Here is a 54,928-nt window from a genome sequence, read left to right as displayed (position 1 = left end):
GGCAACCGCCTGTCGCTGTACAAGGCGCCCAAGATGAGCCTTTCCTACGCCGAGTACTACTTCCAGCAGCTGTACCAGGAGGAGATGACGCTGCCCGACGGCACGGTGATCCCGGAGCGCCCGGTCTATCTGGACATCGATGAGTTCATCGCCGATATGTGGAACAAGGGTATCCGCTTCGGCATCGACGTGGCGGCCGTGAAGGCGGCCATGGCGTCCACCAAGCCTGACCGCATCACCTTCGCCACCGACCTGGAACCCGAGAAGGGGCAGGATGCCACTGTGGTGGAAGTATCGTCCGACCTGCATCGCAGCGACGCGCCCAAGGCGCGCGCCGACGGCCGGGTCGACCTGCAAAGCTTCCAGAACCGTTTCCCGCAAATCAAAGCCAATATGCGGCTTCTGAAAAAGCTGCCGCCGGTGCCGGGCCTGCCGGGCTTCGATCTGGCCGGCCGCAGGACCGATCCCGAGCCGCCCAAGGACCTGACGCTACGCTTCTACGCCGGCGAAGGAACCGAGGCCAAAATGTTCGAGGACGGCGAGTACCTGGTGTCCACGCGCGAAGGCTTCCTGAGCGTGGACGCCAAGTCCAGCCGCATTTCCATCACCGATAAAATCGTCAGCAAGGAAGGCGTGAGCGGCCGCACCACCGGCAATCTGGAACTGGCCGGCGCCTATGAGGAATTCGGCGACGTGCAGGAGCAGCGCGACGTGATCGGCAGCGACATCACGGTGCACGGCAATGTGTACGGGAATATCAACTCGCGCGGCGGCACGGTGGTACTGGATAAGAATCTGGTGAGCGGTAGCGTGCATAACGCGGCCGGCAGCATCAACATCGCCGGCGTGGCATCCAATTCCATCATCTACGCGGCCAACGGCGAGGTCACGATAGGCCGCGCCGAGAATTGCGTCATCTCCGGCAGCAAGGTGAAAGTGGGCGAGGCGTCCAACTGCGAGATCATCGGCGATGAGGTACGGATCGAGGTGGCCGAAGGCTGCGCGGTGGCCGGCCGCAATGTGGAAATGGAGAATGCCGGGCCGCGCCGCCGCACCGAGATGATTATTTATGTGCTGGTCAAGGACGTCACGCAGTTCGACCAGGAGATTGCCGATCTCGATCAGCGCGTGGCCGCGTTTGCGCAGGCCAACCAGGCCAGCCAGCAGGAGATCGACCGCCTGTCGGCGCTGCCGGACATACGGCGCTACCTGGCGCTGGCCGCCAAGCTGCGCACGCAGGAGCTGGTGCTGACGCCGGAGCAGGGACAGCACCTGAAAAAGATCGCCGCCGCGGTGGCCGAAGAGATGAAGGCCTTGCAGAAGCTCCAGCAGGATTTGCAGGTCGGCCAGACGCAGCACAAGCTGCTGGCCGACCGGCTGGCGCGCGTGATCGAGCAGAAGGTGGAGGCGGCCGGCATTGCCCGCTGTGGCCTGTACATGGTCAATGGCGAGACCATGGTGCGCACCATGTCGTTTGCCGCCGCCGATACCTCGGCCATCCGCCAGCTGCCGCCCAAGGATCTCAAGGCGCGCCTGCGCGGCACGCCGACCGGCGGCGAGTTGTTGTTTGCCGATAGCGCGGGATCGCTGGACTGGCATTTGAACCCGCGTGCGCGGACCGCGTCCTCTTGAAGCGGCTGGCGCAAGCCCGGCGAAACTGCTAATCTTGGGCTCACATTAAAAAGTGAAGGGCACTCGCTGTTGCGGGCCGGCCCGACGTACATCTTCCTGGGGATTGCACTGTGTCAGACGACGCTACGGCGCTGGAACAAACTGCGGAGGGCGATCTGCCGGCAGCGATCGTCAAGCGGCCGGACGGCATTTACTTTTCCACCGATGCCCCAGCGGTGGCCTGCCTGTCGGCGGTCAGCCAGATCTTCATGAGCAGCGCCTTTTTCGCCGGCCTCGATTATGCGGCGTTCAGCAAGATGCTGTACAACGTCGGTCCCGATCTGCCGGAAAACCTGCGCAACAAGCCGCTGCTGCGTTTTGCCGACAGCATAGAGCCCTTCCACGCCGCGCGCCGCGCGCTGTACAAGAACGTCAAGATCATCAACGGCGAGGCGGAGTACTACTTCGAGCAGGTGTTCTTTGAAGTACCGGACATGCCGCCGCAACCGGCGCGGCTGAACTTCGACGAATTCGTTTCCGACATGTGGGTCAAGGGCATCCGCTTCGGCATCGACGCGCCGGCGGTGCGCGACGTCATCGCCACCGGGCGGCTGGCGCGCATGATCGTGGCGCGGCGCCTGAACGCCACGCCGGGCAAGGACGCTACCATCGTCGAAGTGTCGCAGGATATCCATCGCAGCAACGCGCTCTTGCAAAAGGCCGACGGCAAGCTGGATTGGCAAACCTTCCAGAACCGCTTCCCGCAGGTGAAGCCCAACGTCAAGCTGCTGCGCAAGGTGCCGCGCACGCCGGGTGTGCGCGGGTATGAGCTTTCCGGCCTGGTGCTGGAGCCGCCGGTGCCCAAGGATATCGAGTTGACCAGCGTAGCCGGCGAGGGCACGGTGATCGAGAACCTGCGCGGCGGCGAGTTTCTGGTGTCGGCGGTGGAGGGCTTCCTCAGCGTGGACCCTGGCAGCAAGCGGCTGTCGATCGGCCCCAAGATCATTAGCCGTGAAGGTGTGAGCGCGCGCACCACCGGCAATCTGCAACTCACCGGCGAGTATGAGGAATTCGGCGACGTGCAGGAACAGCGTTCGGTCGAAGGCGGCAACATCACCATTCACGGCGACGTGTTCGGGAATATCGTTTCGCGCGGCGGCGATATCGTCTTGAGCAAGAACCTGATGGGAGGTAGTGCCACCAATGCCGAGGGCGGCATCCGCGTGCAGGGTGTGGCCTCGGGTGCGGTGCTGCAAACCAAACGCGGCGAGATTGCGCTGGCGCGTGCCGAAAGCTGCATCATTACCGGCACCCGCGTGGTGATCGGTGAGGCCAGCAATTGCGAGATCATGGCGGAAGAAGTGGTGATCAAGGTGGCCGAAGGCTGCGCCATCGCCGCCCGCAAGATCGAGATCGTGCACGCCGGGCCGCGCAAGCAAAATGAGATGCTGCTGTACGTGCTGGTGCCGGATACGGCCAAATTCGACAAGAAGATCGCCGAGTTGCAGCCCAAGGTGCAGCATGCGGCGCGCGAGGCCGATCTGCGCAAGGCGGAGATGGACGCCATCACCAGTCAGGCCGAGGTGCGCAATTATCTGACGCTGGCCACGCGCGTGCGCAAGCGCGAGGTGACGCTGACGCCGGAACAGGAGCCCTTGTTCCACAAGATGGCGGAAGCGGTCGGGCCGTCGCTGCGGCAGGTGGCGAAGATTTCGCTGGCGGTGAAGGCGGCGCAGGCGCAGCAGGAGCAGGCGCAGGAAGAAGTCAATCAGGTGCTGCGTCAGAAGAGCACCGTGCAGCGTGGCTCGCGCTGCGTGGTCGAGCTGCTGACCGGCGACGTGCTGCTGCGGACCATGAGCTTTGTGCCCGGAGAGCCGCCGCCGTATGACCGGCCGGCCAAGGAAGTCAAAGCCAAGGTGCGCACCGCCGTTCCTGGCATGACGGTGCTGCACAGCGGCCATATCGGCCCGATCAACTGGGCGCCATATCTGGCGGATTAGCCGGTTTGGAGGTCGTTGCGTAGAGCGGCCACCAGCTCGCGCGCGTAGCCGGGCAGCGCTGCGGCGTCGCGGACGCAGATCAGCAGTTTGCGGCTGGCCCACTCGTCGCTCAGCTTCACAATGCGCAGGTCTTCGCTGCTGCGCCGCGCTGCTGTCGCGGGCAGCAAGGCCAGCCCGGTGCCGCTGCCGGCCATGCGGCAGATGGCTTCAAAGCTGCGCAGGCGGATCTTGCAATGCATGCGCCGGCCCAGCCGTGCCGCCTGCTCGGCCGCGTGCTGCTGTAAGGCGCTGTCGCCGGCCAAGCCGATGAAGTCATGATCCAGCGCGTCGGCAAAGACGATGTGTCGCTTATGGCCCAGCGTGTGCGCCAGCGGATGGCTGCGCGCCATCGCCAGCACCAGCGGGTCGTCGCGGAAGGGGAAGGTTTGCAGGGCGGTGCGCTCTACCGCATCGGAGATGATGCCGATATCGGCCGCGCCATCGGTTATCGCTTGCACAATCTCGCGGCTCATGCGCTCCTCCAGATTGATGCTGAGTTGCGGATGTGCCGCCAGGAAGGCGGCCAGCGCGTCCGGCAGGAATTCGGTCATGGCGGAGGTGTTGCACAGCAGGCGCACCTGTCCTTTCAGGCCGGTGGCGAATTGCGCCAGGTCGGCCTGCATGTCTTCCACTTGCCGCAGGATGGCACGGGCGTGCTGCAACAGCGTGCGTCCGGCCTCGGTGGGCTCGGCGCCGCGCCGGCCGCGTTGCAGCAGCGGCACGTTGAGCGCTTCCTCCATGCCGCGCACGCGCGCACTGGCCGAGGGCAGGGCCAGATGCGCCAACTGCGCGCCGGCCGTGATGCTGCCGCTTTCGGCGATGTGGATGAACAGCTTGAGGTTGGTCAGGTCGAAGCGCATAGCCTATGTGTTTTCCGAAGTCTGACTCAGTATATTCCAGATTCCACCCGCCAGGCCGTCACGGCACAATGGTGGCATGGATATCTTGTTTATTGCTCTCGTCTTCGTATTGGCCGGCCTGGTTAAGGGCGTTACCGGCATGGGGTTGCCGACTGTGGCGGTGGCCCTGCTGACCTTGCGCATGCCGCCGCTGGAGGCGGCCGCTCTGCTGATTGTGCCTTCGTCTGTAACGAATGTATGGCAGTTGGCGGCCGGCCCGGCGTTGTACCCGGTCTGGCTGCGCTTCCGCTGGTTGCTGCTGGCAGTGTGCGTCGGCACCGCCTGCGCGCCGTTGCTGGGTGCGATCGGCGATGCGCTGGCTGGCGGCGCGTGGAGCGGCACTCTGCTCGGGGCGACGCTGGTGGGCTACGGCGTGCTGGGATTGACTGGCTGGCGCATGCGCGTCGCGCCGCGTGCCGAGCGCTGGGTCGGGCCGTTGGCCGGTGCCGCCACCGGCGTCATGGCCGGCCTGACCGGCGTGTTCGTGATGCCAGTCGCTCCTTATCTGCAAGCCCTCAACCTGGACAAGGACGACCTGATACAAGCCATGGGCATGGCCTTTACCGTCTCCACGCTGGCGCTGGCCGTCATGCTGGCGGTGCGCGGCGAATGGCACGCGGCGGCGGCAGGCAGCTCGCTGCTGGCACTGATCCCGGCCGTCGTCGGCATGCAGCTGGGCCAGTGGCTGCGCGAGCGCATGCGGCCGGCCGTGTTTCGCCGCTGCTTCTTCGTCGCCCTGTTGGCGCTGGGCGCACACCAGCTGCTTAAATAACGATTTTGCCGCGCAGCTGCTTGCGTTCGCTATCCTTGGATTTGCCTTCAAGGCGACGGCGCTGCGAGCCCAAGGTCGGCTTGGTCGGACGCCGGATGGGCGGCAGCACGGCCACGCTGTCGACCATCTCCTGCAAGCGGCGCAGTGCATCCTCCTTGTTGGCTTCCAGGCTGCGCGACTGCTGCGCTTTCAGCACCACCACGCCTTCACGCGTGATGCGGCTGTCGCGCATGGCCAGCAGGCGCTCCTTGATATGCGCGGGCAGTGACGACGCGGCGATGCTGAAGCGCGCGTGAATCGCATTCGACACCTTGTTCACGTTCTGCCCACCCGGTCCCTGGGCGCGGATGGCGATGAATTCCACTTCATGCGGATTAATGATGTTCATGCATCGATTGTAGCAAACGCGCGCCAGGGGCCGGCGAAGCTTGACGCCTGTCAACGCCAGCGCTGGACGGCGCGGTTACGATGGCACTTGCTGCTCTCCGAACGAAAGGATCAACATGTCTTCTTCGATAACGCAAGCCGCCGCCGGCGAGGCGCGCCAGTATCTGGTTTTCCGGCTGGGCGGACTCGATTACGCGCTGGACTTCACCAACGTGCAGGAACTGCGGCCCTTGCAGGCACTGGAGCGCTTCTCGTCGGATGGGGAAATCGTCACCGGCGTGGTGGTGTCGCGCGGCGTCATCATGCCGATTGTCGACATGCGCATCGCCTTTGGCCCGCGACCGCCGCAGCACGACCCGCTGACGGATGTGATCATCCTCAAGCTGTCCAGCTGTGTGATGGGGATGGTGGTGGATGGAGTGACGGATATCGTCACCCTGAAGCCGGAGCAGATCGAGCCGATTGCCGGTGCCGCCGGCGTTGAATATCTGGTCGGGCTGGGCGAGGTGGATGGGCGCCGTCTGATTGTGGTCGACATCGATAAGCTGATGTCGATCCGCAAAGTGCAGTTCGGCGCCCGGCAGGCCGCTTAGGCCAGCGCCTCCAGCTGCTCGTTCAAGTCCAGCCACTCCATCTCCAGGTCGCCCAGTTCCTTGACGACCTGGGTCTGGTCGGCCAGCAGCTGTTTCAGCTTGGCCTTGTTGGCGGCGTCGTAGATCGACTCTTCACCCAACTGGGCATCGACGTCGGTCTTCTTGGCGGTCAGCTTGGTCATTTGCTCGTCCAGCTTCTTGATTTTTTGCTCGATCGGCTTGCGCAGCGCGGACAGGCGCTGACGGTCTTCCGCCTCCTTGCGCTTTTGTTCCTTGCTGGCCGGCGGCGCGGCCACCACCGGCTTCGGTGGCGCCACCGGCGACTGCACCGGATACGCCGTCTTGTTTTCCTTGCCAGCCGCCGGCAGCACGTCGGTGCCTTTACCCAGCTTGGTCTGGAACAGCCAATCCTTGTAGTCATCCAGGTCGCCGTCGAACGGTTGCAGCTTGCCGTCGGCGACGATGATGAACTGGTCGGTGGTGGCGCGCAGCAGATGACGATCGTGCGATACCACCACCAGCGTACCTTCGAACTGGGCCAGCGCTTCGGTCAGCGCTTCGCGGGTTTCCAGGTCAAGGTGGTTGGTCGGTTCGTCCAGCAGCAGCAGGTTAGGACGCTGCCATACGATCAGCGCCAACGCCAGACGCGCCTTTTCGCCGCCGGAGAACGGCGCGATCGGGCTGGTGACCATGGTGCCCGGGAAATTGAAGCCGCCGAGGAAGTTGCGCAGCTCCTGCTCGCGCGTGGTCGGCGCAATCTTCGCCAGGTGCCACAGCGGCGATTCGTCGTGGCGCAGCATCTCCACCTGGTGCTGGGCGAAGTAGCCGATGTTCAGGCCCTTGCCGGTGGTGGATTCGCCGGTCAGCGGTTGCAGTTCGCCGGCGATGGTCTTGATCAGGGTCGACTTACCGGCGCCGTTAATGCCCAGCAGGCCGATACGCTGGCCGATTTGCAGCGAGAAGTTGATGCCGCTGACGATGGTCTTCTCCGACACCTCGCCGGTTTTCTCGTCCTCGTTGCGGTAGCCGGCGTCGACGTCTTCCATCACCAGCAGCGGATTCGGCGCGTTCAGCGGCTCGCGGAATTCGAAGGAGAATTCGGCGGCGGCACGCAGCGGCGCGAGTTCTTCCATCTTGGCCAGTGCCTTCATGCGGCTCTGCGCCTGGCGGGCTTTCGACGCCTTGGCCTTGAAGCGTTCGATGAAGGACTCAAGGTGAGCGCGCTTGCGCTGCTGCTTTTCCAGGGCGCCGGCGGCCAAGGCCATCTGCGCCGCACGCTGGCGTTCGAAGGCCGAGTAGTTGCCCGAGTAGCGTTTCAGCTTGCGCTCATCGATATGCACGATGACGTTGACGATTTCGTCGAGGAAGTCGCGATCGTGGGAAATGATGATCAGCGTGCCGGCGTAGCGTTTCAGCCAGTCTTCCAGCCAGATGATGGCGTCCAGGTCCAGGTGGTTGGTCGGTTCGTCCAGCAGCAGCAGGTCGGAAGGGCACATCAGCGCTTGCGCCAGATTCAAACGCATACGCCAGCCACCGGAGAAGCTGGCCACCGGCTGCTTCATCTGGTCGAGCGTGAAGCCGAGGCCCAGCAGCAGCTGTTCGCCGCGCGACTGCACGGTGTAGGCGTCGGCGTCGGCCAGCGCGCTGTAGATTTCGCCCATGGCGATGCCGTTCTCGGTGGATTCCGGTTCGGCTTCCAGGCGTTCGAGTTCCGCTTGCAGCTTGCGCAGGTTGACGTCGCCGTCGATGGCGTAATCGAGGGCGGCGCGTTCCAGTGGCGGGGTTTCCTGCGCCACGTAAGCGACGCGCCATTTGGCCGGGAAGTCGATGTCGCCCTGATCCGGGTGCAGCTCGTTGCGCATCATGGCGAACAGACTGGATTTGCCGGCGCCGTTGGCGCCGATCAGACCGATTTTGTCGCCTGGGTTGAGGGTGACGTCGACTTGTTCCAGCAGCGGCTTCACGCCGCGCATCAGGCTTACTTGGGTAAAGCGGATCATTGTTTAAATTTTCAGTTGGTCAGCCGTCAGCAGGAAGACCATGTCGTCGCCGTTGCTGGTGGTGAGCCAGGTGAGTCCCAGTTCGCCGAAGGCAGCTTCCGCGAATTCTTTTTCATTGCCGATTTCAACGATCAGCAGGCCGTCGTCGGTCAGACGCTCCGCGGCGCCGGCCACGATGCGGCGCACGATGTCCATGCCATCCTTGCCGCCATCCAGCGCCAGTTCGGGCTCGGCGCGGTACTCCATCGGCAGCTTGCTCATCGAGCCGCTGTTCACATACGGCGGGTTGGTGATGATCAGGTCATACTTCTTGGCCGGCACGTTGGCGTACAGGTCGGACTGGATCAGCGTCAGGCGGTCTTCCAGCTCGTAGGTGGCGACGTTGCGCTTGGCGACTTCCAGCGCGTCGGCCGAAATGTCCACCGCGTCCACGTGCGCATCCGGGAAGGCGTCCGCCATCATGATGGCGAGGCAGCCGGAGCCCGTGCAGAGTTCCAGGATGTTCGATACATTTTCAGGCTCGTTGACCCATGGCGCAAAGTATTCCGGAATCAGCTCGGCGATGAAGGAGCGCGGCACAATGGTGCGTTCGTCCACGTAGAACTTGTAAGTGCCGAGCCACGCCTCGTTGGTGATGTAGGCCGCCGGCACGCGTTCGTTGACGCGGCGGTCCAGTACCGTCATCACCGACGCCACTTCTTCCGGCAGCAGCTTCGCATCGAGGAAAGGATCGAGGCGGTCCAGCGGCAGCTTGAGCGTATGCAGGATCAGGTAAGCCGCTTCGTCAAACGCTTCGGCGCTGCCGTGGCCGAAGAACAGCTGGGCGGTGTTGAAGCGGGTGACGGCGTAGCGCAGCAGGTCGCGCGGCGTGGTGAATGGAGTCGTGGTCATGGCGTTTTAGGTAAGCAGGTTTTCCAGCGTGCGGCGATAGATGTTCTTCAGCGGATCGACGAAACGCAGTTCGATATGCTCATCGATCTTGTGGATGCTGGCATTCGGGGGGCCGAATTCTATCACCTGAGGGCAGATCTGCGCGATAAAGCGGCCGTCCGAGGTGCCCCCGGTGGTCGACAGCTCGGTGTCGACGCCGGTTTCGGACTTGATGGCCGAGGACAGCGCATCGCTCAGCGTCCCGCGCGGAGTCAGGAAGGGCAGGCCGCTCAGCGCCCATTTCAGGTCGTAGTGCAGATGGTGCTTGTCCAGAATGGCGTGCACGCGGCGCTTCAAATCTTCGTGCGTGCTGGCCGTGGAGAAGCGGAAGTTGAAGTCGATGACCATCTCGCCCGGGATGACGTTGTTGGCGCCGGTGCCGGCGTGGATGTTCGACATCTGCCAGGAGGTAGGCAGGTAGTACTCGTTACCGTGGTCCCAGACTTCGGCCGCCAGTTCCGCCAGCGCCGGGGCGCCGAGGTGGATCGGGTTCTTGGCCAGCTGCGGATAGGCGATGTGGCCTTGCACGCCCTTGATGGTCAGCTTGCCGGACAGCGAGCCACGGCGGCCGTTCTTGATCATGTCGCCCAGTGTTTCATCGGATGTTGGTTCGCCGACGATGCAGTAATCCAGCGTTTCGCCGCGCTCTTTCAGCATATTGCAGACGATGACGGTGCCGTCGGTGGCCGGACCTTCCTCGTCGCTGGTGATGAGGAAAGCGATCGAGCCTTTGTGGTCGTCATGCTTGGCGATGAATTCTTCGCAGGCCACCACGAAGGCGGCGATGGAAGTTTTCATGTCGGCCGCGCCACGGCCATACAGCTTGCCGTCGCGGTGAGTCGGGGTGAAGGGCTGGGAGCGCCACTGTTCGACAGGGCCGGTAGGCACCACGTCGGTGTGGCCGGCGAAAACCATCACCGGCGAAGTGGTGCCGCGGCGCGCCCACAGATTGGTCACGCCATTCGATTCGATGGTCTCGCACTTGAAGCCCAGAGGGGTGAGCAAGTCGATCAGGTGCTGCTGGCAGCCTTTGTCATCCGGCGTGACGGAGGACAGGGAGATCAGTTTTTCGGTCAGCGCCAGGGTCTTGGAAGGAGTCATATCAGCCGTTGAAAATTTGTTGGTACTGCGCGTCGGAGAAGCCGACGGAGAAAGCGCCGTTCTTGTTCAGCACCGGGCGTTTGATGACGGAGGGGTTTTCCAGCATCAGCGCGATGGCCGCTTCGTCGTCGACGATGGACGCCTTGCGCTCATCGGACAGGGCGCGCCAGGTGGTGCCCTTGCGGTTCACCAGCACATCGCGCGACAGATGTTTGAGCCAGCCGGCGACGATTTCGCGCGTGAGGCCCTGCTTTTTAAAATCGTGGAAAACAAAATCCTGCTGCTGGTCGGCCAGCCAGGTACGCGCTTTTTTGACGGTATCGCAGTTGGGAATGCCGTAGAGTGTAGTTGCCATATAATTCAAATCATGGAGGCTAAAATGAATGTCAAAGACGCTGTTTCCACTGCCAAAACCTATCTCACGGACTTGCTGTCGGACGAAGCTCTGACCAACGTCGGGTTGGAGGAGGTTGAGCTGGATGAGGAGCGCGGCGACTGGGTTGTCACCGTCGGCTTCTCTCGTCCTTGGGATGAACCGCGCAATCCAGTCGCTGCGCTGGCGACCTCCAATGTCCCGCGTCGTTCCTACAAAGTAGTACGCATATCGGATGGGGATGGCAAAGTGCGCTCGGTGAAAAATCGTGAGGCGCCGTTTTGAAACCCGTGAGTCTTCTTATCGATACAAACCTTTTAGTTCTCTTTGTGGTTGGGACTGCGTCTCGTGAGTACATAAGCAGGCATAAAAGGCTTAAGGCTTTCGTGCCCGAAGACTACGATACCCTGCTTAAAATCATTGAAAACGCCGCGGAAGTTCTTGTAACCCCGAACATTTTAACTGAAACCTCCAACCTCGCGGGCTACATTTCGGAGCCGGCCAGGAGCGAGGTACTGTCTGTCCTGCGGAAACTCGCCTCGTCCGCTCCTGAGACCTACATCCCCAGCGAAATAGCTTGTCAGCGTCCTGAATACCTCCGACTCGGCCTGACCGATGCTTCAATTGTCGAAGCCTGCTCGGGCGACACCACTCTAATCACTACTGATCTGAGTCTTTATCTGGCTACGCTTGCCTCCGGCGCCAATGCGATCAATTATCACCATCTCCGTAGCTGATAGTTGTCACCTATCTATTAAAAAAGTGCGGCAGGAATTATCAAATGGCTATTTTCATGGCGGTGGCCATACTGGAAAGGCTGTACCGGGGATCACTGGAGAGAAAAATGAAAACAAAATCAACCATCATCGCCGGGCTGGCCAGCCTGATATTCGCCGCTCCTGCCGCCCATGCCGTCGTCATCGATTTTAATGGTCCGGGTGTCTGCAATACCGATGCCGATGGCAATGGCGCCATCGCAGCTTGCGGCAACTGGGCGTACATTGCGCAATCCTACGGCGACATGCCGGGCGTGGTCGATGTCGCGTATTCCGCACCGCGCATCGCCGGCACTTCGCTTAATTGGTGGGATGCCGATTACAACACGCTGCGCGGTGTGGCCTTTGCCAATGGCAGTGACGGCAATTCGCAAGGCCGCATCGACCTCAAACCGCTCAACGGCATGGCTGTCATGCTGACGCACTTCGACATGGGGGCGTATTCCAATACCTCGATGGGCACCCACATCACGATCTCAGACCTGAGCGGCAATGTGCTGTTCACCTATGACGCGAATGTCGGTAGCGGCAGCCCGAACATGCCAAGCGGCTTTAATGGCAGCTGGATCGGCAACGACGGCATCCGCATCGAATGGCGGGACAGCGCCTACAACGTCGGTATCGACAACGTCACCTATGAGATGACGCGCGCCATACCGGAACCGGCAACCTACGCCATGCTGAGTGCTGGACTGGCCTTGCTAGGCTTGATGGCACGCCGCCGCCGTTGATGGTCAGGTGTCCCAGCGCCAAGCCTGCCGTAGCCTGGCTTGCAGATAGTCGATGAAAGCGCGCACGCGTGGCGCGAGGTTCTGGCTGTGCGGGACGATGGCTTGCAGCGGAGCGGTCGGCATGGAGTGGGCCGGCAGCACGCGTTGGAGCCGTCCGGCGAGGATGTCGTCGCCCACGTCCCAGATCGACTTGACCACGATGCCCGCCGCTTGCAGTGCCAGGGCGTGCGCGGCCTGGCCGTCGTTGGTGATCAGGGCACCGGTTACGCGTACCGACACTTGTTCTTCACCATGGAAGCGCCATTCGGCGCGGCGCTGTTCGCCTATCAGGATGCAGCGGTGCTGCGCCAGTTCCGATGGGTGCCTGGGCGTGCCATGCTGCGCCAGGTAGGCCGGTGCGGCGCAGGCGACGCGGTAGCTGGGCGCCAGCCGCCGCGCCACCAGTGTCGAATCTTCCAGGCTGCCGAAACGGATGGCCAGATCGTGGCCGCTTTCCAGCAGATTCAATACCGTATCGCTCAGGTCCAGCTGCACCGCCAGCTGCGGATGCTGGCGCTGGAAGTCCGCCACGATGGGCACAATGTGCTGGCGGCCGAATTCTCCGGGCGCGGTCACGCGCAGCAAGCCGCTCACTTCGCGCCGGCTGTGCGACAGCAGCGATTCCGCCTGTTCGATTTCGTCAAGGATGCGCAGTACGCGCGCATGCAGCAGGGCGCCTTCTTCGGTCAGCGCCTGGCGGCGCGTGGTCCGTTGCAGCAGCCGGACGCCGATGCTTTTCTCCAGTTGCGCCATGCGCTTGCTGATGACCGACAGCGGCAGGTCCAGCTCGCGCGCGGCGGCCGACATGCTGCCCGCGCTGACGATGCGGGCGAAGGCGGTGAGGGCGGGCAGGTCATCGATCATGGTGTGGATTCTTCGCGAAATGGAAAATATGATTCACTCGAAAGGGGCTATTTCCTTCTGATTCCGGCTTCTATTATAGCTACATCGATCACCCAACTATTGCTGAAGGAGAGATGATGAAGCTATCGACCGACACCGCGCATGCAGCGCGCCGTAATTTTCTCGGGCAGGCCGGCGCGCTTGCCGCCGCCGGCCTGTTGGCACCTGCCGCAGGCGTGCAGGCCGCTCCCGCCACCGATAGCGCCGCTGCCAAGGGCGTTTTCTGGCCCGGCGGCGCGCGACTGGTGGTTTCCCTCTCCATGCAGTTTGAAGCCGGTGGCCAGCCGCCCAAGGGCACCGACAGTCCGTTCCCCAAAGTCGACTTTCCCGCCAGTGTGCCGGCCGACCTGACCACCAACACCTGGTTCGCCTACGGCTACCGCGAAGGCATACCGCGCCTGTTGGATCTGTGGGACAAGCATGGCGTCAAGGTGACGTCGCACATGATCGGCGAGGCGGCGCGCCGCAACCCGCAGCTGGCGCGCGAGATCGTCCGTCGCGGCCATGAAGCGGCGGCACACGGGCCGCGCTGGAGCTCCCAATATGCGATGAGCCGCGCGCAGGAGCGCCAGTTCCTGATCGATGGCACGCGCATGGTGGAGGAGGTGACCGGCCAGCGCCCGACCGGCTACAACGCCAACTGGTTGCGGCGCGGCCCGAACACGCTGTCGCTGTTGCAGGAGCTGGGCTACACCTATCACATCGATGACCTGAGCCGCGACGAACCTTTTATCGAGCAGGTCAACGGCAAGGACTTCTTAGTGGTGCCGTACACGCTGCGTAACAACGATATCCTGCTGATCGAAGGCCGCAACTACTCACCCAGCCAGTTCCTTGAGCAGATCAAGCTGGAGTTCGACCAGCTGTATGAGGAAGGCGCCACGCGCCGCCGTATGATGTCTGTCAGTACGCACGACCGCATCGGCGGCTCGCCACAGATGGTGCGGGTGCTGGACGAATTCCTGCGCTATGCGAAGTCCCATCCCGGCGTGGTCTTCATGCGCAAGGATGAAATAGCGCGCTTCGCCGCCGGCAGCACGGATACGCTGCGCGAAACCGAAACTATCTAAGGAGCCATCATGAGCAAACTCGAAGGAAAAACAGTATTGGTCGTCGGCGGTAGTGCCGGCATTGGCGAGGCGGCGGCACAGGCATTGGCGGCGCTGGGCGCACAAGTGACGATCGCCTCGCGCGACCCGGTCAAGCTGCAAGCGGCGGCGGAGCGGTTGGGCGGGGCGGTGCGTACGGCCGTTCTCGACACGTCCAACGATGCCGCCGTCGAAGCATTCTTCGCCGCGCAGGACGAATACGATCACGTTGTGGTATCTGCCGCGCAGACCAAGTCCGGCCCGGTGCGGCAACTGCCGCTGGTCGATGCGTATGCCGCGATGAACAGCAAGTTCTGGGGCGCCTACCGCGTGGCGCGCGCCGTGCGCATCGCCGCCGGCGGTTCGCTGACGCTGGTGTCGGGTTTCCTCGGCACGCGGCCCAGCAAGACCTCGGTGCTGCAAGGCGCGATCAACGCCGCGCTGGAATCGCTGGGGCGGGGACTGGCGCTGGAGTTGTCGCCGGTGCGTGTTAATACGGTGTCGCCGGGTGTGATTGCCACGCCGATGTGGTCTGGCATGAGCGACGAAGCGCGGACTGCCAAGTTTGAGACAGTGGCGGCGCACCTGCCGGCGCGGCGCGTGGGGCAGGCGGAAGACGTGGCCAACGCCATTGTCTATCTGGTCACCACCCCGTTCGCCACCGGTTCCACCGTGCTGGTGGACGGCGGCGGCGTGATCGCCTGAGGTCAGGTATTGAGGGTGAACTCGGTGAAGGAAGCCTCGCTGCTTGGCGCAGGCTTGACTTCCGGCTCATCGGCCTTGGCCAGTTTGCTGTCCGGGCCATTATTCAAGAGCCACAGCAGGTTGGTGGCGGAATCGGCGTTGGCCAGCGCCTCGTCCTGGCTCACCAGGCCATCCTGCACCAGCTTGAGCAAGGCTTGCTCGAACGATTGCGAGCCAGGCGACATGCTCTTTTCCATCGCCTCCTTGATCTGGCCGATTTCGCCTTTCTCAATCAGGTCCGCGATATAGCGGGTGTTGACCATGACTTCCACCGCCGCCGAGCGCGTGCCGCCATTGACCGAGCGGACCAGCCGCTGCGACACGATGGCCTTCACGGTGCTGGACAAGTCCTGCAACAGCGCGGCGCGGTTTTCGATCGGGTAGAAGCTGATGATGCGGTTCAAGGCGTTGTAGCTGTTATTGGCGTGCAGCGTGGCCAGCACCAGGTGCCCCGACTGCGCATAAGCCAGCGCCGCGGCCATGGTTTCCTTGTCGCGGATCTCGCCGATCAGGATGCAGTCCGGCGCCTGGCGCATGGAGTTGCGCAGGGCGGTGTAGAAGTCCTTGGCGTCGCTGCCGATCTCGCGCTGGTTGACGATGGATTTCTTGTTCCGGAACAGATACTCGATGGGATCTTCCAGCGTCAGGATATGGCCGGAGCGCAGTTCGTTGCGGTGATCCAGCATGGCCGCGATGGTGGTCGATTTGCCGGAACCGGTGGAGCCCACCAGCAGCAGCAAGCCGCGCTTTTCCATGATCAGGTCCGCCAGCACCGGCGGCAGCTGCAAGTCGGCCAGTTGCGGAATGGTGGCGGGCACGAAGCGGAATACGGCGGAGATGGTGCCGCGCTGCCTGAACGCGGACAGGCGGAAGCGCCCCAGGTTGGGCACTGAAACGCCCATGTTCAATTCATTGATGTTGGCCAGTTCTTCCATCTGCTCCGGCGAGGCGATTTCCGCCAGCAGGGCATGGATGTTTTCCGGCTCCAGCTTTTGCTGGTTGATCGGGATGAGGTTCCCGTTGATCTTGATGTGCACCGGAGAGTTCACCGCAAAGAACATGTCCGACGCGTTCTTTTCCTTCATCAGTTGGAACAGGCGGTCCATGGCCATGGCGAATCTCCGGTGTGTTTAGATCATTATACGCCGCGCAGCAGTTCGTTAATGCTGGTCTTGGAGCGGGTTTGCGCGTCCACGCGCTTGACGATCACCGCGCAGTACAGCGAGTACTTGCCGTCGTCCGATGGCAGCGAGCCCGATACCACCACCGAGCCGGCAGGCACGCGGCCGTAGGTCACTTCGCCGGTGGCGCGGTCGTAGATCTTGGTCGACTGGCCGATGTACACGCCCATCGAGATCACCGAGTTCTCTTCGACGATCACGCCTTCGACGATCTCCGAACGGGCGCCGATGAAGCAATTGTCTTCGATGATGGTTGGATTGGCCTGCATCGGTTCCAGCACGCCGCCGATGCCGACGCCGCCCGACAGGTGGACGTTCTTGCCGATCTGCGCGCACGAACCAACGGTGGCCCAGGTGTCGACCATCGCGCCTTCATCGACGTAGGCGCCGATGTTGACGTAGGAAGGCATCAGCACCACGTTCTTGGCGATGAAGGAACCACGGCGCGCCACTGCTGGCGGCACCACGCGGAAGCCGCCCTTGGCGAAATCGTCGGCGGTGTAGTTGGCGAACTTGGTCGGAACCTTGTCGTAGAACTGCATGGTGCCGTCCGATGGCAGGACCACGTTGTTCTCCAGGCGGAACGACAGCAGCACGGCCTTCTTGACCCACTGATTCACCACCCAGGTGCCGGTGGCTTTGTCGGCCACGCGGATGGTGCCCGCGTCCAGGCCGGCCAGCACGTGGTTGACGGCGTCGCGCAGTTCGGCGGAGCCGTTGGCTGGGTTGATGTTCGCGCGGTCTTCCCAGGCGGTTTCGATGATGTTCTGGAGTTGTTGGCTCATGATGGACTCGTAGTGACTCTTGATTTAAAGGGACTTGCAGAATTGGACGATGCGCTGCGCGGCTTCCAGGCCTTCCGCCGTCTCGGCGACCAGCGCCATGCGGATGCGGTTGCGGCCCGGGTTGATGCCGTGCGCTTCACGCGCCAGGTAGCTGCCCGGCAGTACGGTGACATTATATTCGGCGTACAGGCGCTGGGCGAATTCGGTGTCGGACAGGCCGGTGCGGCTGACGTCCGCCCACAGGTAGAAGCCGGCGTCCGGCAGTTCCACGTCCAGCACTTCCTTCAGTAAAGGCGTGATGGCGTCGAACTTGGCGCGGTATTGTTCGCGGTTTTGTTCGACATGGGTTTCGTCGTTCCACGCCGCGATCGACGCAGCTTGCACGGAGAGGCTCATGGCGCCGCCGTGATAGGTGCGGTATAACAGGAATTTTTTCAGCACATCGGCATCGCCGGCCACGAAGCCGGAACGCATGCCCGGCACGTTGGAGCGCTTGGACAGGCTGCTGAACACGATCAGGCGCGCATACGGCTTGTCGATAGTGGCCAGGCCCAGTTGGTGAGCTGCTTCCATCGCGCCCAGCGGCGCCTGCTCGCCGTGGTAAATCTCGGAATAGCACTCGTCGGCGGCGATCACGAAGTTGTAGCGCTCCGACAGGGCAAACAGGTTTTCCCAGTCGGTCAGCGACAGCACCGCGCCGGTCGGATTGCCGGGCGAGCAGACGAACAGCAGCGCGACTCGTTGCCATACCTCGACCGGAATGCTGTCGTAGTCGCAGCCGAAGTTGCGGGCCGGGTCGGAGTTGACGAAATACGGCTCGGCGCCGGCCAGGTAGGCCGCGCCTTCGTAGATCTGGTAGAACGGATTCGGGCTCACCACCAGCGACTTCGCGTCCTTGTCGATGACCGCTTGCGCCAGCGCGAACAGCGCCTCGCGCGAACCGTTCACCGGCAGCACCTGCGTGGCAGGATTCAGCTTCGGCAGGTTGTAGCGGCGTTCCAGCCAGCTGGCGATGGCGTTGCGCATCTCGGGCGAGCCGATGGTGGTGGGGTAAATGGCCAGACCGTCGAGATTATCGACCAGCGCCTGCTCAATGAATTTCGGCGTAGGATGCTTGGGCTCACCCATGCCCAGGCTAATGGCTTTATGCTGCGGGCTGGGAGTGACTTGCTCAAACAGCAGACGCAGTTTTTCGAACGGGTAGGGGTGCAGCTTGTCGAGAAGTGGATTCATAGTCTTTGATTATAGCGCCTCTGCGCCAGACCGGTCATCCATGCTAAATTATTAAAATAATCGAATTAATAAGCAAAGGCGGCATCATGGAGCAAAACGAGATCGCACTGGAGGCCCAGGTCAGCCGCAAGGTGATGGGTGCGCGGCTGGCCATCGGCCTGTTACAGGGGCTGCTGCTGTATTGGCTGTACGCGTCGGCGCGCGACGTGGCCTGGCCGGCCACCGCGCCCTACGCCATGGTACCGCTGACCACCCTGATGTTGATCCTGCCAGTACTGTTGATCTCCAGCCTGGGGCACCTGAAGCCGCGCCAGGTGGCGGTCTGGCTGTTGGCGGCGTTGGCCGTGCTGCTGGTGTTTTCGTTGCATGATGTGTGGCGCGGCCTGAACGACCAGCCATTGCTGAGCAACTGGGAGCACAAGCAGATCTACTCGCCGTCGGTGCTGGTGGTGGTATTCAGCGCGGTGTTTTTCTTCATCGCCCACACGCTGGTGTTGGCTGGCGCGCAGGAGGGGAGGCGTATCGCCGGCTACAACGCCTACTTCGAAACCGCCTGGAAGCTGGCTATACAACTGTTGTTTTCCGCGTTCTTTGTCGGCGCGCTGTTTTTCGTGCTGCTGATGGGATCACAACTGTTCCTGCTGGTGAAGCTGAAATTTCTGCAAGAGCTGCTGCGCGAATCGTGGTTCAACGTGCCGGTGATCTGCACCGCGTTTTCCTGCGCCATGCACGTCACGGACGTGCGGCCTTCGATTGTGCGCGGCATCCGCACTTTGCTGCTGGTGCTGATGTCGTGGATTTTGCCGGTGGCCGTGGTGCTGGTGACGGGCTTCGTCTGTTCCTTGCCGTTCACCGGCCTGACGGCGTTGTGGGAGACGCGCCACGCCACGTCAGTGCTGCTGGGCGCCGCGGCGCTGTTGCTGGTGCTGATCAATGCCGCTTTCCAGAACGGCGAGGCGATTGTGGCGCTGCCGCTGCGCGTGAGCGCGCGCACGGCCGCCATTCTGATTCTGCCGGTGACGCTGATCGGCGTCTATGCACTGGGCCTGCGGGTGGCGCAGTACGGCTGGACGACGGACCGGGTGATTGCCGCCGCCTGCCTGCTGGTGGCGACTTTCTACGCGGCCGGCTATCTGTGGGCGTCGTCGCAGTACGATACCTGGCTCAAACCGGTCAGCACCGTCAACGTGTGGGCCTCGTTTCTGGTGCTGGCGGTGCTGGCGGCTTTATTCACGCCGCTTGCCGATCCTGCGCGCATCGGTGTGAACAGCCAGATGGCGCGGCTGGAAAAAGGTAAGACCAAGGCGGCCGATTTCGATTTCCGCTACCTGCGTTTCGAAGGCGGCCGCTATGGCCTGGCCGCGCTGGAGGAACTGAAGAAACGCAGCGCCGGCCCGGATGCTGCGGTGCTGTCGCGCGAAGCCGCCGCCATGTTGGCGCTGGACGACAGCGACCGCTGGAAGCAATCCAGACGCGCCACCGCGCCGGTGTCGGTGGCCGATAACCTGACCGTGTGGCCTGCCGGTGCGCAGCTGCCGGCCAGCTTCCTCACACAAAAGTGGGAGACCATGCAAGACAACCTCAAGCCCGATTGCCTGAGCAAGCGTGAAGGCAAGTGCGATGCCTTCGTGATTGATGCCGACGGCGATGGCAAGCCGGAAGTGCTGCTGATCGAGAAGCTGCACGCCGGCGGCGGCCAGGTGTTCGCGGAAGGCAGCGACGGCGCCTGGACGGTTGTCGCCAACATGGCTTATCGCGACATGAGCTGCAAGCCCTTGGTGGATAAACTGCGCAAGGGCGAGTTCACGCTGGTGACGCCGCGCTTTAAGGAGTTGGACATAGGCGGGCGCAGGGTGGAACTGACGGCGACCTTTCAGCACGACGCAGCGGCCTGCGACAACATCAAGTAGCGGTGTTTCGATAGTGCTTGAATGGCCGCGTTTTTCAGGCTAATATATTTCAATATTTATTGAAATATCGAATCATGAAAACTCAAGACGTCCTTGCCGCGCTGGCAGCCATAGCGCAGGAGAGCAGGCTGGCCGTGTTTCGCCTGCTGGTGCAGGTGGGGCCGGACGGTCTGGCCGCCAGCAAAATCGGCGAGCAGCTCGACATCGCGCCGTCGTCGCTGTCGTTTCACCTGAAAGAGCTGACGCACGCCAGGCTGATTACTTCGCGTACCGAAGGGCGCTTCGTCATTTACTCGGCCAATGTGGCGGTGATGAATGGCCTGGTCGGGTACCTGACGGAGAACTGCTGCGGCGGCGTTCCTTGCGGCCCTGCGGGCTGCGTCACCAATCCAACTCACTCCAACAAACGATGAACGTACTGTTTCTTTGCACCGGCAACTCCTGCCGCTCGGTTATCTCCGAAGGCACTTTCAACCATCTGGCGCCAGCCGGCATGAGGGCCATCAGCGCCGGCAGCCAGCCGGCCGGCAAGCTGCATCCGCGCGCGGTGGCGCTGCTGGCTGCGAAAGGCATCCCGACCGACGGCTATTACAGCAAGTCGTGGAACGACCTGCCGCTGACGCCCGATATCGTGGTCACTGTCTGCGGCAGCGCTGCCGGCGAGACTTGCCCGGCCTATCTCGGCCCGGTGCTGCGCACGCACTGGGGCGTGGACGATCCGGGTCACGTGGTGGGGACAGAGGATGAAATCAATGCGGCCTTCGAGCAGACCTACCGCATCATCCGCGCACGTATCGAGGCCTTCCTGGCACTGCCGTTGGCCGAACTGGCTGGCGACCGCGCGCGCCTCAAAACAGAGCTCGACAAGATCGGCGCCATCACCGCTTGAGCGTGCAATGACAGCTTTTCTCATTTTCGTCGCCACGCTGGTACTGGTGATCTGGCAGCCGCGCGGGCTGGGCATCGGCTGGAGCGCCGCGGCCGGGGCGTCGGCGGCCCTGCTGGCGGGCGTGATCCACTTCGCCGATATCCCGGTGGTGTGGCACATCGTCTGGAACGCAACGGGCGCCTTCATCGCCATCATCGTCATCAGCCTGCTGCTGGACAAGGCCGGGTTCTTTGAATGGGCGGCGCTGCACGTGGCGCGCTGGGGGCAGGGCAGCGGCAAGCGGCTGTTCGTGCTGCTGGTGCTGTTGGGCGCGGCCGTGTCGGCGCTGTTTGCCAACGATGGCGCGGCGCTGATTCTGACACCCATCGTCATCGCCATGTTGCGCGCGTTGCGGTTTTCGGAGCGTGCCACGCTGGCTTTCGTGATGGCGGCCGGCTTCATCGCCGATACTTCCAGCCTGCCGCTGGTGGTGTCCAATCTGGTGAACATCGTCTCCGCCGATTACTTCAAGATCGGCTTCGCACGTTACGCCGCCGTCATGGCGCCCGTGAATCTGATATCGGTCGCCGCCACGCTGGCGGCATTGATGTGGTTCTTCCGCAGGGATATCCCGGCCAGCTACGATCTGCGCCAATTGAAAGCGCCGGCGGAGGCCATCCACGACCACGCCACTTTCATCACCGGTTGGTGGGTACTGGGTTTGCTGCTGCTTGGCTTCTTCTGGCTGGAGCCGCTGGGCGTGCCGATCAGCGCGGTGGCTGCTGTTGGCGCCTTGCTGCTGCTGGCGGTGGCGGCGCGCGGGCACCGCATCTCAACGCGTGAAGTGCTGCGCGGCGCGCCGTGGCAGGTGGTGGTTTTCTCGTTAGGCATGTACCTGGTGGTCTACGGCTTGCGCAACGCCGGGTTGACCGGCTACCTGACCGCGCTGCTCAACGCCTGTGCGGCGCATGGTGTGTGGGCTGCGGCGCTGGGTACGGGCTACCTCACCGCCATCCTGTCTTCGATCATGAACAACATGCCGACCGTGCTGGTAGGCGCGCTGTCCATCGACGCCAGTAGCGCACAGGGCGTCGTGCGCGAGGCCATGGTGTACGCCAACGTGATCGGCAGCGACCTCGGTCCCAAGATCACGCCGATAGGCAGCCTGGCCACGCTGTTGTGGCTACACGTATTGGCCGGGAAAGACATCCGCATCTCGTGGGCTTACTACTTCCGCGTCGGCGTGATACTCACCCTGCCGGTACTGACCATCACACTGGCGGCGCTGGCCTTGCGGCTGGCGTGATTTGAACAAAGGAGAACGCATGGACAAGATCGCCGATCTGCCCAACATCAATCCGTCCCAGTTAGACATGCCGACGCTGGACAAGCTGGCTCCGGTAGGCGACATGGATCACCCGCCACGTATCCTGATGCTGTATGGCTCGCTGCGCGAGCGCTCGTTCAGCCGCTACCTGACGGAAGAAGCCGCGCGCATCCTCGAGCACTTCGGCGCGGAAGTGCGGATCTTCAATCCGACGGAGTTGCCGATGGTTGGCAGCGTCCCGGATAACCATCCCAAGGTTGTGGAACTGCGCGAGCTTTGCCTGTGGTCCGAAGGGCAGGTCTGGTGCAGTCCCGAACGCCACGGCGCCGTCACAGCGGTGATGAAAAACCAGATCGATTGGATACCGTTGGAGATGGGAGCGATTCGGCCAAGCCAGGGCCGCACGTTGGCCGTCATGCAGGTGTGCGGAGGATCGCAATCTTTCAATGTTGTGAATACTCTGCGCCTGTTGGGGCGTTGGATGCGCATGTTCACCATCCCCAACCAATCGTCGGTGCCGATGGCATACAAGGAGTTCGACGAGAGCGGGCGTATGCGTCCATCCGGTTACTATGAACGCGTGGTCGACGTGATGGAAGAGTTGTTCAAAATGACGCTGCTGCTGCGCGGCCGTGCGGACTACCTGACCGACCGCTATAGCGAGCGCAATGAGCGGTCGATGCGGGCGATCGATCAGTCGATCAAGAAGATTTGATCTTTGGCGGTTTCTGTCAGCGCTGGCTTTGCAGTGGGCAGGCCTGCATGTTGTCACCGAGGCGGCGTGCCAGTTCGCTGCGCAGCAAATGCAGGCCATTGATGCGCTGATCGATATCGGTCAGCTTGCGTTCCAGCGCGGCGCGCAATTGGGGCGCGGCGGCGTCGGGCTCGGACAGCAGCGGCAGGTCGGCTTCGATCTCCGCCAGCGTGAAGCCCAGCGTTTGCGCCAGCCGGATATAGCGCAGCAACTCGACGGCTTCTGGCGGATAGTCGCGATAACCGTTGGCGCTGCGGCGCGCGCGCAGCAGGCCGCGCTTCTCGTAAAAGCGCAAAGTATCGCGGCTGATGCCGGTGGCGCTGGCGATTTCCCCGATTTGCATGCATGGCCTCCAAAAAGTGCTTGACCCTGGAGTGTACTCCAGCCTTTAGCATGGCTGCATGAAAACTACCACCTACCGCAAAATAGTCCTCGGCAGCGCGATCTACGATTTGATCGTGACTGCTCCTTTCGCCACGCCGTGGAGCTTCGCCTTCGCGCACGATCAGCTCAACGCCATCAACCAGGCGCTGGGCGGAATGGCGCTACCGGCCTTCACACCATTCCACGTGCTGTTCGCCTGCCTGCTGGGCAGCGTGGTGCTGGTGTGGGCCGCGCTGCGCGTCAGCGATCCGCAGACCCGCTATGGCCGTTTCGACGGTGTCGCCCGCACGATGTTTTCCACATGGATGATCTGGACGCTGGCCGTCACCGGCGCGCCGCTGCTCTGGCTCTTCATCTTGCCCGAGCTGTCCTGGGGCGTGGTCCAGTGGCTACCGGTCCAGTTTGATGAACCTCTAATTGGAACCAGCGCGCCACGGCAATAATAGGAATTCCGACAGCAACCTCATGAGGTGGTCGATGATTCCGCGAATAAATGCCGATCTGATTTTGCCACCAGTTACGAGCGTGGGGCCGGGTACAGGTACCGTGAGATCTCCATATAGCGCATCTATCTCTGAGGTCGTGCAGCGATTTTCCACCACGATAGAGCGCGCAGCGATTCTACGCGGACTGCTAACATACAGACAGGCGGTAATTGGCTTGGGCATGACTGATGGCCACATGTGGCTGGATGGAAGCTTTGTCGAAAACATCGAAGCCAAGGCCAAACGGCCTCCGAACGATATCGACCTTGTTACATTTGCTGTCATTCCAGCCGGTAGTCTTGCGGAGAAAGACGAACTGCGCAAAAGAGTTCCAGAGGTATTTGATCCAGACGAGGCAAAGAGAAGATTTCGTTGTGATGCGCACTTTGTTGACTTGGCAGAGCCGCTATCAATGATTCTAAAAAATACCTGTTACTGGTACGGCTTGTTTTCCCATCAGCGCGATAGCAATCGATGGAAGGGAATGCTGCAAGTACCTCTGTTATCTGATGACTCGGTGGCAGGGGTTATATTGCGCCAGGCGGAGCAAAGTTTGGGAGGTTGAGACCATGTTAAGAAAACTTGAACGTGATTTTCTGATGGCGGATTTGGGAGCGGTGGAAGAGATGATTGCCTTCCACAGTGCGGATATACATTCTTTTAGCTATCACCAGTTCATTCAGCGGAAAAAGTCTCTTGAGCGGCAGTTGAAAGAGATGGATGTCGTCATTGAGAGCCAGTTTGAAATTGGTGTTTATTTCGGCGGTGATCCCGTGGAGAACGAACATGGTATCACTGTGGATTTCGCCAGTAAGTTGCTTCATCATTTCAACGCCCTGATTGTTCAAACCTCGGAGGCGCAGCGTGCGCGGTTGTTTTTGACGATTCAGCAGCGCAGGATGATGGGCTTTGTTCTGGAGGCATGCGAAGAGGATCTTGCCGCGCAAACTCATCTGCGTGCATTGGATCTTCTTGAAGCAGGCTCGCGGCAGCAGCATCCCCAGCTAGATGGCTTGATCTGTTTGCTGAAAGAGCATCAGGCGACCATGCAGGTTCGCTGCGATGAACGAGAGTTCACCGTTTCACCGCGTTGATGGCCGCGTTGCAGCCGGTACGCTCTCCACCAGGAAATCGATGAAGGCGCGGACGCGGGCCGGTTGTTGCTGGCGGCTGGGGTAGTAGGCGTACAGGTCGGCCGAGGGCAGGGTGTAGTCGGGAAGGACCACTTGCAGGCGGCCGCTGTTGAGGTATTTGGCTGCGTCCCATTCGGACCGCAGCAGGATGCCGTGGCCGTCGAGCGCCCAGCCCAGCACCACGTCGCCGTCGTTGCTCGACAGGCTGCCGTGTACTTTCACCGATTCGTGCTTGCGGCCTCTTTGTAGTTTCCAGGTGCTATACGTGTCATCGTTCTGACGGTGCAGGATGCAGCGGTGCCGGGTCAGATCCTGCGGCGTGCGCGGCACGCCGTTCTTTTTCAAATACGCCGGCGAGGCGCACAGGTAGCGGTGGTTGGACAGGATTTTGCGCGCGCCCAGCCGCGTATCCGGCAGCTCGCCGAAGCGGATGCCAAGGTCATACGCGTCTTCCACCAGATTGATGGCGCGGTCGGTCAGCTGCAACTGCACTTCCACATCCGGATGGCGCCGCGCAAACGCCGACACCAGCGGCGCGATAGTGGTGCGGCCGAAGCCCAGCGTGGCGTTCACCCGCAGCAGCCCTTTGGGCGCGGCGCGGCTGCTCGATACCGATTCCTCCATGTCGCGGATATCGCCCAGGATGCGCGCGGCTTGCGCCAGATAGGTTTCGCCCTCGCTGGTCAGGCTGACGCGGCGCGTGGTGCGGTTCAGCAGGCGCACGCCGAGACGCTGCTCCATCAGCATCAGCCGCTTGGTGACGGCCGGCGGCGTCAACCCCAGTTCGCGCGCGGTGGCCGCCAGGCTGCCCAACTTTGCCAGCTTCACGAAGAAGGAGAGCTCGGAGACGATATCGTTATTCACTTGAAGTTAATAAAGGAATTAATATCAGTAAATTATACGACTATCCTTCAAGAGTAAGCTGTCATCCATTGTTTAACGGAGACGCACCATGAAAATCGTCGAAATTCGCGAAAAGACCATCCCGATCAGCTCCCCGATCCGCAACGCCTATATCGATTTCAGCAAGATGACACTGAGCCTGGTGGCTGTCGTTACGGACGTGATCCGTGATGGCAAGCCGGTGGTCGGTTATGGCTTCAACTCCAATGGCCGCTACGGCCAGGGCAAGTTGATGCGCGAGCGCTTCATCCCGCGCATTCTCGAAGCCGATCCATTCTCGCTGCTGAACGACGCCGGCACCAATATTGATCCGCACAAGGTGTGGGACTGCATGTTCGCCAACGAGAAACCTGGCGGCCACGGTGAACGCTCGGTTGCCATCGGCACCATCGACATGGCGATCTGGGACGCGGTGGCCAAGATCGAACGCAAGCCGCTGTTCCAGCTGCTGGCGGAACGCTACGGCAGCGGCACGCCGGACCGCAAGGTGTTTGTGTACGCCGCTGGCGGCTACTATTATCCGGGCCAGAGCCACGACGCGCTGAAAGATGAAATGCGCAGCTACATCGATCGCGGCTACACGGTGGTGAAGAAAAAGATCGGCGGCGCCTCGCTGGATGAAGATCTGCGCCGCATCGATTCCATCCTGAGTGTGCTGGGCGACGGCCAGAAGCTGGCGGTGGACGCCAATGGCCGCTTCGACCTCGATACCGCGATCAAATACGCCAAGGCGCTGTCGCAGTACGATTTGTTCTGGTACGAGGAAGCCGGCGACCCGCTTGACTTCGAGCTGCAAGCCACGCTGCGTAATTATTACGACAAGCCGATGGCCACCGGCGAGAACCTGTTCTCAATGCAGGATGCGCGTAACCTGATCCGCTACGGCGGCATGCGCGCGGACCGCGACTGGCTGCAATTCGACTGTGCCCTGAGCTATGGCCTGGTGGAGTATCTGCGCACGCTGGACATGCTGCACCAGCATGGCTGGTCGCGCACCCGCTGCATTCCGCACGGCGGCCACCAGATGTCGCTGAACATCGCGGCGGGTCTGGGCCTGGGCGGCAACGAGTCCTATCCGGACCTGTTCCAGCCATTCGGCGGCTTCCCGGATGGCGTGCATGTCGATAACGGCTACATTACCATGCCGGACCTGGTCGGCATCGGCTTTGAGGGCAAGTCGAATCTCTACAGCGAGATGCAGGCCCTCAGCGCATAATCAGGCGGCTTTGGCCAGCGCCTGCGGGCCGCTCCACACCTGCTGCGCCACACGCATCATGTTGCGGCCGAGGACCAGTTCCGCTTCCTTGTCGCTCATGCCGGTCTTGCGCAGCGCGGCGGGCAGCTCGCGCCAGACTTCCGGCGGCGTGAAGCTGGGCGGCTTGTCCATGCTGTAACCGGCGGAGGCAGGCCACCAGTGGCCTGGATCGAAGGCGCCGGGAGGCGTGTCGTCCAAGCCCGGCTGCTGGAAGCAGATGTCCAGCCCTATGCCGGCGTGCTGCACACCGACCAAGTCGGCGATGTAGGCGGCATGGCGTGCCACGTCGTCTGCGCAAGGGTGTTCGCTGCCGAGGAAGAAGGAGAGGCCGGAGACGCACACCACGCCACCGGTTGCGGCGCAGGCGCGTATTTGCTCATCGGTGACGTTGCGGCCGTGCTGCACCAGCGTGTACGGATTGGCGTGGCTGAAGATCACCGGCTGCGCCGAGGCGTTCATGATCTCCAGGCTGCACAGGCGGCCGGTGTGCGAGCAGTCCATCAGGATGCCGTTGTCGTTCACCGCCTGCACCATGCGGTGGCCCAGCGGCGTCAGGCCGCGCGGCACATCGTGGCAGCCGTCGGCCGCACTGTTATTGCGGTTGTAGGCGAAGTGAATCTGGCGCACGCCCAGTTGCGCATACAGCGCCACCATGTCAGGCTGCTCCAGCAGGGGTATCGCTCCCTCCAGGTCGAAGGTGATCGCCATGCGGCCATCGGCGGCGGCCTGGATGATGTCGTCCACGCTGGATACCAGCACGTAGCGTTCCGGATCGGCTGCGATGGTGGCACGGTAGCCGGCGATCACCGACATCACTTGCGATATCGGGTTCATATCGGCGCCTACGTTCAGCGATACGTAATTCACGCCGGCGGCATGCAATCGGCGGACTGGCGTAAAGTCGGCCAGGGGATGTTGCGGCAGGCAAGCGTGGGCGTCCCAGTTAATCATGATCGTCGGCGTGGTTGGAAAGCTATATTATACTGACGGCTTTTCATCGTCTCCCAAAGGCCATCATGTCTTTTTCTTCACTGGGCCTTGCACCCTCGCTGCTTAACGCCGTCACCGAAATCGGTTACGACGAACCGACCGCGATTCAACGCGCCGCCATTCCCGCCATTTTGCGTGGAGGCGATGTGCTGGGCGCTGCGCAAACCGGTTCCGGCAAGACGGCAGCCTTCGCGTTGCCGCTGCTGCAATCGCTGCTGGAAAAGCGCAAGTGGCCACGCAAGCTGCATGGCCTGGTGCTGGTGCCGACGCGCGAACTGGCGGCGCAGGTGGGGGAGGCGATCAGCAAGCTGGCGGCGCATCTGAATGAGCCGGTGAAAGTAGTGGTGGTGTTTGGCGGCGTCTCGATCAATCCGCAGATGCTGGCGCTGCGCGGCGGTGCTGATATCGTGGTAGCCACGCCGGGCCGCTTGCTGGACCTGATCGATCACAACGCGCTGCATATCTCGAACACGCAAATGCTGGTGCTGGACGAAGCGGATCGCCTGCTGGACATGGGCTTTAGCGAAGAGCTGAACGAGATCCTGGAGCAACTGCCCAAGCAGCGTCAGAACCTGTTCTTCTCCGCCACGTTCCCGCAGGCGGTGCAGGCCCTGGCCGACAGCCTGCTGCACGAACCGGCGCGCATCGAAGTGCTGGCGGAGCCGGAGAGCAAACCGGATATCCAGCAGCGCGCCATTTCTGTCGATGTGCCGCGCCGTACCATGCTGCTCAAGCATCTGATCCTGGAACACAAGTGGCGCGGCGTGATGGTATTCGTGGCTACCAAGTATGCGTCCGACCATGTCGCGGAGAAGTTGAATCGCAATGGCATCAGCGCCAGGTCGTTTCACGGCGAGTTGAGCCAGGGCGCGCGCACCGATGCCCTGAAGGACTTCAAGGACGGCCGCTTGCAAGTGCTGGTGGCGACCGACGTGGCGGCGCGCGGCATCGATGTGGCGCGCCTGCCGGCAGTGGTGAATTACGATCTGCCGCGATCCGCGGTTGATTACACTCACCGCATCGGCCGCACTGGCCGCGCGGGCATGAGTGGCGTCGCGATCAGCTTTGTCACCGCCGAAGCGGAGCAGCATTTCCGACTGATCGAAAAGCGTCAGAATGAGCGTGTACCGCGCGAGATCATTCCCGGCTTTGAACCAACCGAGGTGGCCGCGCCGTCGAATGGCGTGACCGACATCGTCAACGGTGGCATCAAGGGCAAGCGCAAGAGCAAAAAGGACAAGCTGCGCGAAGCCGCAGCCGCAGCAAGCGGCGAATAATCAGGCCGCGCTATCACGGAACTGCCGGCGGTAGGCCGATGGTGAAGTGCGCAGCGTCGCCTGGAAGTGCTGCCGCAGCGACAGCGCCGAACCAAAACCGGCTTCCTGCGCGACCACTTCGATCGACGCATCGCTGCTCTCCAGTAGCCGCTGCGCGTGCGCTACACGCTGATTCAATAGCCATTGCTTGAACGAGGTGCCGGTGGCGTCGCGGAAGTGGCGCGTGAAGTTACGGCGGCTCATGGCCGCACGCGCCGCCAGCGCGTCGATGCTATGGTTGTCCGCGAGATGCCGGTTGACCCAGTCCAGCACCTGCGCAAAACGGTCGTCGCTACCGCTGGCCGGCACCGGGCGCTCAATGAATTGCGCCTGGCCGCCTTGCCGGTGCGGCGCCACCACCAACTGCCGCGCCACATGGTTGGCTGCCTCCGCGCCGCGCAACTGGCGCAGCAGATGCAGGCAGCAATCCAGTCCGGCCGCCACGCCTGCCGAAGTCAGCACGTCATCATCGACATACAGTACCTCGCGATCCAGCGCGACGGCCGGGTGGCGTTCGGCCAGCAGGTCGGCAAACGACCAGTGCGTGGTGGCGCTGCGGCCATCCAGCAGGCCGGCTTCGGCCAGCGGAAAAGCGCCGAGGCACAGGCCAACGATGCGCGCACCGCGCTTGTGGGCGCGCTTGAGGGCCTCCAGCAGGACCACCGGCGCCGGGCGGCAGTCGTCGTGCCACGTCGGCAGGATGACGATGTCGGCGTGGCTCAGTGCGCGCAGGCTATGCTGGACGGTGATGTCGAAACCACCAGTGGTGCGTAGCGGCGACGGATCGGCTGAGCAGATTTTCAGCTCGAAGCCCGCGTCGCGGAACACCATGCCGGGCACGGACAAATGGAACGGCGTGATGCCGTCAAACGCGATGACGGCGATCCTGTGGCAGCGCGAGGTTGGTGTATTCATTGGCGTATTCATGGCCCAATTATATCGTTTGTATGCCTTCGGGCCACTGTTGGCCGGACGCGCGCAAGCGCACAATGTCTCTCATCGTAACTCACTGAGGAGAACTCAAATGCGCCGTGCCCTGATTGTCATCGATGTGCAAAACGAATACTTCACCGGTCAAATGAAGATTGAATATCCACCGGTGGCCGTCTCGCTGCCGAATATCACCCGCGCCATGGATGCGGCGCGCGCGGCTGGCATTCCGGTTGTGGTGGTGCAGCATGATGCGCCGGAACAGTCACCGATCTTCGCCAAAGGCTCGGATGGCTGGCAGTTGCACGCGGATGTGGCCAAACGCCCGGCCACGCACCATATCAACAAGGTCTATGCCAGCGTGTTTACCGGTACCGATCTGGCGCAATGGGTGACCGACAACGGTATCGATACCCTGACCATCGTCGGCTACATGACGCATAACTGCGATGCCGCCACCATTTACGAAGCGGCGCACAAGGGATTGACGGTGGAGTTCCTGTCCGACGCCGGCGGTTCGCCGTCGTATGAGAATGCGGCCGGCAAGGCCAGTGCGGAAGAGATTCACCGCGTATTCAGCACGGTGTTCCATTCCAGCTTTGCCGCCGTGGGCAGCACCGAGGACTGGATTGCCGCAGTGCGCGAGGGGAAGGCGCTGGAGCGCGACAATATCTTCATGTCGGTCCAGCGTACAATCAAGTAAGGCTTAGCCGCCTACGCGCTTGGGTTTGTGGCCGAGTTTAGCCAGTTCGGCCATCACGCGTTCGCAGTGGTCGCCCTGGATTTCAAGTACGCCGTCCTTGACGGTGCCGCCGGAGCCGCAGGCGCTGCGCAGTTGTTTGCCCAATGCGGCCAGTGCGTCGGCGTCCAGCGGGAGACCACGCACCAGCGTGACGGTCTTGCCGCCGCGCCCCTTGGATTCGCGCGATACTTTGACGTTGCCGTCGCCGGCAGGTTTGGCCTTGGAGGCGTCTTTGCAGCTGCAAGCGCTCAGCGGCTTGCGGCAGTCGGGGCACATGCGGCCGGTTTCGGTGGAGTAGACGAGGGCCATGGCTTAATCCTTCAACAGTCGTGGCATGAAGATTTCAAAGAAGCGTTTCTGGTCGGAGGCCAGGCACACCTGTGCGTTGGGTGCGCCCGCTTGCTCGCGGGTGTAGCCTTCGTTGTCGACCACGATGCGGAGCGGCGTGGTCGGGCAGACGGTCGGGTCGAGCATCCATGCCACTGGCACCACGTCGAACAGCGATGGCATGTTGCTGGACCATGGCTGGTAGGCGTTGATCCATTGGTGGTAGAGCAGGGCCAGTTGGTCGGTGATGCGCGAGCCGTGGCCGAGCAGGGCATTGCGTTCCACTTCGTCGAGGCGGATCTGGGTGGAGTCGATCGGCATCATCACGATAGGCACGCCGGAGGTGAACAGCTTTTGTGCGCCGGCGATGTCGGAGACGATGTTGTATTCCTTGTCGGCCGGACGCGATGGCACGTATTGCGATTTGCGGTAGCCGCTGCGCACCGAGCCGCCCATCATGGCGACTTGTTTGAGTTTGCCGAAGGTGGCGGCGTCGCGCTGGATGGCGGCGCCGATGTTGGTCAGCGGGCCAAGGGCCAGCAGGGTGATCTGGCCGGGCTGGCGCTTAATCTGGTCGAGCATGAAGTCGACCGCGTCGATTTTGGCCGGCAGTGCGCCGCGCTGGGCGTAGCGCGCTTGTGTGAATGGCTGCGGGTTGCCGGTGGCGCGGATGCCTTGGGCGACCGGGATGTTGCTGTGGCCTGTTTCGCGCAGCATGCGTTCCAGCAGTTGCGCACGCAGGGCGGTGTCGCCCCAGGCGGTAGTGATGCCGACGATGTCGATTTCCGGGCTTTGCAGCAGAAGACCAAGGGCAAAGGCATCGTCGATGTCGTCGCCGATGTCCATGTCGACGATGACTTTCTGCGGAGCGGCATGGGCCAGCATCGCGCAGGTCAGCGCGGCTAGCGCGAAAAGCCCGCGCAACGGGCGAGTGAAGGAGGATGCCATGTAAATCCTTGGTGCGTTGGAAGCGGGATTTTACAGGAAGCTGGCTTTCCTCATCGTGGCGGGAACGATACGGCGGTGCGCCGGGGCGACGAAGAACATGTAGATACGTCCCAACGCGTTGTGGATGTGGACCACTGTGCTGACAGAGACTTGGTGCGGCGTTTTGCAGACCGAGAGTTCAACGCGCAGGTGTTTGTCGGCATCCCCGAGGATGACTTCCTGTTCGCTCAGGTAGCGGATGCGGAAGATGCCGACACGGTCGCCAACCTGGTAGGCGCTGGCCGGTTTGGCGGGATCGATGGCGCTGAGCAGGCCGAGGTCTTTCAGTCCGAACAGTTTGACAATACGGTTGCGCAGGGCCATGGCCAGGTTGACCCAGCGTGGTGTGGTGGCGGCGACTTTCAGATAGGTCTCCAGTGCGGAGAGCTGGTTCGGTTGCGTGTCCATGGTGTAGCAATCGTGGAAGTCCGCTCCGGGCAGGCGCTGGGCGATTTCGCTTTGCTGCGGGATGGTGGTTGCGGTGGTGGTCATGGTTAGGTTGGATTCGTGATCAGGGCGATGCGGCGCTTGATGCGTTGGGCTTCGATGGTGTCGCCTGCTTGTTCCGCGCGCATGGCCTGCACGCCTAGCCAGGCGAGGAGTGGCCGGCGCCAGCCTTGGGCGGATGCGGTTTCCACTGCGTCCGCCAGGAGTTGAGGCGTGGCGCGGCCGGCGCGCAGAAGGACGCCGCTGGCGACCAGGCGGGAAAGCGGATCGGCGATAGCTTGAACCGCGCCCGCCGCCGTCACATCGCTCGCCGCCGCCGCCACTGCGCGGTGCTGCTCCGGCAGCAGTGCCAGATCGGCCGCCGCAAGCGGTGCGGCAGTCGGCGGCAACGCGGTGGTGGGGGACTGCGTGGTCGAAGGCATCGCGCCGGGCTGGGGAGCGATGGCTGGTTGGGCTGGCGCGGGAGCGGCGGGGAGGCGGCCGGCGAGGTAGGTGGCGTAGGCGCGGTCGGCGGGGCTGGCGTCCTGGGCCAGCTTGTCGTAGCCGGTGCAGCCTTCGAACACCAGCGAGGCGACGCGGGCGGCGCAGCGGATCAGTTCTGCGCGGATGATCAGGTCTACCTTGCCGGTGCTGGCCAGCGCTTCGCGGGCGCGCGCGAATTCGGCGGCTTCCACGCGCGCGTTGCCGCTCATGTAGGCTGACGTCGCGCGCTCGATGCTGCCGTGTGCTGTCATCTGCCAGTCCGGCACCGGTGGATTGCTGCCGCAGCCGGCCAGCAGCAGGGCTGCGGACAGCGCTGCCGCAAGCGCGCCGTGTGGGCGCGGCGTCGGCTGCGGTGTGGCGGCGTGCGAGATGCTTGTCTTTTTCATGGCAGCTTGATCTCCGTATCGCGCTTGAACGGCCATTTGCGGTTAATCTCATTCACCAACTGCTCTACGCGCCGCAAGCTGCTTTCCACTTCGCCGCGCAGCGTGCCCAAGTCCGCGGTTGCTTCCTTGGTGTTGGACGCCACCGCCTGCGCCTCAACCAGCACCGCATCCATCTTCTTGAGCGAATTGCGCGCGTCGGCCAGCAAGGCGTTGAGCTGCTGGATGGTGGCCTGTGCATCGGTCGCCACACCGGCCGGGCCGAATACCCGCTCGTCGGCATGGCCGATCAGGCTATCCGCCTTGACCGCCAGCGCATTGACCGTCACGAGCAATTTGTTGGCGCGATCCGCCAGCTGCTGGGCGCTTTTCTCATCGCCGGCGATCAGGCCCATGGCGCCATGCGGGCCATTCAGCTTGCCCGTCACGCCCGCCACATTGGCCAGCGACGCCGCCAGCGCCGAATTTTCCGCCGTCAGGTCGTTCAGGTTTTGCAGCAGATCCTTGGCCGCCGCCAGCAGACGCGGAATCTCCGCGCCCGGATCGCCCACCAGCAGTGAGCGTGCGGCGCCATCTTCCAGCGGCGGATCGGTCGGAATCCCGCTGAACGCGCGCAGCTTGGCGCCGCCCACCAGTCCACGCTCCAGCGTGAAGATGCTGGAACTGCGCAGCCAGTGCGCGTCCTGGCGCGGCACGTCCACCACCACGCGCGCCTTGCCCTCCGGGCTCAATTCGATGCGCCGCACCCGGCCGATGGGGAAGCCGGCAAAGGTGACGTCCATGCCGACCACCACACCCTCGGAATCGTCGGCCTGCAAGATCAGCGTCTGCGTCGACTCGAACGCGCCACGTGCATACAGCAGATACACCGCCGATCCAAGCACCAGCACCACCATCAGCACCAGCAGCACGGCGGCCTTGAATTCGGCATTGCGTACCGGCGCGGCTTCGTTGTTCTGTTCTGTCATATCAGTAGTAATTACCCATCAGCGATGCGACCTCGATCAGCAGCATCACGCCAAACACCCGGACCATGTCCGACAGGCCGTGCGAGATGCGCGTGGAGGTCGCCATCGGAATCAACCCGACCGCAAAACTGAAGAATACAATCTTCAGCACCAGTATCAGCGTGACCGCGGGATTGAACACCTGCCCGACCACGCGCGTGTAACCAGCCAGCGCCCATGGTGTAAAGCCATACAGCGACAGATAGGCCAGGATCAGCGTCAGCACGCAACTGGCCGCCGCCAGCATCCACACCGCAAAAATGCTCGCAACCACGCGCGGGAAAAATTCGCGATGCAGCTCGCTGCCGCTGGCCGTGCCGGCCGCATGGCGGCGCTGCGCCAGTTCCAGTCCTGCTGGCAGGGTGGTGCGCAGGGCGACGAAAGCGGCGGCGGTCAGCGGTATCAATTCCAGCACCAGCACCCGTACCACCATCTCCAGCGCAAAGCGCGACAGGCCGTAACTCTGCGACGTCACCACCACAATGCGTATCAGCACAAGGCTCACCAGCGCCGACAGCACGCCGTACCACGCCAGATTGGGCACCGTGTCCGCCACGAGGTGGCGGGCGAGCACCGGACGATTGGCGCGGCCATAGCTGGCCGGCGTCAGCGCCATGGAAAACATTAGCACCGCGAAATGCAGCAGCCGCCACCAACCGTGCAGCCAGGCGACAGCGCCTTGGTGCAGTCTTTGCAGGATGCCAAGTGTGGATGCTTGCGTATTCATGTTGGCATATTAGCACCGTCGTGGCCTGGGCAGGAGCACGCTACTTGTCCGGGAAGCTGGCGATGATGGCGTCGGCGGCCGCCCGCACGCGGGCGCTGCGGCTTAAGTCGGCGTGCATCACCAGCCACACGTCGTAGTGGTCGACCCGTTCCGGCCAGATGCGCACCAGCCGCTTGTCGCCGTCGGCCATGTGGCAGGGCAGTTCGGCCACGCCCATGCCGAGCCGCGCGGCTTCGATCATAGCCAGTCCGCTGTTGACCTCCATCGCCACGCGCGCGTTGTGCACCGGTTCAAGGCAGATCTTCTCCTGATGGCGCGGCGCCACCGCAGATTGGTAGATCACGATGTCGTGCCCGGCCAGCCCGTTGCCCGGTTCCGGCATGCCGCGCGCTTTGATGTAACCCGGCGTGGCGTAGAGGCCCATGCTGCGTTTGCTTAGGTGGCGCGAGATCAGGTCCGGGCTGGTGGGCTTGAGCGTGCGTACCGCCAGATCGGCCTCGCGCCGCGTCAGGCTGGTGATGGCGGTGCTGGTACTGAGCGCGATGCGGATATCCGGATGCTGCACATGCAACCGTTGCATGGCGGCGATGACGAAGTGCGCGGCCATGGTGTCGGAGGTGGTCACCCGCACCACGCCGGAAAGGCGGTTGTCGATGCCCTGCATCTCGCGCTGGAACTGCAAGGCGGCGTGCTCCATCTTCTCGGCCGCGCTGACAGCAAGTTCGCCTGCCGGCGTGGCCATGTAGCCGGACGGCGTGCGCAGGAACAGGCGCGCGCCGAGCGAGGTTTCCAGCGCGTTGAGGCGGCGGCCGACCGTGGCCTGGTCGATATCGAGCAGCGCGGCGGCGGAGCGCAACGTGCCTTTGCGGTAGATGGCGAGGAAGATGCGGGCGTTATCCCAGTCCATAATGGTCTCCAGGCAGATGCATTTTTGCATCAGAGTGCTGATGTTATGCGTATTTACTGCATCATGCAAGCGGCCTACCATGAAGGCATGAATACCTCCACGACCGCCGCCGTGCCGGCAAGGCACGTACCTCCTTTATTGATGCTGATGACGCTGGCCATCGGCTTTGTGATGGCGATGATCGACGTCACCGCCGTCAATACCGCGTTGTCCGACATTTCGGTCAGCCTGTCGGTGCCGCTCACCGGGCTGGTTTGGGTGGTGGACGGTTACACCTTGACCTTTGCCGCGCTGCTGATGGCGGGCGGCGCGCTGGCGGACCGCTTCGGCCCCAAGACGGTGTATCAGGGAGGCTTGAGTGTGTTCATACTTGGTTCGGTGCTGTGCGCGCTGGCGCCGAGCGGCCATGCCTTGATCGCTGCGCGGCTGCTGCAAGGCGCCGGTGCGGCCTTGTTCATGCCGAGTTCTTTGAGCCTGCTGACGCATGCCTATGAGGATCAGGCTACGCGGGCGCGCATGCTGGGTACGTGGTCGGCGATTGTAGGCTGCTCGTCGGCGGCCGGTCCGCTGGTGGGCGGCCTGCTGGTGCACGAATTTGGCTGGCGCAGCGTGTTCTGGGTGAATGTGCCGATTGGCTTGCTCGGCATCGTGCTGACGCAGGTGCTGGCGCCGGCCACGGCGCGTCATGAGCGCGATTTGTCCATGTTGAGCCACGCGCTGGGCGTGGCGGCGCTGGCGGCGCTGAGTTTTGTGCTGATCGAAGGGCCGGTGCTGGGATGGGCGTCGGTGCAAGTGTTGGCTGCTGGCGTGCTGGCCGTGGTCGCGGCATTGCTGCTGGTGCGGCGCGAGCGCACCGGCGCGCATCCCTTGCTGCCCAAGGCTTTGTTTGAGACGCCGGCATTTGCGGCAGCCAATGGGGTTGGCTTTTTAATCAACTTTGCGGTGTTCGGCCAGTTGTTCCTGCTGAGTTTATTCATTCAGCAGGGCGGTGCGGATGCGCTGCAAACGGGCGTCAGGCTGATACCGATGATGGCTGCTTTCGCCATCGGTAATCTGACTTCCGGCCGGATTACGGCGCGTGTCGGCACCCGGCCGCCAATGCTGTATGGCCTGATGGCGGGATTGGCGATGGCGGTGTTGATGCTGGTCGGGCTGCGCCCCGAGACGCCTTACTGGCTGCTGGTGACGGCGGCGGTGGTGATGAATGTCGCGATCGGGATTGCGATCCCGGGCATGACGGCCACCGTGATGCTGGTGGCCGGCAAGGCCAACGCCAACAGCGCCGCCGCCGCGCTGAACGCCAACCGGCAGATCGGCGCTTTGGTCGGCGTGGCGATGATGGGCACTGTGATGCATATCGCGCCACAGTGGGCGCTGCGCCTGCCGCTGGCGTTCACGCTGATTGCGGCGACATACGCGGGCGCCTTGCTGCTGGTGTACCGCTACATCAAGCTCGCCAGGCCGGTTTAGACACCATGCTTCTTACGCCACTCGATCATCTCGGCGATGGTCAGGATAGGCATCTGATGCAGTTCAGCGAAGCGCTCGATATCCGCGCCGCGCATCATGGTGCCGTCCGGGTTCATTAGCTCGCACAGCACGGCCGATGGATTCAGGCCGGCCATGGTGGCCAGGTCCACCGAACCCTCGGTATGGCCTTTGCGCGCCAATACGCCGCCCGGTGTGGCGCGCAGCGGGAACACGTGACCCGGATGCACCAGATCCGACGGCCTGGCATCGGCCGCCGTCGCCGCGCGGATGGTGGTCACGCGGTCGGCCGCCGACACGCCGGTGGTCACGCCCTCGCGCGCCTCGATCGACACGGTGAACGGGGTGCCATAGCGGCTGCCGTTATTGGCAGCCATCATCGGCAATTCCAGCTCGCGCACCTTGTCGGCGCTCAGGCACAGGCACACGATACCGCTGCATTCGCGGATCATCATTGCCATGGTCTGCACGGTCATTTTTTCGGCGGCGACGATCAGGTCCGCTTCGTTTTCGCGGTCGAAGTCATCCAGCAGGATGACCGGCACGCCGGCGCGCATGGCGTGCAGCGCGGCGTGGATACGGCCTTGCAGATCGTCGGATACCAGGGAATAGGGGGATATTGCGGATTGGTCAAACATGAGGAACGCTCCTGAATAAAATAGGAACGCGACAGGGCAAGCGAATACGCGCAGCCGGCCGCTCCGATGGCTCGGGCAGCAGGATACGTACAGCGCACATCTTCTTTCATCCGGACTTTAACCGTCGGCCCTGGAATTGCACCAGATCTGCGCATTTGCGCTCGCGGGCTTCGTTGTGTAACTTTACCGCCGGTGGGGAATTACACCCCGCCCCGAAGACGTTGTTGTTACCTGCCAAGCGGCAGGCAGCGAGGATTTTAGCCCAAATGAAGGATTTCAGTGTATGGTAGCTATTCTCTAAAAATCCAAGCATCCGGAGACGAAGTTGATTACCCTGCGTACCCTGTGCGGCGCCGCGCTTCTGGCCTGCACGCTCCCGGCGCTAGCCGGCGATCTTAAGCTCAGTGACAAAATCCCCGTGGGGCCGCAGGTAAAAGTTGGCAAATTGGCCAACGGTTTGACCTATTACATCCAGAGCAACGGCCGTCCGGAGAAAAAACTGGAGTTGCGGCTGGTGGTCAAGGCGGGCTCGATCCTGGAAGACGAGGATCAGCAAGGACTGGCCCACTTCACCGAACACATGGCCTTCAACGGTTCCACGCATTTCAAGCGTAACGAGCTGGTATCGTATTTGCAGTCGATCGGCGTGAAATTCGGCGCGGACCTCAACGCCTACACCAGCTTCGACGAAACCGTCTACATCCTGCCGATACCGACCGATAAAAAGGAAATCGTGGAGCAGGGCTTCCAGGTGCTGGAAGACTGGGCGCACGGCTTGTCCTTCAACGATGCGGATATCGACAGCGAACGCGGTATCGTGCTGGAAGAGCTGCGCCTCGGTAAAGGCGTGGACGACCGCATGAACAAAGTGGTGCTGCCCAAGGTGCTGAACGGCTCGCGCTACGCCGAGCGCATGCCGATCGGTAAAGAGGATATCCTCAAGACCTTCACATACGACGCCATCAAGCGCTTCTACCACGACTGGTATCGTCCGGACCTGATGGCGGTGGTGGTGGTGGGCGATATCGAGCCGGCCGACGCGCAGCGCCTGATCGAACAGCACTTCACCAAGCTTAAAAATCCAGCCAACCCGCGCCCGCGCGAATACGCGAAGATTGCGGAGCGTGAGGAGTCGGAAGGCATTGTCTTCACCGACAAGGAAGTCAGCGCCAACACGGTCTACATCCGCTATCCGATCCAATCGTGGCCGGCCGGTGAAACGGTTGCCGACTATCGCCAGAAGCTGATCGAGGGCATGTACAGCTTTATCCTCAGCCAGCGCATGTACGAGTTGACGCAACAGGCCAATCCGCCGTTCCTGCAAGGCGGCAGCGGCATGAACAAGATCGTGCGCGGTTACCGCTCCTTCGGCGCAGGCGCGGTGCTGGGCAAGGGCGGCGCCACGCCGGCCATCAATGCGCTGGTGCAGGAAGACCAGCGCGCGCGCCAGTACGGTTTTAGCGCGGCGGAAGTGGAACGCGCCAAGAAGGGCATGCTGCGCAACTACGAACGCATGTACAACGAGCGCGATAAATCCGATTCGTCCGGCTATGCGGCGGAATACATCCGCAATTTCCTGGAGCAGGAATCGATTCCCGGCACGGCGGCGGAATACCGTTATGCCGCCGAGCTGATACCGGGCATTACGCTGGAGGAGGTGAACGCCGCCGTGCGCGCCGCCATTCCGCATAACCAGAGCAAGCTGGTGATCTACACTGGCGTCGACAAGCCGGGCGTTGTGCAGCCGAAGGCCGACGAACTGCTGGCCACCGCCAGCTCCGCTGAAAAGATCGCCGTCAAGCCGCTGGAAGACAAGGTCTATGCATCGCAGCTGATGCCCAAGCTGCCCAAGGCTGGCGGCATCGTCAGCGAAAAGGTCAACGACAAGATCGGCACCACGGAGCTCACGCTGAGCAATGGCGTGAAGGTGGTGCTGAAACCGACCGACTTCAATAACGATCAGGTGATCCTCGGCGGCTTGCGCTACGGCGGCTGGTCGCTGCTGCCGGACAGTGATGTCTTTGCCGCGCACTATGCGAGCAGCATCGTCGGCCAGATGGGCGTGCTGAATTACACGCCGAACGATCTGGTGAAGGTATTGGCCGGCAAGAGCGTCAGTTCCAGCGCCAGTGTCAGCTCGCTCAACGAATCGGTGGGCGGCAGCTCTGGCAGCACGGACGTGGAAGCCATGCTGCAACTGGTCTACCTGCAAATGACGCAGCCGCGCAAGGATGCCGCCATTTATACGGCCTATGTGGATCGCCAGCGCGAACTGGCGCAGAACAATCTGGCGCGGCCGGAGTCGGTGTTCTATGACACCGTCACCGCCACCCTGTACAACAACAATCCGCGCGTGCTACGCGCCGCCAGGCCGGCCGATTTCGACCAACTGGCGCTGGACCGCGTGCTCGATATCTACAGCAGCCGCATGTCGAGCGCGCGCGACTTCACCTTCTTCATCATTGGCAGTTTCGAGGTGGAGAAGATCAAGCCGCTGATCGCCACCTATCTCGCCAGCCTGCCGGTGGGCGAGATCCCGGTCGCCTTCAAGGACGAAGGCGTGCGCCCGATCAAGGGCGTGGTAAAGAAAGAGGTGCACGCGGGCTCGGAGCCGAAGAGCACCATCTCGCTGTCCTTCACAGGCGAGGTGGAATACTCGCGCGCCGCGCGCATGCGCTTGCAGGCGCTGGTGGAGGTCATGAATATCAAGCTGATTGAAACCCTGCGCGAGAAGATGGGCGCGATGTACAGTGGCGGCATGAGCGGTTCCATGAACCGCATCCCGTACGGGAACTACAGCATCAACGCCAGCCTGCCGTGCGCGCCGGAGAACGTGGACAAGGTGCTGGCCGCCACCTTTGCCGAGATCGAGAAGATCAAGCAGGACGGCGTGGAGGAGGCGGATCTCAACAAGGTCAAGGCGGCGTGGATCAAGAACTACCGCAAGGGCATGCGCGAGAATGGCTACTGGATGGCGTCCCTGCAAAACGCCTTCTTCAACAATAACAACCCAGAGGATATACTGACGTACGAGTCGCGCGTGAACGGCCTGACCGTGGCGGACCTGAAACAGGCCGCGCAGCGCTACTTTGATACGAACAACTACCTGCAGGTAGTGCTGTACCCCGAGAAGTAAGGAGCATTATCATGGCAAAGAAAAAAGAAGAGCTGGACCCGGAAACCCTGGAGCTGATTAACTGGTGTATCGAAGTGGAGGGTTTCCTGGTCAAGGGCGGCGCCACGCAGCAGCAGGCGCAGGAACACATTGAAGAACAGGTCGAGTGGTTCACCGACCAGTTCTACGAAGGGCTGACGCCCGAAGAAGCGGCCAGGGAAGCCTTGGCCTAAGCTGCTGGTGCGTCGTGGCAGACGACGCACAGTTTATTCCCCTCGGGGTCGCGGAAGTAGGCGCCGTAATAGTTGGCGTGATACTGCGGCCTCAGTCCTGGCGCGCCTTCACAGGCGCCGCCATGCTCCCGCGCCGCCGCATAGGCGCGGTCCACCATTTCCCTTGACGTTGCCATCAGCGCCAGCATCTGGCCGTTGCCGCAGCTTGCGGGCTGGTTGTCGTATGGCGCACCGATGATGAACAGCGGCCGCGCGCCTTCGGCCGGCTGCCACGCGGCCCATGGCCGGTGCGCGTCGACGAAGCGCTGGCGCGCGCCCAGTTCCGTCATCAGCGCGCTGTAGAACGGCAGCGCCTCCTCGAAGTTGTTAATTCCCACATAAACGTGCGACAGCATTGCTTCCTCCGGCGAGTGAGTATATCGTCAACATTTGGAGATGATTATATGCTGACCCGAGAAAAAGACATCATGGAGCTTAAACCCGGCATGGCGCCATCGCCGCGTCGTATCGCCGACCTGCCGGGCCCCAAGGGCCGCCCGCTTTTCGGCAATGTACGCGATATCCGCGCCCGGCCTTTTCATCTGGTGATGGAAGGCTGGGCACGCGAGTATGGCCCGCTGTACCGCTTCCGCATCATGCGCCGGCAGATGCTGGCCACCGCCGACCGTGACCTGATCGCGACGCTGTTGCGCGACCGGCCGGACGTGATACGCCGCTCGACCCGCTCGGCTGACATGCTGAATGAAGTCGGCACGCGCGGCCTGTTCACCGCGGAGGGCGAAGACTGGCGCCGTCAGCGCAAACTGGTGATGCGGGCACTGACGCCGGAGGTGATCCATAACTTCTTCCCCACGCTGGCGGCGATGACGGAGCGCTTGCGTCTGCGCTGGGAGCGCGCCATCGCCGCCGGCCAGCCGGTCGACCTGCTGCGCGACTTGAAGGCTTACACGCTGGACGTCACCATCGGCCTGGCGATGGGACAGGACATCAATACGCTGGAGCTGGAAGAGCATCCGCTACAGCGCGATATCGAATTCCTGTTCAAATTGGTGGCGCGCCGTCTCACCACACCGTTCGCCTACTGGCGGGTACCCGTGCTGAAACGCGCGCAGGACCACGAGGCCACAGCGGCATCGGCGCGCATCCAGACAGCGATTGCCGGCTTTATCGCCGACGCGCGCCAGCGCATCGCGCAGAATCCAGCCTTGCGCCAGAAGCCCGCCAATATGCTGGAAGCGCTGATCGTGGCGCGCGACGAGCCGGATTCCGGCTTCACCGATGCGGAGGTGATCGGCAATGCCATCACCATGGTGTTTGCCGGCGAGGACACCACTTCCAATACCATGGGCTGGCTGCTGGCGTTTTTGGGCGATCATCCACCGGCGGCGGCGCGCATGGCGCAGGAAGCCAGGCAGGTGCTGGGCGAGCGCGTGGTGCTGGACGATTACCATCTGCTCGATCAGCTCAAATACATCGATGCCGCCACGCGCGAAGCCATGCGCCTCAAGCCGGTGGCGCCGTTCATGGCGGCGGAAACCAATCAGGACACGATGCTGGGCGACCTGGCTGTGCCGGCGGGGACGGTAATCTTCATGCTGTTGCGCCATTCGTCCGAGCGCGAGAACGACATGGCACAGCCGGAGCGCTTCCTGCCGGAGCGCTGGCTGGAAGGCGTGAGCACGCAGGGTGATGACCCGGGGCGCAAGCTGTTCCCGTTTGGAGGCGGACCACGTTTCTGTCCGGGGCGTTACTTGGCCATGGCCGAGATCAAGATGGCGATGTCCATGCTGGCGCGGCACTTCACGCTCGAGCGTGTGCCCGGAGCACCGGCCGCACGCGAATGCTTTACCTTCACCATGACGCCGGATCAGCTGCCGGTGCGGCTGGTGCGCAATCCATAAAAGGAGAACACCGTGTTCAAGAAAATCATCGTAGGCTTGTCTGTGCTGATCCTGATTGTGCTGGCGGTGGCGGCGTTGCAGCCAGCTACTTACAGTGTCACGCGCAGCATCGCCATCAAGGCGCCGCCGGAAAAGATCCAGCCGCTGATCAGCGATTTTCATAACTGGCCGCAGTGGTCACCATGGGAAAAGCTGGACCCGGCGATGACGCGCAATTTCAGCGGTGCGCCCAGGGATCTGGGCGCGGTCTATTCCTGGCAGGGCAACAAGGATGTGGGCTCCGGCCGCATGGAAGTCACCAGCCTGACGCCGGCCAAGGTCGGCATCAAGCTGGATTTCCTGACGCCGATGGCGTCCACCGCGCAGACCGATTTTGTGCTGGACCAGAAGGGTGACACCACCACCGTGAGCTGGACCATGTCCGGCAAAACCGACTACATCGCCAAGCTGATGACCATCTTCGTCAGCATGGACAGCATGATCGGCCCGGCGTTTGAGAGCGGGCTGTCGCAGATGAAGGCTGTGGCTGAGAAATAAGCCGTTCAGCTGTTGCGGTAGGCGCCCGGATTGACGCCGGCCCATTCCTTGAAGGCGTGATTGAAGGCGCTCTGCTCCTGGTAGCCGAGCAGGAAGGCGATATCGATCAGGCTAAGTTCCGAGCGACGCAAATAGTCCTTGGCCAGCGCGAAGCGCGCCTGGTCCAGCACTTGCTGGAAGGTGGCGCCGGCTTCACTCAGCTTGCGCTGCAAGGTGCGCGGCGACAGTTTCAATGCGTCGGCAATGGAGGCCAGCCGCACCTGGCCGTGCGCCAGATTGGCGACGATGGCCGCATGCACTTGCTGCGTGATGGCCGGTGGCTGAATGGCGCTGCGCTGTTGCAGCAGTTGCTCCGCGTGCTGTTGCAGTACCGGATAAAGGCTGACGTCCGCGTTCGGCACAGGCCACGTCAGCATGGCGGCGTTGAAGCTGGCGGTATTGCTGTCGGCGCCGAAGATGGGCATGTCGCCCAGCACGCGTACGTATTCCTCGCGCAGTTCGGGCGGTCCGCCATCGTGCGTCAATCGCAGTTCGTTGGCGGGCAGAGTGATTCCGGCCAGCCAGTTGCTGAAAACGCGGATGCCGGAGAATACGCTGTCCACCAGGTGGCGCTGCGCGTTGCTGTAGTTACTGTGCCAGCTGTAGCAGGCGATTTCGTCTTCGATGGTGATGCTGGAGCGGCCAAGGTCGTGGGCCAGCTGCTCGTAGCGCATGGTCTGCTCAAATACCTGGCCGAAGTCGCGGCAGCTCAGCAAAATCAGGCCGTACACGGTGTAGGTGCCCAGCTTGACGCATTGACCCACGTGCAGGCCAAAGTGGGGATCGTTGGCCAGTTTGGCACCGATGTCGAGCAGGCGTACGTAGTAGTCGGCGGGTAGGGATTCCGGCAGCGGCTCCAGCGATCCGGCCGGGAGCCGGGCGGCTTGTTCCAGCGCTTGCGCGCTCACGCCGCGCTGGGCGGCGGCTTCCAGCAAAGGCTGCAAATACGAGCCGGCGACGCGGTTGGCATGATCGAACAAGGCAGATGTCATGAATGCGCAATACCGGCGGGCGGCATTGTTTTAATCTCAAGTGGTGAATAAAAACCAGTATAGCGCCATCAGGAAGAGAACAAAACAATGAAACGTTGGAACGGTTGGGGTGACGAGTCGGTCGAATTTGCGCTGAGCGCGGAGGCGTTGGCCTTTCTGCGGCAAGGCATTGGCAGCGGCAAGCCGGTGGCGGATGCGGCGTTCGGACAGGCATGCGCGCAGATTGCGGAGTCGCGTCTGCCGGCGCATCGGCTGATCGATACGGCGCCCGAGGTCCGGTTGCGCAATGCGCTGGGCCAGAGTTTGCCGGACTGGCTGCGCCTGCGCTATGGGGTGATCGGCACGGCGCCGGATGGCGTGGCCTATCCGGAAAGCGCGCAGGATGTGCGTGACCTGATCGATTATGCGCAGCAGTATGGCGTGGCTTTGATACCGCAGGGCGGCGGCACCAGCGTGGCGGGACACTTGACGGCGCCGGCCGGCGCGCCGTCGCTGACGGTGAACATGACGCGCATGCGGCAGTTGCTGTATCTGGATACGGAATCGCAGCTGGCGACGTTTGGCGCCGGTGTGCTGGGGCCGGACCTGGAGGCGCAGTTGCGGGCGCGCGGCTACACGCTGGGGCATTTCCCGCAGTCGTTTGAGTATTCCACGCTGGGCGGCTGGGTCGCCACGCGCTCGTCGGGCCAGCAGTCCTTGTGTTATGGGCGCATTGAGCAGATGTTCCGTGGCGGGTCGGTGGAGACGCCTTTGGGTACGCTGCATTTGCCGACCTTTCCGGCATCGGCGGCGGGGCCGGATTTGCGTGAGATGGTACTGGGCTCCGAGGGACGGCTGGGCATTCTGACCGAGGCCACCGTGCGGGTGACGCCAGCGCCGGCCTATGAGGCGTTTCATGCGGTGTTCTTTCCCGATTGGGCTGCCGCGGAAACGGCGGTGCGGCAGATCGTGCAGGCCGGATTGGCGCTGTCCATGCTGCGCTTGTCGAATGCGCTGGAGACCACCACCATGCTGGCGCTGGCGGGCCACAAGAAGCTGATCTCGCTGCTGGAAGGATATCTGTCGCTGCGCGGTTGCAAGGAGGGCAAATGCATGTTGATGATCGGCGTGAGTGGCCGCAAGTCGCTGGTGCGCGCGGCTTTGCGCGAGGCATTGGTACTGACTTCGCCGCATGGTGGCGTGCACGTGGGCCGCTACATGGGCGAGAAGTGGAAGCAGAACCGCTTCCGCAATGTGTATCTGCGTAACGCGGCGTGGTCGCATGGTTATGCCATCGATACGGTGGAGACGGCGGTGGACTGGCCGCGCGTGGAGGTCATGATGCGGGCGGTGGAAGGTGCCGCCGTTGCGGCGCTGGGCCAGTTTGGCGAGCAGGTTCACACGTACACGCACTTGTCGCATCTGTATGCGCAGGGCGCCAGTGTTTATACGACCTTTGTGTATCGGCTGGCGGGGGAGTATGAATCGGATCTGGCGCGCTGGAAGGCGTTGAAGAATGCGGCCTCCATGGCGATTGTGTCGAATGGTGGAACGATCAGCCATCAGCATGGCGTGGGGGCGGATCATGCGCCGTATCTGGCGGCGGAGAAGGGGCGGTTGGGGATGTCGTCTTTGCGCGCTTTGTTCGAGCATCTCGATCCGCAGGGGATCATGAATCCGGGGAAGCTGCTGCCATGAGCGGGCGCGAGGTGTCTGCCGGGCCTTGGGATGCGATCGTGATCGGTGGCGGCATCACGGGCGCGGGGATTTTGCTGGAGGCGGCGCGGCGTGGTTTGCGCGCCTTGTTGGTGGAGCAGCGCGATTTTGCCTGGGGGACGTCGAGCAGGTCTTCAAAGCTGGTGCATGGCGGCTTGCGCTATTTGAAGGAAGGGCAATTTGCGCTGACACGCGAGTCGGTGCATGAGCGCGAGCATTTGCTGCGTCAGGCGGCGGGCCTGGTGGAGCCGCAGAGTTTTGCGTTTGGTGATTATGTTGGGCGCAAGCCTGGCAAGCGGGCGTTTCTGCTTGGCCTGGCGATTTATGACCGGATGGCGGGGCAGCGCGGACGGCATTACTTTGAGCGCGATGCGTTCATGGCGATGGCGCCGAACATTGCCACGGATGGTCTCCAGGGTGGCATGGTCTACACGGATGCCAAAACGGATGATGCGCGGCTGGTGCTGCGTGTGTTGCAGGAGGCGCGCCAGCACGGCGGCGTTGCGATGAACTACATGGCCGTCGAAGCGCTGCTGCGCGACGAGGATGGCGGGGAGGTGCACGGTGTGCTGCTGCGCGATGGTCTCAGCGGGGCGCAGCACGAGGTGCGCGCACGGTTGGTGATCAGCGCCACCGGTGCGTGGGCTGACCGTTTGCGCGCCTCGCAGGGTGGCCAGAGCGGAGGCGGGGCTGCGGGGGCGCCGGGGCGGCGACTGCGGCCTTTGCGGGGAAGTCATCTGGTGTTGCCGGCGTGGCGGCTGCCGCTGGCGCAGGCGATCAGTTTGATGCATCCCGCCGATGGCCGCCCGGTGTTCGCGTATCCCTGGGAGGGCGTCACGCTGGTCGGCACCACCGATGTCGATCATGCTGACGACTTGTCGCGCGAAGCGGCCATCACGCGCGCTGAGTGCGATTATCTGATGGCGGCCTTGCACGCCCAGTTTCCACAACTGAATCTGACCGACGACGATATCATCGCCACCTACGCCGGCGTGCGTCCGGTCATCGATAGCGGCAAGGCCGATCCATCCAGGGAAACGCGCGACCACGCGCTTTGGCTGGAACACGGCCTGCTCACTGTCACCGGCGGCAAGCTGACCACCTTCCGTGTGATCGCGCTGGATGCACTCAAACTGGCGGCTACGCGGCTCCCTGAACTGCAAGGCCAACTGACGCCGCTGCCGGTGTTCGCCGCCACGCCGCCGCTGCGCTACACGACCGCTCTGCCGCCCGGCCAGGCGCTGCGCCTGCAAGGGCGCTATGGCGCGGCGGCGCAGGCACTGGTCGACGCCGCGCATGAAGGCGAACTGGCATGCATACCCGGCACAGAAACCATCTGGGCGCAGCTGCGCTGGGCGGCGCGTCATGAAGACGTGTGCAAGCTGGAGGACCTGCTGCTGCGCCGTACCCGCATCGGCATTCAGCTGCGTGGCGGCGGTATCGATGTCATGCCGCGCATCCGCGCCATCTGCCAGCCGGAACTCGGCTGGAGTGACGAGCGCTGGGCCGCCGGCGAGTCGGACTATCTGGCCCTGTGGGCCGCGCATTACAATCTACCAAAACGATCATGAGACACGAATATCTGCTTTCCATCGACAACGGCACGCAAAGCGTGCGCGCGCTGCTGTTCGACTTGAACGGCAACCTTGCCGCCAAGTCGCAGATCCACCTGCAAGCTTATTTCTCCGAGCACCCCGGCTGGGCCGAACACGATGCTGACGGTTACTGGGACGCGGTATGCGCCGCCTGCCAGCAGCTCTGGCAATCCACCGATATCCCGCGCAGCGCCGTCAAAGGCGTGGCCGTCACCACCCAGCGCGGCACGGTGGTGAATCTGGATCGTGACGGCAAAGCGCTGCGTCCCGCCATCACCTGGCTGGATCAACGCCGCGTAGGCAAGCAAAGGCCGCTTAGCTGGTGGTGGCGTACCGCGTTCAAGGTCGCGCGCGTGAGCGACACCATCGAATACTTCCGTCGCGAAGCGGAGATCAACTGGATCGCCGAACAGCAGCCTCAGATCTGGGCGCGGACGCACAAATATCTGCTGCTGTCCGGCTTCCTCAACTACCGCCTGTGCGGACGCCACGTCGATTCGACCGGATCGCAAGTCGCCTACCTGCCGTTCGACTACAAGCGCCACAAATGGGCCGGTGCGCGCGACTGGAAATGGGAGGCGCTGAAAGTCCGCGCCGACATGCTGCCGGAGCTGGTGGCGCCGGGCACGGTGATCGGCTCCATCACCGCCGCCGCTGCCGAAGCGACCGGCATCCCGCAAGGCACGCCGCTGGTGGTCGCGGCCGCCGACAAGGCCTGCGAGGTGATCGGCGCCGGCAGCCTTGAGCCGCACATCGCCTGCCTGAGCTACGGCACCACGGCCACCATCAACACCACCAGCAAAAAATATGTCGAGGTGACGCCCTTCATACCGCCTTATCCGGCGGCTGTTCCGGGCGCTTACAGCACCGAAGTGCAGATCTTCCGTGGCTACTGGATGGTGAACTGGTTCAAGGAGCAGTTCGGCCATCTGGAGCAGATGGCTGGCGCGCGGCAGGGCATGGCGCCGGAAGCAATGTTCGATCAACTGGTGAACGAAGTGCCGCCCGGTTCCATGGGCCTGATGCTGCAACCTTACTGGAGTCCTGGCATCCGCATTCCCGGCCCGGAGGCCAAGGGCGCCATGATCGGCTTTGGCGACGTTCACACGCGCGCCCATATGTACCGGGCGATCCTCGAAGGTCTGGCGTATGCGCTGAGGGAAGGCAAGGAGCGCATCGAAAAGCGCAGCGGCGTGACGGTGACCGAATTGCGCATCGCCGGCGGCGGCTCGCAAAGCGACGCTGCGATGCAGCTGACGGCCGACATCTTTGGCCTGCCCGCAGCGCGCGCGCATGTCTACGAAACCTCCGGCTTGGGCGCGGCGATCGCCATCGCCGCCGGCCTGGGCCTGCACAAGGACTTCGACACCGCTACCCGCGCCATGACGCGTCCCGGCCGCGTGTTCCATCCGATCGCCGCCAACCAGAAAATCTACGACCAGCTATACCGGCGCGTCTACCTCAAGATGTACCAGCAGTTGCAACCGATGTACCAGCAAATCGCCGATATCACCGGCTACCCGGAACAGCTCTAGCGCATCGCCATTGCCTTGACGGCGGCCAGCGAGGCGCCGCTGGTCTTGGTGGCTTGCACCTGATTGCGGCCGCCTTCCTTGGCCAGGTACATGGCGCGGTCGGCCGCCACGAACAGCGACTCGGTGTTATCCAACTGGTGTGGATGGATGGTCGCTACGCCGATGCTCACCGTCAGCCAGGCCGACGTGGTCGAACGTGGATGCGGAATTTGCAGCGATTCGATATGCGCGCGGATCGACTCGGCCAGCAGGTAGGCCGAATCACCGTCGGTTTCCGCAAACAGCAACACGAATTCCTCGCCGCCGTAGCGCGCCGCCAGGTCGGTCGACCGCAGCGCGTGCGAGGCGATGGCTTGCGCCACCTGCTGCAAGCAGGCGTCGCCGGCCGGGTGGCCCAGCGTGTCGTTGTATAGCTTGAAGTGGTCGACGTCCAGCACCACCAGCGACAAAGGCAAGCCGCTGCGCATGGCGCGCTGCCATTCCTTCTCCAGGAAGGAATCGAAGTGGCGGCGGTTGGCGATCTTGGTCAGCGGGTCCACCATGGCGGCGCGCTGCAAAGCGTCTTCCGATTGCTTGTGGTGCGTGATGTCGTGCAGCAGGCCGATGAACAGCGGCTGGCGCAGGTACATCGGCGTCAAGGTCAGGTCCATGCACACCGAACTGCCGTTACGGTGGCGGATGATGACTTCGCGCGTGCCGTGGTTGTGCGCCGTCTGTGGCGCCGCCGCGTAGCGGGCAAAGTAGTCGAGGTATTCCTGCGCCACCAGGGGGTTGAGCAGGTCGTGGATGCTGCGGCCGGCCAGCGGCTCCAGCTGGTAGCCCAGGTATTTGTCGCAGGCCGGATTGGTCATCTGGATGCGGCCATCGGCTTCGAAGATCAGCAGGCCCTCGGCCATGTTGTTGACGATGGTGCGCAGGCGCTCGGCCTGTTCCTCATGCGTCTCGCTCTTGCTGCGGATTTGCAGCTGCGTGCGCACGCGCGCACACACTTCCGCCATACGCAGTGGCTTGCCGATGTAGTCGACCGCGCCGATGTCGAAGCCCGCCACCACATCTTCGGTATCGGTGCGCGCGCTCATGAAGATGATGGGGATGCGCTGCGTGGCCGACTGGCTTTTCAGCTGGCGGCAGGTTTCGTAGCCGTCCATCCCCGGCATCATGATGTCGAGCAGGATCAGGTCGGGATGCACGCGGCGGGCGATTTTCAACGCGCGTTCGCCGCTGGTCGCCACAAACGTCTGATAGCCCTGCTGGACCATCATCTTGCGCAGCGCGCCAAGATTTTCCGGTGCGTCGTCAACGATTAAGATGGCGGCATCGCGCCGCGTGGCATAACTCAGACTTCCTGGATTCATTGCGGTGCGCCTTTAACCGGGTGGGTTGCGTTGGCGTGAGTCGTCAGTTGCGCGGGTGGGCAACGGAGGGGGCAAGCGGGGGTGATGGGTGCGCGTTTCAACAAAGGCTGGCCTGACTTGAAAGTGACTATCCGTTCAAATCATACCCCGTTGCAACGCTTGTCGGGGGAAAAATATCCGATGTTTTTTTGAGTATTGTCTCGGTGTTATCAGGCCGCAGCCAGACTAGCGCCTAATGGTGTAAGGAATGTTGGCGGGATGTTAAAGGATTGCGCGGTTTTTGTGACTATTGGTGATAAAGTCACTTTTGGCGCTGTTGTATTTTTGTGGGCGGCGAGCGCCGCCCACGTAGGCCGTTTTAGATCTTGGCGGCGATCAGTTTGCCCAGCACTTCAATGCCGTGGCGGATGCGTTCCGGCGGCACCGTCACGAACGACAGGCGCAGGGTGTTGGTGGCCGGTTCGTTGGCGTAGAACGGCGAGCCTGGCACGAAGGCCACCTTCTGCGCGATCGCTTCGTCCAGCAGCTTCATGGCGTCGATGTGCTTCGGCAGCGTGACCCAGATGAACATGCCGCCTTCCGGCTTGGTCCACTCGACACCGGCCGGGAAGTGCTGCGCCATCGCGTCCAGCATGACCTGGCACTGATCGCCGTAGAGGGTGCGGATTTTCGGAATGTGCTGGTCCAGGAAACCGTCCTTCACCACTTCGTGCACCACCATCTGGGTCAGCTGCGAAGTGTGCAGGTCGGCCGCCTGCTTGGCCAGTTCCAGGCGGCGCGCCAGCGGCAGCGGGGCGCACACGTAGCCGAGGCGGATGCCCGGGGTCAGCACCTTGGAGAAGGAACCCATGTAGATCACGCCGTCCGGGTTCATGGCCACCATCTTCGGCGATGGCGCGCCCTTGTAGCTCAAGGCGCCGTATGGATCGTCCTCGATCAGCGGCAGGCCGAGACGGGCGCAGGTTTCCACCAGCTCCTGGCGGCGCTCGACGGACAGCGAACGGCCGGTCGGGTTCTGGAAGTTCGGCAGGGAGTACAGCAGGCGCGCGCCTTGCGCGACCTTTTCAATCGACGCTGGCACCAGGCCGTGGTCGTCGGTGTCCACCGATTTGAATTCAGGGCGGTAGACCGAGAACGCTTGCAGCGCGCCGAGGTAGGACGGGGTCTCGACCAGCACGCGGCTGCCTTCGTCGATCAGCACTTTGCCCAGCAGGTCCAGCGCTTGCTGCGAACCGGAGGTCATCAGGATTTGTTCGGGCACGATCCTGGCGCCGTTCACGGACAGGGAGTCGGCGATCCACTGGCGCAGCGGGGTGTAGCCGTCGGTCGGGCCGTATTGCAGGGCCACTTTGCCGTTTTCGCTCAGGACTTTGTCGTAGGCCGCTTTCATTTCTTCGACCGGGAAGGTGGCTGGCGATGGCAGGCCGCCGGCGAAGGAGATGATCTCTGGCTGCTGCGTGATCTTCAGGATCTCGCGGATGAAGGAGGCTTGCAGCTGCTCGGCGCGTTCAGCGAAGCGCCACTGGATCGGATTTGGATTTTCGATTTTCATACTTGTCTCACTCAGGGATTTTATTCTTACGCGACTTCCGCGATCAATTCGATCTCGACGCAGGCGCCAAGCGGGATTTGAGCGACACCAAAGGCGGAGCGGGCGTGCTTGCCGGCGTCGCCGAAGACTTCGCCCAGCAGCTCGGAAGCGCCGTTGGTGACCAGATGCTGTTCGGTGTAGTCCGGGGTCGAATTCACCAGACTCATGACTTTGACGATGCGCTTGACGCGATTCAGGTCGCCGCCGACGGCCGCTTGCAGCGTGCCGATCAAGTCAACGGCGATGGCGCGCGCGGCGGCCTTGCCTTCCGCGGTGTCGATGTTCTTGCCCAGCTGGCCGACCCATACGCTGCCGTCTGCGCGCTTGGCGATGTGGCCCGATAGGAATACCAGATTGCCGGTTTGGGCGTACATGACGTAGGCGGCGGCTGGGGTAGCCGGCGCCGCCAGGGTGATATCAAGCGCTTTCAGTTTTTCGTAAACAGACATGTGGATTTCCAGTTGCGGTTGTTATGTTATGTGTTGAGACTGATATTGTACTCTTGCCGGGATGGATGCTCACAGTTGAGGCAAAATCAAGATACTGTATGGTGTCAGGCGCGTTTTACCTGCATTTTGCGGCCTGCGCCCACCACGGCGATGACGGCAATTGCGAAGATGACAGTTTGCCATTCCAGCGCCTCGCCCAGCACCACGGTGGCGGCCAGCACAGACAGGAAGGGCTGGACCAACTGTACTTGTCCCACCCGCGCCACCCCGCCCAGCGCCATGCCGCGATACCAGAAGAAGAATCCGATAAACATCGAGAACACGGACACGTAGGTGAAGCCGGCCCACGCGGCACTGGCGGCATGGCGGATTTGCGCGGCGTCCTGCCAGCTGATCCAGCCGACCACGGGCAGCAGCGGTGGCGCGGCCAGCACCAGCGCCCAGCAGATGGTTTGCTGTCCGCCCAGCGTTTGCGACAGACGGCCGCCGGCGGCATAGCCCATGGCGGCGGCCAGTACAGCCAGGAAGATGGCCAGGTCGGCCGCGTGCAAACTGCCGCCGCTCTGGCGCAGCGCAAAGCCCACCACCAGTACAGAGCCTAAGATCGCCATGACCCAGAAGCCTTTGGACGGCTTTTCGCCGCCCAGCAGGGCTGCGAAGACGGCCGTGGCCAGCGGCAGCACGCCGACCAGTACAGCGCCGTGGGCGGCCGGCAGGGTGCGCATGGCGACCGAGGTCAGCCACGGGAAGCCGATCACGCAGCCGCCCGCGACCATGGCCAGTGCGGGGAGGGCGGAGCGTGGCGGCAGCGGGGCGCGTTTCCACAACAGCCATGCGCCGGCCAGTACAGCCGCGGCCAGGGCGCGGCCGAGGGCGACGAAGATCGGCGAGAGGCCGGCGCCGGCGCTGGCCTCGGCGCCACCCACCGCCAGCCGGGTGAAGGGCAGGGTCAGGCTGAAGATGGCGACGCCGACCAGGCCAAGCAGCATGCCGGCGGTTTCGTCGCTCACGCGGCGCTGGGTGGTGAAGGTGGTTGTGGTGGGATTCATGGCTTTATCCTACGTGACAAAACCAGTACAGTGCCAGTACACTTGGCAATATAATTTGACATACTGTGACGGTAAAATGACCAATACACGAGCACGCACTTCCCTGTTGGGCGCCGCGGCGGCTGCCGCGGCGGAGGCAGTCAACGAAGCGCTGGCCGCCGCCCAGGCCGAGATGCCGGACGCCGGCGATCCCGCCGCCATGCGGCGGGACCAGGTGTTTTTATCGCGCCAGATGATCGGGCCGCCCCCCGCCACCAACGCCATGG

General features: G+C 62.8%; 56 protein-coding genes, 1 pseudogene and 1 riboswitch (1 of these 58 cut by a window edge). Of the genes and pseudogenes, 29 read left to right on the top strand and 28 right to left on the bottom strand.

Features of this window, described 5'->3' with window-relative positions; all coding sequences use genetic code 11:
- Together GM676_RS19125 and GM676_RS19120 are read left to right on the top strand one after the other, a co-directional pair.
- A protein-coding gene (locus GM676_RS19125) for a flagellar assembly protein A (protein ID WP_155465448.1) crosses the window boundary here: on the top strand, positions 1-1,632 show its 3' portion. It extends 165 nt beyond the left edge of the window; the window shows 1,632 of its 1,797 coding nt (coding positions 166-1,797); its start codon lies off the left edge, out of view; it ends in the stop codon at positions 1,630-1,632.
- 110 nt (positions 1,633-1,742) lie between these two features.
- Positions 1,743-3,611, top strand: coding sequence for a flagellar assembly protein A (locus GM676_RS19120; protein WP_371866293.1), 1,869 nt, complete (start codon positions 1,743-1,745; stop codon positions 3,609-3,611).
- On the opposite strand, the gene GM676_RS19115 is transcribed toward GM676_RS19120, so the two are convergent.
- A complete protein-coding gene (locus GM676_RS19115) occupies positions 3,608-4,510 on the bottom strand; it encodes a LysR family transcriptional regulator (protein ID WP_155465446.1) in 903 nt (300 codons plus the stop codon). The two genes, GM676_RS19120 and GM676_RS19115, sit on opposite strands and share 4 nt — an antisense overlap.
- 76 nt (positions 4,511-4,586) lie before the next feature.
- Between GM676_RS19115 and GM676_RS19110 the strand changes: the two genes are divergently transcribed.
- Positions 4,587-5,321, top strand: coding sequence for a sulfite exporter TauE/SafE family protein (locus GM676_RS19110; RefSeq protein WP_155465445.1), 735 nt, complete (start codon positions 4,587-4,589; stop codon positions 5,319-5,321).
- Here the strand turns inward: GM676_RS19110 and arfB are convergent.
- Positions 5,314-5,709, bottom strand: coding sequence for an alternative ribosome rescue aminoacyl-tRNA hydrolase ArfB (gene arfB, locus GM676_RS19105; protein ID WP_155465444.1), 396 nt, complete (start codon positions 5,707-5,709; stop codon positions 5,314-5,316). The two genes, GM676_RS19110 and arfB, sit on opposite strands and share 8 nt — an antisense overlap.
- A gap of 115 nt (positions 5,710-5,824) precedes the next feature.
- Between arfB and GM676_RS19100 the strand changes: the two genes are divergently transcribed.
- Positions 5,825-6,301 carry a chemotaxis protein CheW gene (locus GM676_RS19100; RefSeq protein WP_155465443.1) on the top strand — a complete coding sequence of 159 codons (477 nt, stop codon included), beginning with the start codon at positions 5,825-5,827 and terminating at the stop codon, positions 6,299-6,301.
- On the opposite strand, the gene GM676_RS19095 is transcribed toward GM676_RS19100, so the two are convergent.
- The 4 genes from GM676_RS19095 to GM676_RS19080 are packed head-to-tail and all read right to left on the bottom strand — an operon-like array spanning position 6,298 to position 10,687.
- Entirely contained in the window at positions 6,298-8,301 is a 2,004-nt protein-coding gene (locus GM676_RS19095; protein ID WP_155465442.1) for an ATP-binding cassette domain-containing protein, read from the bottom strand. The two genes, GM676_RS19100 and GM676_RS19095, sit on opposite strands and share 4 nt — an antisense overlap.
- 3 nt (positions 8,302-8,304) lie before the next feature.
- Entirely contained in the window at positions 8,305-9,192 is an 888-nt protein-coding gene (gene prmB, locus GM676_RS19090) for a 50S ribosomal protein L3 N(5)-glutamine methyltransferase (protein ID WP_155465441.1), read from the bottom strand.
- A gap of 6 nt (positions 9,193-9,198) precedes the next feature.
- Entirely contained in the window at positions 9,199-10,332 is a 1,134-nt protein-coding gene (dapE, locus tag GM676_RS19085; RefSeq protein WP_155465440.1) for a succinyl-diaminopimelate desuccinylase, read from the bottom strand.
- A gap of 1 nt (position 10,333) precedes the next feature.
- Positions 10,334-10,687: an ArsC family reductase gene (locus tag GM676_RS19080; protein ID WP_155465439.1), complete on the bottom strand. Its 354-nt coding sequence runs from the start codon at positions 10,685-10,687 to the stop codon at positions 10,334-10,336.
- Between the two features lie 24 nt (positions 10,688-10,711).
- On the opposite strand from GM676_RS19080, the gene GM676_RS19075 reads away from it, so the two are divergent.
- The 3 genes from GM676_RS19075 to GM676_RS19065 all read left to right on the top strand — a co-directional run bounded on the left by GM676_RS19075 (position 10,712) and on the right by GM676_RS19065 (position 12,212).
- Positions 10,712-10,990, top strand: a complete 279-nt coding sequence (locus GM676_RS19075) for a hypothetical protein (protein ID WP_155465438.1) — start codon at positions 10,712-10,714, stop codon at positions 10,988-10,990.
- Between the two features lie 101 nt (positions 10,991-11,091).
- Positions 11,092-11,442: a PIN domain-containing protein gene (locus tag GM676_RS19070; RefSeq protein WP_211923263.1), complete on the top strand. Its 351-nt coding sequence runs from the start codon at positions 11,092-11,094 to the stop codon at positions 11,440-11,442.
- Positions 11,443-11,549: 107 nt separating this feature from the next.
- On the top strand, positions 11,550-12,212 hold the full coding sequence (locus tag GM676_RS19065; protein ID WP_229262764.1) for a PEP-CTERM sorting domain-containing protein: 663 nt from the start codon (positions 11,550-11,552) through the stop codon (positions 12,210-12,212).
- Positions 12,213-12,215: 3 nt separating this feature from the next.
- Here the strand turns inward: GM676_RS19065 and GM676_RS19060 are convergent, their stop codons facing one another.
- On the bottom strand, positions 12,216-13,115 hold the full coding sequence (locus GM676_RS19060) for a LysR family transcriptional regulator (RefSeq protein WP_155465436.1): 900 nt from the start codon (positions 13,113-13,115) through the stop codon (positions 12,216-12,218).
- 113 nt (positions 13,116-13,228) lie between these two features.
- On the opposite strand from GM676_RS19060, the gene GM676_RS19055 reads away from it, so the two are divergent.
- Both GM676_RS19055 and GM676_RS19050 read left to right on the top strand, forming a co-directional pair.
- Positions 13,229-14,224, top strand: a complete 996-nt coding sequence (locus GM676_RS19055) for a polysaccharide deacetylase family protein (protein ID WP_371866292.1) — start codon at positions 13,229-13,231, stop codon at positions 14,222-14,224.
- A gap of 9 nt (positions 14,225-14,233) precedes the next feature.
- Positions 14,234-14,947: an SDR family oxidoreductase gene (locus GM676_RS19050; protein ID WP_155465434.1), complete on the top strand. Its 714-nt coding sequence runs from the start codon at positions 14,234-14,236 to the stop codon at positions 14,945-14,947.
- 2 nt (positions 14,948-14,949) lie between these two features.
- Here GM676_RS19050 and GM676_RS19045 read toward each other — a convergent pair whose 3' ends face one another.
- From GM676_RS19045 to dapC, 3 genes are read right to left on the bottom strand one after another with little or no spacing between them, the layout of a single operon-like run.
- Complete coding sequence (locus GM676_RS19045; RefSeq protein WP_155465433.1) at positions 14,950-16,098, bottom strand: PilT/PilU family type 4a pilus ATPase; 1,149 nt, start codon at positions 16,096-16,098, stop codon at positions 14,950-14,952.
- A gap of 26 nt (positions 16,099-16,124) precedes the next feature.
- The gene (gene dapD / locus GM676_RS19040) at positions 16,125-16,952 is read right to left on the bottom strand and encodes a 2,3,4,5-tetrahydropyridine-2,6-dicarboxylate N-succinyltransferase (RefSeq protein ID WP_155465432.1); all 828 of its coding nucleotides are present in this window, start codon (positions 16,950-16,952) and stop codon (positions 16,125-16,127) included.
- Positions 16,953-16,976: 24 nt separating this feature from the next.
- Positions 16,977-18,185, bottom strand: coding sequence for a succinyldiaminopimelate transaminase (gene dapC / locus GM676_RS19035; protein ID WP_155465431.1), 1,209 nt, complete (start codon positions 18,183-18,185; stop codon positions 16,977-16,979).
- Between the two features lie 86 nt (positions 18,186-18,271).
- On the opposite strand from dapC, the gene GM676_RS19030 reads away from it, so the two are divergent.
- From GM676_RS19030 to arsH, 5 genes are all read left to right on the top strand, one after another.
- Complete coding sequence (locus GM676_RS19030; RefSeq protein ID WP_155465430.1) at positions 18,272-20,095, top strand: DUF4153 domain-containing protein; 1,824 nt, start codon at positions 18,272-18,274, stop codon at positions 20,093-20,095.
- A gap of 74 nt (positions 20,096-20,169) precedes the next feature.
- Positions 20,170-20,508 (top strand): ArsR/SmtB family transcription factor, encoded by a 339-nt coding sequence (locus GM676_RS19025; RefSeq protein WP_155465429.1) that lies wholly within the window; start codon positions 20,170-20,172, stop codon positions 20,506-20,508.
- The gene (locus GM676_RS19020; RefSeq protein ID WP_155465428.1) at positions 20,505-20,984 is read left to right on the top strand and encodes an arsenate reductase ArsC; all 480 of its coding nucleotides are present in this window, start codon (positions 20,505-20,507) and stop codon (positions 20,982-20,984) included. Before GM676_RS19025 ends, GM676_RS19020 begins: the two co-directional genes overlap by 4 nt.
- A 7-nt stretch (positions 20,985-20,991) precedes the next feature.
- On the top strand, positions 20,992-22,269 hold the full coding sequence (locus GM676_RS19015; protein WP_155465427.1) for an arsenic transporter: 1,278 nt from the start codon (positions 20,992-20,994) through the stop codon (positions 22,267-22,269).
- A gap of 19 nt (positions 22,270-22,288) precedes the next feature.
- Positions 22,289-23,005 (top strand): arsenical resistance protein ArsH, encoded by a 717-nt coding sequence (arsH, locus tag GM676_RS19010; RefSeq protein ID WP_155465426.1) that lies wholly within the window; start codon positions 22,289-22,291, stop codon positions 23,003-23,005.
- A gap of 16 nt (positions 23,006-23,021) precedes the next feature.
- On the opposite strand, the gene GM676_RS19005 is transcribed toward arsH, so the two are convergent.
- The gene (locus GM676_RS19005; RefSeq protein WP_155465425.1) at positions 23,022-23,387 is read right to left on the bottom strand and encodes a MerR family transcriptional regulator; all 366 of its coding nucleotides are present in this window, start codon (positions 23,385-23,387) and stop codon (positions 23,022-23,024) included.
- 58 nt (positions 23,388-23,445) lie between these two features.
- On the opposite strand from GM676_RS19005, the gene GM676_RS19000 reads away from it, so the two are divergent.
- Genes GM676_RS19000 through GM676_RS18990 form a run of 3 tightly spaced genes read left to right on the top strand, consistent with a single transcriptional unit; the run spans position 23,446 to position 25,007 of the window.
- Positions 23,446-23,871, top strand: a complete 426-nt coding sequence (locus GM676_RS19000; RefSeq protein WP_155465424.1) for a hypothetical protein — start codon at positions 23,446-23,448, stop codon at positions 23,869-23,871.
- A 22-nt stretch (positions 23,872-23,893) separates the two neighbouring features.
- Positions 23,894-24,478, top strand: a complete 585-nt coding sequence (locus GM676_RS18995) for a DUF6932 family protein (protein WP_371866297.1) — start codon at positions 23,894-23,896, stop codon at positions 24,476-24,478.
- 4 nt (positions 24,479-24,482) lie between these two features.
- Positions 24,483-25,007, top strand: coding sequence for a hypothetical protein (locus tag GM676_RS18990; protein ID WP_155465422.1), 525 nt, complete (start codon positions 24,483-24,485; stop codon positions 25,005-25,007).
- Here GM676_RS18990 and GM676_RS18985 read toward each other — a convergent pair.
- Positions 24,996-25,910: a LysR family transcriptional regulator gene (locus GM676_RS18985; RefSeq protein WP_371866291.1), complete on the bottom strand. Its 915-nt coding sequence runs from the start codon at positions 25,908-25,910 to the stop codon at positions 24,996-24,998. The two genes, GM676_RS18990 and GM676_RS18985, sit on opposite strands and share 12 nt — an antisense overlap.
- A gap of 88 nt (positions 25,911-25,998) precedes the next feature.
- Here GM676_RS18985 and GM676_RS18980 point away from each other — a divergent pair, with 88 nt between their 5' ends.
- The gene (locus GM676_RS18980) at positions 25,999-27,165 is read left to right on the top strand and encodes a mandelate racemase/muconate lactonizing enzyme family protein (protein WP_155465421.1); all 1,167 of its coding nucleotides are present in this window, start codon (positions 25,999-26,001) and stop codon (positions 27,163-27,165) included.
- Here the strand turns inward: GM676_RS18980 and GM676_RS18975 are convergent, their stop codons facing one another.
- Complete coding sequence (locus tag GM676_RS18975; RefSeq protein WP_155465420.1) at positions 27,166-28,155, bottom strand: dipeptidase; 990 nt, start codon at positions 28,153-28,155, stop codon at positions 27,166-27,168.
- A 65-nt stretch (positions 28,156-28,220) separates the two neighbouring features.
- Here GM676_RS18975 and GM676_RS18970 point away from each other — a divergent pair, with 65 nt between their 5' ends.
- Positions 28,221-29,471, top strand: a complete 1,251-nt coding sequence (locus GM676_RS18970) for a DEAD/DEAH box helicase (protein WP_155465419.1) — start codon at positions 28,221-28,223, stop codon at positions 29,469-29,471.
- Here the strand turns inward: GM676_RS18970 and GM676_RS18965 are convergent, their stop codons facing one another.
- A complete protein-coding gene (locus GM676_RS18965; protein ID WP_229262763.1) occupies positions 29,472-30,425 on the bottom strand; it encodes a GlxA family transcriptional regulator in 954 nt (317 codons plus the stop codon).
- Positions 30,426-30,534: 109 nt separating this feature from the next.
- Here GM676_RS18965 and GM676_RS18960 point away from each other — a divergent pair, with 109 nt between their 5' ends.
- On the top strand, positions 30,535-31,143 hold the full coding sequence (locus GM676_RS18960; RefSeq protein WP_155465417.1) for a cysteine hydrolase family protein: 609 nt from the start codon (positions 30,535-30,537) through the stop codon (positions 31,141-31,143).
- Positions 31,144-31,146: 3 nt separating this feature from the next.
- On the opposite strand, the gene GM676_RS18955 is transcribed toward GM676_RS18960, so the two are convergent.
- The 7 genes from GM676_RS18955 to GM676_RS18925 are packed head-to-tail and all read right to left on the bottom strand — an operon-like array spanning position 31,147 to position 36,450.
- Positions 31,147-31,491, bottom strand: coding sequence for a translation initiation factor Sui1 (locus tag GM676_RS18955; RefSeq protein WP_155465416.1), 345 nt, complete (start codon positions 31,489-31,491; stop codon positions 31,147-31,149).
- Positions 31,492-31,494: 3 nt separating this feature from the next.
- Positions 31,495-32,457 (bottom strand): nucleoside hydrolase, encoded by a 963-nt coding sequence (locus GM676_RS18950; protein WP_155465415.1) that lies wholly within the window; start codon positions 32,455-32,457, stop codon positions 31,495-31,497.
- A gap of 30 nt (positions 32,458-32,487) precedes the next feature.
- Entirely contained in the window at positions 32,488-32,988 is a 501-nt protein-coding gene (locus GM676_RS18945) for a DUF2867 domain-containing protein (RefSeq protein ID WP_155465414.1), read from the bottom strand.
- 2 nt (positions 32,989-32,990) lie between these two features.
- Positions 32,991-33,812 carry a hypothetical protein gene (locus GM676_RS18940; RefSeq protein ID WP_371866290.1) on the bottom strand — a complete coding sequence of 274 codons (822 nt, stop codon included), beginning with the start codon at positions 33,810-33,812 and terminating at the stop codon, positions 32,991-32,993.
- Entirely contained in the window at positions 33,809-34,777 is a 969-nt protein-coding gene (locus tag GM676_RS18935) for an MlaD family protein (protein WP_155465413.1), read from the bottom strand. Before GM676_RS18935 ends, GM676_RS18940 begins: the two co-directional genes overlap by 4 nt.
- A gap of 1 nt (position 34,778) precedes the next feature.
- A complete protein-coding gene (locus GM676_RS18930; RefSeq protein ID WP_155465412.1) occupies positions 34,779-35,543 on the bottom strand; it encodes an MlaE family ABC transporter permease in 765 nt (254 codons plus the stop codon).
- A 40-nt stretch (positions 35,544-35,583) separates the two neighbouring features.
- Positions 35,584-36,450, bottom strand: a complete 867-nt coding sequence (locus GM676_RS18925; protein WP_155465411.1) for a LysR family transcriptional regulator — start codon at positions 36,448-36,450, stop codon at positions 35,584-35,586.
- Between the two features lie 87 nt (positions 36,451-36,537).
- Here GM676_RS18925 and GM676_RS18920 point away from each other — a divergent pair, with 87 nt between their 5' ends.
- On the top strand, positions 36,538-37,920 hold the full coding sequence (locus GM676_RS18920) for an MFS transporter (protein ID WP_229262762.1): 1,383 nt from the start codon (positions 36,538-36,540) through the stop codon (positions 37,918-37,920).
- Here GM676_RS18920 and ribB read toward each other — a convergent pair.
- Positions 37,917-38,576, bottom strand: a complete 660-nt coding sequence (gene ribB, locus GM676_RS18915) for a 3,4-dihydroxy-2-butanone-4-phosphate synthase (RefSeq protein ID WP_155465410.1) — start codon at positions 38,574-38,576, stop codon at positions 37,917-37,919. The two genes, GM676_RS18920 and ribB, sit on opposite strands and share 4 nt — an antisense overlap.
- Before the next feature lie 94 nt (positions 38,577-38,670).
- Positions 38,671-38,800: riboswitch (FMN riboswitch) on the bottom strand.
- Between the two features lie 110 nt (positions 38,801-38,910).
- On the opposite strand from ribB, the gene GM676_RS18910 reads away from it, so the two are divergent.
- Together GM676_RS18910 and GM676_RS18905 are read left to right on the top strand one after the other, a co-directional pair.
- A complete protein-coding gene (locus tag GM676_RS18910; RefSeq protein WP_443093169.1) occupies positions 38,911-41,712 on the top strand; it encodes a M16 family metallopeptidase in 2,802 nt (933 codons plus the stop codon).
- Positions 41,713-41,723: 11 nt separating this feature from the next.
- Positions 41,724-41,924, top strand: a complete 201-nt coding sequence (locus GM676_RS18905; protein ID WP_155465408.1) for a hypothetical protein — start codon at positions 41,724-41,726, stop codon at positions 41,922-41,924.
- Here the strand turns inward: GM676_RS18905 and GM676_RS18900 are convergent.
- Complete coding sequence (locus tag GM676_RS18900; RefSeq protein WP_155465407.1) at positions 41,921-42,319, bottom strand: VOC family protein; 399 nt, start codon at positions 42,317-42,319, stop codon at positions 41,921-41,923. The genes GM676_RS18905 and GM676_RS18900 overlap by 4 nt on opposite strands.
- Before the next feature lie 48 nt (positions 42,320-42,367).
- On the opposite strand from GM676_RS18900, the gene GM676_RS18895 reads away from it, so the two are divergent.
- Entirely contained in the window at positions 42,368-43,825 is a 1,458-nt protein-coding gene (locus tag GM676_RS18895) for a cytochrome P450 (RefSeq protein WP_229262761.1), read from the top strand.
- A 12-nt stretch (positions 43,826-43,837) separates the two neighbouring features.
- On the top strand, positions 43,838-44,362 hold the full coding sequence (locus GM676_RS18890; RefSeq protein WP_371866289.1) for an SRPBCC family protein: 525 nt from the start codon (positions 43,838-43,840) through the stop codon (positions 44,360-44,362).
- 5 nt (positions 44,363-44,367) lie between these two features.
- On the opposite strand, the gene GM676_RS18885 is transcribed toward GM676_RS18890, so the two are convergent.
- A complete protein-coding gene (locus tag GM676_RS18885; protein WP_155465406.1) occupies positions 44,368-45,393 on the bottom strand; it encodes a helix-turn-helix domain-containing protein in 1,026 nt (341 codons plus the stop codon).
- 87 nt (positions 45,394-45,480) lie between these two features.
- Between GM676_RS18885 and GM676_RS18880 the strand changes: the two genes are divergently transcribed.
- Genes GM676_RS18880 through GM676_RS18870 form a run of 3 tightly spaced genes read left to right on the top strand, consistent with a single transcriptional unit; the run spans position 45,481 to position 50,218 of the window.
- Positions 45,481-47,070 (top strand): FAD-binding oxidoreductase, encoded by a 1,590-nt coding sequence (locus GM676_RS18880; protein WP_155465405.1) that lies wholly within the window; start codon positions 45,481-45,483, stop codon positions 47,068-47,070.
- Positions 47,067-48,659 (top strand): glycerol-3-phosphate dehydrogenase/oxidase, encoded by a 1,593-nt coding sequence (locus GM676_RS18875; RefSeq protein WP_155465404.1) that lies wholly within the window; start codon positions 47,067-47,069, stop codon positions 48,657-48,659. Before GM676_RS18880 ends, GM676_RS18875 begins: the two co-directional genes overlap by 4 nt.
- The gene (locus GM676_RS18870) at positions 48,656-50,218 is read left to right on the top strand and encodes an FGGY-family carbohydrate kinase (protein WP_155465403.1); all 1,563 of its coding nucleotides are present in this window, start codon (positions 48,656-48,658) and stop codon (positions 50,216-50,218) included. The genes GM676_RS18875 and GM676_RS18870 overlap by 4 nt, the downstream gene beginning before the upstream one ends.
- Here the strand turns inward: GM676_RS18870 and GM676_RS18865 are convergent.
- From GM676_RS18865 to GM676_RS18850, 4 genes are all read right to left on the bottom strand, one after another.
- Positions 50,215-51,573 (bottom strand): diguanylate cyclase, encoded by a 1,359-nt coding sequence (locus tag GM676_RS18865; RefSeq protein ID WP_155465402.1) that lies wholly within the window; start codon positions 51,571-51,573, stop codon positions 50,215-50,217. The genes GM676_RS18870 and GM676_RS18865 overlap by 4 nt on opposite strands.
- Before the next feature lie 358 nt (positions 51,574-51,931).
- Entirely contained in the window at positions 51,932-53,125 is a 1,194-nt protein-coding gene (locus GM676_RS18860) for an aminotransferase-like domain-containing protein (RefSeq protein ID WP_155465401.1), read from the bottom strand.
- Positions 53,126-53,151: 26 nt separating this feature from the next.
- The gene (locus GM676_RS18855) at positions 53,152-53,613 is read right to left on the bottom strand and encodes a RidA family protein (protein ID WP_155465400.1); all 462 of its coding nucleotides are present in this window, start codon (positions 53,611-53,613) and stop codon (positions 53,152-53,154) included.
- A gap of 104 nt (positions 53,614-53,717) precedes the next feature.
- Positions 53,718-54,662 (bottom strand): DMT family transporter, encoded by a 945-nt coding sequence (locus GM676_RS18850; RefSeq protein ID WP_170304320.1) that lies wholly within the window; start codon positions 54,660-54,662, stop codon positions 53,718-53,720.
- Between the two features lie 76 nt (positions 54,663-54,738).
- Between GM676_RS18850 and GM676_RS18845 the strand changes: the two are divergent.
- Positions 54,739-54,928, top strand: a pseudogene (locus GM676_RS18845) (hypothetical protein); the annotation flags it as partial.

Source organism: Duganella radicis, assembly GCF_009720825.1.
GTDB lineage: Bacteria > Pseudomonadota > Gammaproteobacteria > Burkholderiales > Burkholderiaceae_D > Rugamonas > Rugamonas radicis.
Note: the sequence above shows the minus strand (reverse complement) of the source record. Positions and strands in the feature narration are given on the sequence as shown.

Bases quoted from the DNA above. Each gene is read 5' to 3' on its own strand.
- GM676_RS19115 (WP_155465446.1), bottom strand. From the start codon at position 4,510: ATGCGCTTCGACCTGACCAACCTCAAGCTGTTCATCCACATCGCCGAA.
- GM676_RS19110 (WP_155465445.1), top strand. From the start codon at position 4,587: ATGGATATCTTGTTTATTGCTCTCGTCTTCGTATTGGCCGGCCTGGTT.
- arfB (WP_155465444.1), bottom strand. From the start codon at position 5,709: ATGAACATCATTAATCCGCATGAAGTGGAATTCATCGCCATCCGCGCC.
- GM676_RS19100 (WP_155465443.1), top strand. From the start codon at position 5,825: ATGTCTTCTTCGATAACGCAAGCCGCCGCCGGCGAGGCGCGCCAGTAT.
- GM676_RS19095 (WP_155465442.1), bottom strand. From the start codon at position 8,301: ATGATCCGCTTTACCCAAGTAAGCCTGATGCGCGGCGTGAAGCCGCTG.
- prmB (WP_155465441.1), bottom strand. From the start codon at position 9,192: ATGACCACGACTCCATTCACCACGCCGCGCGACCTGCTGCGCTACGCC.
- dapE (WP_155465440.1), bottom strand. From the start codon at position 10,332: ATGACTCCTTCCAAGACCCTGGCGCTGACCGAAAAACTGATCTCCCTG.
- GM676_RS19080 (WP_155465439.1), bottom strand. From the start codon at position 10,687: ATGGCAACTACACTCTACGGCATTCCCAACTGCGATACCGTCAAAAAA.
- GM676_RS19075 (WP_155465438.1), top strand. From the start codon at position 10,712: ATGAATGTCAAAGACGCTGTTTCCACTGCCAAAACCTATCTCACGGAC.
- GM676_RS19065 (WP_229262764.1), top strand. From the start codon at position 11,550: ATGAAAACAAAATCAACCATCATCGCCGGGCTGGCCAGCCTGATATTC.
- GM676_RS19060 (WP_155465436.1), bottom strand. From the start codon at position 13,115: ATGATCGATGACCTGCCCGCCCTCACCGCCTTCGCCCGCATCGTCAGC.
- GM676_RS19055 (WP_371866292.1), top strand. From the start codon at position 13,229: ATGATGAAGCTATCGACCGACACCGCGCATGCAGCGCGCCGTAATTTT.
- GM676_RS19050 (WP_155465434.1), top strand. From the start codon at position 14,234: ATGAGCAAACTCGAAGGAAAAACAGTATTGGTCGTCGGCGGTAGTGCC.
- GM676_RS19045 (WP_155465433.1), bottom strand. From the start codon at position 16,098: ATGGCCATGGACCGCCTGTTCCAACTGATGAAGGAAAAGAACGCGTCG.
- dapD (WP_155465432.1), bottom strand. From the start codon at position 16,952: ATGAGCCAACAACTCCAGAACATCATCGAAACCGCCTGGGAAGACCGC.
- dapC (WP_155465431.1), bottom strand. From the start codon at position 18,185: ATGAATCCACTTCTCGACAAGCTGCACCCCTACCCGTTCGAAAAACTG.
- GM676_RS19030 (WP_155465430.1), top strand. From the start codon at position 18,272: ATGGAGCAAAACGAGATCGCACTGGAGGCCCAGGTCAGCCGCAAGGTG.
- GM676_RS19025 (WP_155465429.1), top strand. From the start codon at position 20,170: ATGAAAACTCAAGACGTCCTTGCCGCGCTGGCAGCCATAGCGCAGGAG.
- GM676_RS19020 (WP_155465428.1), top strand. From the start codon at position 20,505: ATGAACGTACTGTTTCTTTGCACCGGCAACTCCTGCCGCTCGGTTATC.
- GM676_RS19015 (WP_155465427.1), top strand. From the start codon at position 20,992: ATGACAGCTTTTCTCATTTTCGTCGCCACGCTGGTACTGGTGATCTGG.
- arsH (WP_155465426.1), top strand. From the start codon at position 22,289: ATGGACAAGATCGCCGATCTGCCCAACATCAATCCGTCCCAGTTAGAC.
- GM676_RS19005 (WP_155465425.1), bottom strand. From the start codon at position 23,387: ATGCAAATCGGGGAAATCGCCAGCGCCACCGGCATCAGCCGCGATACT.
- GM676_RS19000 (WP_155465424.1), top strand. From the start codon at position 23,446: ATGAAAACTACCACCTACCGCAAAATAGTCCTCGGCAGCGCGATCTAC.
- GM676_RS18995 (WP_371866297.1), top strand. From the start codon at position 23,894: ATGAGGTGGTCGATGATTCCGCGAATAAATGCCGATCTGATTTTGCCA.
- GM676_RS18990 (WP_155465422.1), top strand. From the start codon at position 24,483: ATGTTAAGAAAACTTGAACGTGATTTTCTGATGGCGGATTTGGGAGCG.
- GM676_RS18980 (WP_155465421.1), top strand. From the start codon at position 25,999: ATGAAAATCGTCGAAATTCGCGAAAAGACCATCCCGATCAGCTCCCCG.
- GM676_RS18975 (WP_155465420.1), bottom strand. From the start codon at position 28,155: ATGATTAACTGGGACGCCCACGCTTGCCTGCCGCAACATCCCCTGGCC.
- GM676_RS18970 (WP_155465419.1), top strand. From the start codon at position 28,221: ATGTCTTTTTCTTCACTGGGCCTTGCACCCTCGCTGCTTAACGCCGTC.
- GM676_RS18965 (WP_229262763.1), bottom strand. From the start codon at position 30,425: ATGAATACACCAACCTCGCGCTGCCACAGGATCGCCGTCATCGCGTTT.
- GM676_RS18960 (WP_155465417.1), top strand. From the start codon at position 30,535: ATGCGCCGTGCCCTGATTGTCATCGATGTGCAAAACGAATACTTCACC.
- GM676_RS18955 (WP_155465416.1), bottom strand. From the start codon at position 31,491: ATGGCCCTCGTCTACTCCACCGAAACCGGCCGCATGTGCCCCGACTGC.
- GM676_RS18950 (WP_155465415.1), bottom strand. From the start codon at position 32,457: ATGGCATCCTCCTTCACTCGCCCGTTGCGCGGGCTTTTCGCGCTAGCC.
- GM676_RS18945 (WP_155465414.1), bottom strand. From the start codon at position 32,988: ATGACCACCACCGCAACCACCATCCCGCAGCAAAGCGAAATCGCCCAG.
- GM676_RS18940 (WP_371866290.1), bottom strand. From the start codon at position 33,812: ATGAAAAAGACAAGCATCTCGCACGCCGCCACACCGCAGCCGACGCCG.
- GM676_RS18935 (WP_155465413.1), bottom strand. From the start codon at position 34,777: ATGACAGAACAGAACAACGAAGCCGCGCCGGTACGCAATGCCGAATTC.
- GM676_RS18930 (WP_155465412.1), bottom strand. From the start codon at position 35,543: ATGAATACGCAAGCATCCACACTTGGCATCCTGCAAAGACTGCACCAA.
- GM676_RS18925 (WP_155465411.1), bottom strand. From the start codon at position 36,450: ATGGACTGGGATAACGCCCGCATCTTCCTCGCCATCTACCGCAAAGGC.
- GM676_RS18920 (WP_229262762.1), top strand. From the start codon at position 36,538: ATGAATACCTCCACGACCGCCGCCGTGCCGGCAAGGCACGTACCTCCT.
- ribB (WP_155465410.1), bottom strand. From the start codon at position 38,576: ATGTTTGACCAATCCGCAATATCCCCCTATTCCCTGGTATCCGACGAT.
- GM676_RS18905 (WP_155465408.1), top strand. From the start codon at position 41,724: ATGGCAAAGAAAAAAGAAGAGCTGGACCCGGAAACCCTGGAGCTGATT.
- GM676_RS18900 (WP_155465407.1), bottom strand. From the start codon at position 42,319: ATGCTGTCGCACGTTTATGTGGGAATTAACAACTTCGAGGAGGCGCTG.
- GM676_RS18895 (WP_229262761.1), top strand. From the start codon at position 42,368: ATGCTGACCCGAGAAAAAGACATCATGGAGCTTAAACCCGGCATGGCG.
- GM676_RS18885 (WP_155465406.1), bottom strand. From the start codon at position 45,393: ATGACATCTGCCTTGTTCGATCATGCCAACCGCGTCGCCGGCTCGTAT.
- GM676_RS18880 (WP_155465405.1), top strand. From the start codon at position 45,481: ATGAAACGTTGGAACGGTTGGGGTGACGAGTCGGTCGAATTTGCGCTG.
- GM676_RS18875 (WP_155465404.1), top strand. From the start codon at position 47,067: ATGAGCGGGCGCGAGGTGTCTGCCGGGCCTTGGGATGCGATCGTGATC.
- GM676_RS18870 (WP_155465403.1), top strand. From the start codon at position 48,656: ATGAGACACGAATATCTGCTTTCCATCGACAACGGCACGCAAAGCGTG.
- GM676_RS18865 (WP_155465402.1), bottom strand. From the start codon at position 51,573: ATGAATCCAGGAAGTCTGAGTTATGCCACGCGGCGCGATGCCGCCATC.
- GM676_RS18860 (WP_155465401.1), bottom strand. From the start codon at position 53,125: ATGAAAATCGAAAATCCAAATCCGATCCAGTGGCGCTTCGCTGAACGC.
- GM676_RS18855 (WP_155465400.1), bottom strand. From the start codon at position 53,613: ATGTCTGTTTACGAAAAACTGAAAGCGCTTGATATCACCCTGGCGGCG.
- GM676_RS18850 (WP_170304320.1), bottom strand. From the start codon at position 54,662: ATGAATCCCACCACAACCACCTTCACCACCCAGCGCCGCGTGAGCGAC.